Consider the following 57543-nt stretch of genomic DNA (forward strand, 5'->3'; position numbering starts at 1 on the left):
CCTATGCGATTGTCCCTTTTGTCGCCACGCATGCTTCAGAGGATAACGGGGAGGCCTACCTCAACGCATTCCGCTGCAATCCTGACAAGCCGTCCCCGGCCTTCGCCCCGCTCTAACCCTAAGCCGACCTCAGCGCCTGGATAAAGCGTTCGCCCTGCACCTTCAGCCGCGATGTGGCATCGTCGATCTGCTGGGACGCGGTCTCGATATTGCGGCCCGCCGAATGGGTCTGCGCCGTCAACCCCGCCAGTCGCTGCGAAGCTTGCGCCGCGGTCTGGGCCTCATGCGAGGCGCGGCGAACGACATGCGACATCTCCGCGGTCGTCCGGGCCTGCTCATCGACCCGGCCCGACACGGTCTGGGCAATATCGTGCAGGTGCTCGACCGCCTGGATGATGTCGCGCAAAGTATCGGCCGAACGATCGGACACACGGCGGATGTCCTCGACCCGCTTGGAGATGCTGTCGGTCGAATGCGAGGTCTGGGCGGCCAGCGCCTTGACCTCGGTGGCAACCACGGCAAAGCCCTTGCCGGCTTCACCGGCGCGGGCGGCTTCGATGGTGGCATTCAGCGCCAGGACATTGGTCTGGACAGCCAAATCGTTGATCAAGGCCACGACTTCGGAGATCTGATCCGCCGCATGCGCCAGTTCGGTGATGATGGCCTCGGCGCTCTTGCCCGATTCGTAGGCGCGGCGGGCCATTTCGGTCGACGCCTGCATCCGGCCGGTGATGTCGGAGATGGCGGTATTCAGAATATCGGCCGCCGACGACACCTGGTCGACATTGCCCGACACCACCTGGGTGGCCTCGGAACAGGCGTGGGTCTGCTGATCGGTCTGACCGGCGCAGTCGCTGAGATGACGCGAGTCGCCGTTCAACGTGCCGCTGGCCGCGCTCAGCTCATGGATCGACGCTTCGAAATCGCGGCTGAAGGTCTGGCACAGCGCATCCAGGGCCTGAGCCTTTTCGAGGGTCTGCCGGTTGCCAGCATCTGCGGCTTCGCGTTCGGTCTGGGCATGGGCCGTCTGCAAATCGCTGAAATCCTTGATCGACCGCGCCATCTCCCCCAGTTCCCCCTTGGCCTTCAGGTTGAGGTGGCTGAGATCGGCCTGGCCGCGGGCCAGTTCGGCCAGGGCCATCACCATGGTTTTCAAGGGTTTGGCGATGACAAAATAGACTCCCGCAATGGTCAGACCGCACAGGATTAGCGCGACCACTATGGTGGCTCCCATCAGCGTGGCCGCGGCGCTGGCGTCGCGCTGAGCCGCACCGCGTTCCCTAGCGGAATAGGCGTCGATGGCTTCCGACACATTTTCCATGGTGCCGATCAGTTCATAATAGGCGGCATTGAACTGCGCCATCCGTCCCTGGGCGGCGGGATAGTCGCTGGCGGCCAGGGCGATGATCTCCTCGGCCATGGCGGCATAGGCCTTGACGGGTTCGGTCAGCGTGTCGGCGGTCTTGACCAGGGTCGGGTCCTTGATCAGCTCGACGTTGGCGGCGACCCGATCGCGGAAGATCTCGGTATTCTCGTTGGCGCCTTCCTGGGCGCGGGCCAGGTCTTGCGGCCGGTCGATGACGACGGCGTACATGGCAGCGACCACTTCGCCGCGGATGGCGTCGTGGGCCATGTCGGCTTCCATCTGGTTCTGCATCATCTTGGCGATCTGCGTCGATTCGGTCAGCGCAGAGCCCAGCTTGTTGACCGAATAGAAGCCCAGTCCTGCAATGCCGAGGCAAAGCACAAAACTGAGCATGGCGGCGAAGCCGGCCTTGGCGGAGATGGTGTTGAAAGAAACCCGTGCCATGGTACGTCTCTACCTGTACTGGAAAACCGTTGTTTTGGATCGCCGTCAGATTGCGGCAACAGGGTTAACGACAGGTTTCAGCCTATGCGGAAAATGGCTGATTTATGCCTTTGTGAACCTGGTGGCCGTATCGCTTCACGAGAAACTGCGCCTACAAATTACCTCTCCCCGCCCGCGGGGAGAGGACGAGAGCCGAGTGAAACGAAGGCGATCGGGTGAGGGGCCTTCCGAGGACGTTGCACTCTTGAACCTTTCGCCTCCCCCCTCCGCATTGCCCGCTGATTGTCACTTCGTTGCCGATCAGCAGGTGCTCCACTCTCAGTTCACGGGCTACGCATCTGGAGTTAACCACCGGCGATCCTGCGGCTGTAGACTTGAAGAATCTTTAACCGGGCGACGACAAAATCGGCGAAGCAGTTGAGACTTTCGTCTTCAGAATATCCTCCATCGAGGGACGTGGCGGCAACATATTCGCAGAAGACGGACGCAAACTGTTCTTAGCTATTCTGAGCTTTAGTCAATAGGTTGGCTACCGTCCTTGTTGATTTCGACCGTCCGAATTTCGCCGGCCCAGGCGTAGAGATCCTGAAAGAGATGGCGGTGAATAGCTTTAAGATGGGCGAGATCAAAGCGGCCGTAGGGCGCGCCTTGTTCGATGCGCACCTGTACAAGGTTGCGCCCAGCATATTCCAGCGTGCCATGATCTCTGAGATCCAGCCTATTACGCAGGACATCAGTGCCCGGGTAAACGTAAGGATCGTCCTCGGTCACTTGGCCAGGGTCGTCGCCCTGATTTTTATATAGGCCAGCCTGCGCTCGACGGACCAGGCCTCACGGTCGAACATATCGAACATGGCAACATCTTCGGCCGTCAGCGGGTTGTTCTCGATCTCGGCCAGCTTCATACCTTCAGCGCGACGTTCGCGACCGGCGGCGACCTCAGAGGCGGGCAGGGGGTAAAGTTCAACATAGGAATAATCTACCACAACAGACCTTAAACGGCCATCAATTTCCCGCGGCGAAAGACGGGGCACGGGCCATTCTCGCCACTGGTGCACCAGGCTCAGTTAATGACTCTGACCCATTTTCTTCCCCTCTATACTACAAAAAGCACTGAATCATGAAATATGTAATATATTCGAGCATTTAAGGCGGATTAACTGACAACCTTTTCAATCTCTTTAAGATGTCTTTTGAATATATGTCTATCAAGCTCGCTTAAATATTCACGTCCAGCATTCATTACCATCAGTCCATGGATATTTTTCAATTCTGTCTCTGTTAGTTTTTCGCCGTCTGAATTTTTTCCACTCTTGTATTGAACCCAGCAAAAAGTATCCAAGAAATTATCAGGCCACTCCTCCACCGCACCGTATAGTGTTGTTAAGATTTGTGTAAACGTGCAAAATTCCCGAATCATAAAATTCATAGAGTAATTACTAGCAAATATTTCGGGTTCTTCGACATAATAATAGCAAAAGTTATTCAAAAATTCCACCCTAGACTCAACAATGACGCCTGAGTGGCTCAATGATATGCAAGATTCCACATTTATCAGTATTTCTTCTACCGCTTGATCTCTTTGAGGAGGGTGTTTTACAATCTCCATTTGTGTTTTCAATAATGTGCTTCGTACGGAAAGCAGCATACTTGATTTGCCGTCAAAACTGAATTTGTCCAATTCACCGAGCCTTAATATCAAGGCCGTCCGAATCCCTTGAAACTGCTCCACCGTAGCACCCAGTTCACGCATGCATCGGGCAACCAAATAGTCCAGCCCAAATGTTACACTGACAAAATCCAAATCCGTCACACTGTTGCCACCGGCCTGGGCGAGGTGCTTTTTAGATTCGTCGAGGCAGGAGGAACTGGCTTTCCAGGCACCAACAGATGCATAAATATACGCCATGGCTAGGTACCACTCGATGTCGAAGAGTGGGTCTCGAGAGTCAATAGTACCGCCAATGTCTGCCATGCTCTCCAATGCGGCGAATGGATCGTTCGCATTTTCTGTTAGCAACTGCCGAATTTTTGGAGATGCCAATCGCAGATGGTTTGAAAGCGGTGTCCCATGCGGTGTGCGGATAAAAACCTGCTCGGGGTTTGGGTGGATAAAGTGCGTTGGCGGTGATTGAGCATATCGCTCGCTTTTCAACTGCACACTGACTACCCGATCTATGTTCTCCAGCATCACCGGTATTTGAAAATGCAGTTTTTCCATAGACATATGCAGATCGTTGAGAATGTCATCGATCAGGCCCCTCATCGAATTACTGCTTAGTGCTTGGAGGGCATTTAATAGCCGATCTTCGATCCCCTTGTCGGATGTTATGACTTTTGTAGCAACCTGCGCGCTACAAAATCTCTTCCAGTTGTCCATCAGCAAAGCAATGCGCCTGTTCAACCATTCAGTATCGGTTAGCATGTGAGCAATCGCTCGATCTTGTGGTGCAGCTATCCGCGAATAGGTGTTTTTCCACCAAGTCAAGTTTTGTTTACGATCTTCGGTGCTTTGACGGGAAAGCTGTCCGATACGATTGATTTCATTGAGAAACGCTCTGGGGTGCCGAACAACGTTACCTCCCGCTTCATCCCAATTCCCGATGTCTGCGTTCATTATCGAATGTAAGCTATGACTACGGCTCACTAGTACGATTTTTCGTCGAGGATGTTGACGGCCGAGCGTTAGGTTCAGATCGAAAATGTACGCCAAGGATTTCGCATCGTTGAAATTTTGGTCGGGTTTGTTGGGCCGACGCCGATCGAGTTCCGATTGCCAATGGCACAAAACTCTATCATTTCCATTAGGAAGTTCGGGACTCAGCTCCGCGATTTGCAGATATGGATTGGTAAGAAATTTCCTCAGTCGCCCAACGGCTTCAACCTGCTTATTTTCGAGTTTCACCTCAATTAAGTCTGGCATCAATGCCGTGAATGCATGCTTAAATTCAATATACGCAGGAGCCGATCGATCGATTAGGCCATCTCCGACCGCTTCTCGAGCACGCTCTAGTAGGTCACCGTATTGACTACTACTTCTAAGATCTCTAAGGCTCTTAAGCGCCTTGGCAGCATTCTGTGCGGTAGCGCGCACCGCTCCCTGCTTTATGTTCCGCGCAAAATCCATGAGTTCGACTATGTATGGAGGCAGTAGGACATATCCGTCATCCCTCTTAAACAAGACCTGCTCTAGTATGGCCTCGTGCAACGCATCTAGCGTAGAAGTTCCCATCCGGTCGAAAAATGCTCTTCCGTCATTCTCGAAAAAGAATGCCTCGGTCCGAGCAAGGCAATAGGCAAAAATCTCGCTATGATCTATAGCGTAGATGATTTTCCCCCCTTTTTCTTCAAAATCGATGTCTTCTTCGCTAGCTTCTGCGTATCGAATGTTGTTCTGGGCGAAGAGTTTATAAGCCTGTAGTGCCATTGTATCCTGAGTTGAGGTATCTATACGCATCAGTGCAGAGCCTCCGCGAGCGCTTTCAAATTCGCTGAGACAGCTGTCGGATTTGAGGCAACGAAATGAGTACGAACAGCCGTCCAAGCTCTCGACGTTTCGGAATGCAATTTTTCGATCGGGACATTGGAGCTCGTCTGAAAATAACCTTGTGAAGCAGGAAGATCCCGATCGGCTTCATTTTGGATTTCGGCGTCGATATTTATTGAGTTATAAGCTTGGGCAATGTCAGTCTTGTAAATAATCTTAAGAAAATCGTGAAGATGTTGATGTGGCAAGCGGTTCAAGTAGAAATTTAGATCGATCTCCTTGAATGCTGCCTCAACCTGCTTTCGCAAAAATTTCTGTTCAATACCTCCCGTTACTACCTGAAATCTGGAAATAAAGTTTGGCAGCGCGACATGGGACTCAATCTGAGCCTGGTAGAGAAGACAAAAATACAATATAGCGCCGAATTTTGTGAATAGCGGATCTTTGCAAAGCTTTTGAGCAATTTCAATACTATACACTGACGATATGGAATTTTTTACCGCGTCGACTAGAGTGGTGCCGAATACTACAGAAAATTCCCTACCTACGCTATTTTCATTTGCCTGCAAATAAAGCCTGTACAACACTCTCGCTAAATCCGGAGATTTAACAATGCGGCACAACACTAAGAACTCATCTCGACCATACCTCCGCTCTTCACTCAATTCATTTGCAATTAATACTTTAACTGAAATATGATCAAGAGCAGATATGATTGATCTAGACAGACTATATTTCCATCCAGCATCCTGGTTTGCTACACATCGAGCCTGAACGTACTCTGCGAAGCGGCGTGGTCCAGTATCGAAGGACTCTCCATTCACAAGCGCGTATATGACCTCGACGAAATCTTTGTATCCAAAATCTTTTGCCAGCGTGTCGATCATTTTACACCATACTATGGAGGTATTTTTTGACGAACTTAAGGCTTCCAGTAGCAACCCTTGAGATGCCGCTCCAGTCAATTTCTGGCGTTGAGGTTAATTCGCCCCAGCCGATAGCACGTGTGACCAATGTGCCTTTAAGGTGACGGCCTATAACCTCGCGCGATCCCTTGCCGTTGGTCAAAAGATTTACTGTGTATCCGAAGGTCCGCAAACTTCCATCCGTTCGGAAGATCAGGTTTGGCCCGGCATCCAAGCTGGTCGGGCGCCTAAAGACATAGCTGTTGTCCAGGCCCTCAAAATGCAAGGTTACTAGGAATTCGTCCTGATTGAAGTGATTCAAGCCCAAAAATGATCGGAGAGTATTAGGGCAGGGGGCAGTCGTAGAGAAAATATCTTCTGCATCTGCCCAAGGCGCCAACCAGACAGCGTCACGCCCTCCGCGGACAATCGCGTCAGTCAACAGGTGGGGAATATCAGCGGCTCCTAGGAAGTCAAAAAACTGGGCCTGATTATACCCAGGTGGGCGCCCCACGATCGTTATCGGATCGAGATAATAGTTCTCAAGTGTTTCGAGAGACAAGGTGGTAAATACCTCTCCTAGGTCGTCCGAATGAACCGGCCCACAGTGCAGGTAAATCGCCTTTGATTTCAAGACTTCCTGGACCGCCCGAGTCCATGTTGGAGCTTTTTGTCCCTTCAGACAAATCGCCAGATCCGTAAAGAACGCTTTTGCAAGACTGCCGTCTACGCGTCCGAGTTTCAGGTCATTGCTTAAGTTTTTGACGAACAGGAAGCCTCGATTCGATGTATAGGCTGACGACAGCGCTCTTAGGCACAAATCTTTCTTTAGATGGTCCATACCTCCCCCAATTGGGTAGCCACACCTGATCGAGATCATCCTGTTTGATATGCGTCAAAGGCGTACCTATTTAGTCCGACGACACGAGTTCAATTGCGTCCTCGAGAGCACCGGCGGGCAAGGCATTAATTTGCTTCGCAAGGTTTATGCGCCTTGCTTCATTGGCCAGTTCGACCGTCGCACTGTCAATAATCGAGTTGCGTTCAGTGATAAGCCAACCGAGCACATCGGCCAGGTGCCAAACCCCCGTGTTACCGGCGTGAACTGGCGAGGGGAATGTTGCCTCGTTTTCAGTCATCAACTTTCGCATGCCCTGGCGCGACATTCCTATAAACTCAGCCGCTTCAGTGAGGCCAACATAGTCCGGAGTCGCTTCCACGACCCTTGCGTTTGGAAGAGCGTTCTTGACATCAGAAATGGCACTTTCTAATGCGTCGAACGCGCTGGTACTTTCCCGATCAAAGGCTAGCGAAATATGACCAGCAATGCCAAGGCCAACCAAGGCATCGTCACACCCCGATTCAAACAATCGGTCGACGATTTGATCCAAGTCTGGCGTTTTCTCGCAAAGCCGGAATTTAAGAGTGAATGAGTACTTCATAGCGGCCTATTCCTTTTTCATTTTGGGTCTTTTGGCTGAGTTACACTTATCAACAACGTGATAAATGCGCTCCGCCATATCATGGGGAACCTTCGGCGTGCTCCAAACGCTAATCACGCAAAATGCACCACAACGACATTCCTTGTCATTGTAGGGGCAATATAGGCGACACCAGGCATGACCGCGGTCAACCTTTACGATTCGCCAGTTGTGTTGTTCAGCATAGTCGAGAGCAACTTCAATTTCCTTTTTGGGGTGCCGAGGGCGTACCATTGATGTCCCACTATTTAGAATTTCAAAGCCAGGTTGTCAAGTGACAACTGAAGAAATAATTTTTCGGATTGTTAACGTTTCGTTAGATTTTGTTCTAATTATCGTCACATTAGGGTAAAATTAATCTCCATTTTGCGCCACAAATGACATTCTCGTTGCGAGGGCAACGAATTTTCACCTCCATATTTCCAGTCTGCGAATCTCGGTCATTCCGTACGTGACTGCATTCAACCCTTTGATTATTTTTGTGTTTTCTTCATGCGCCACAAAGCGAAAATTTCTGCGGGCAATAACGATTCCAACCCTCCTGAAACGATGCTTTATTGGCCGTACGCTGACAATCGCGAAAATGATCTAAAAGCACGTAAACGATCTATGGTTGCGAAAAAGCCACTGTTTTTGAAGAACTAAGGAGAGCGGAGCAATATTCCCTTTCGTTCGCAAATGCTCCGACCGACGAGTAGGTCTACCCCACCCATCCTTCACCATCCGGCACATCCTCCGGCGGTCGCAAATCGCGCGTCATAAACACCACATCCAGCCAGCGGCCAAACTTGAAACCGGCGCGGGGCAGGGTGCCCGTCACGGCAAAACCGCATGCGCGGTGCACACCGATCGACGGCCCATTCTCGCCGTCACCGATGACCGCAATCATGCTGTACAGGCCTCGCGCCGTGCACAATTCGATCAACCGGTTGAGCAGCGCCTTGCCCAGCCCACGGCCGGAGGCATCCGGCGCCAGATAGATGCTGTCCTCGATACTGTACTTGTAACCCGGTCGCGTCCGGAACGGTGACGCGTAGGCATAACCGAGGATGCGGCCGTCTTCCTCCGCCAGGATATACGGCAGTCCCATGCCCTTGATCGTTCGAAACGACGCCAGCATCTCATCCTGCGACGGCGGTTCCAGCGCAAACGTCCCCGTCCCATGCAGCACATTGTGCGCATAGATGGCGGTGATCACCTCAAAATCCGCCTCAGTCGCGTCGCGTATCATGTTCACTCTCACCGATGGCGCCGACGCACTTACGTCCAGCCAAGCTTGGTTTCTACACGGACCACATGGACTTCTAGGTCAACGTGACCCGCCGCGTAGCGGCAACTGAAGGCAAGGCGGTCCACAGATTACACAGATTAGGTTCGGCGCTTAATCTGTGAAATCTGTGTAATCTGTGGATACCCTTAAAGATATTTCCGCTGCGCGGCGGGTTCGGAGAAGCCATGAAGTCCGTGTGAGGTCGTTGAAAATCCTCGCAGAACTATGTTTTCGTCCAGCCCTTGTCCTGCGCCCAGATGGCGAAGGCATAGTCGAAGGCAATCTCCTTCAGGAAGTCAAACCGCCCCGAAGCCCCACCATGCCCGGCCTCCATATTGATCTTCAACAACATCGGCGCGCCAGACGTCGACTTTTCGCGAAGCTTAGCAATCCACTTCATCGGCTCCCAATAGGTCACCCGCGGATCGCTCAAACCGCCTGTCGCCAGGACCGGCGGATAGGGCTTGGCTTCGATATTGTCGTACGGCGAATACGACACGATGTACTCGTAGGCCTGCTTGTCCTCGAGAGGATTACCCCATTCCGGCCATTCCGGCGGCGTCAACGGCAAGGACGTGTCGCTCATCGTGTTCAAAACATCAACGAACGGCACGGCGCCGATCACACCGGCCCACAACTCCGGCCGCATATTGGCGATGGCGCCCATCAGCATCCCGCCGGCCGAACCGCCATAGGCCACCACCTTGCCGCGCGTGCCGTAGCCGGCGTCGCACAGGCTTTCGCAGGCGGCGATGAAATCGGTGAAGGTGTTCTTCTTCTTGTATTTGCGGCCATCCAGGAACCAGCCGTAGCCCTTTTCGGTCCCGCCGCGGATATGGGCAATGGCATAGATCCAGCCGCGATTGACCAGGCTGAGCGAGCGGATCGAAAAGGTCGGGTCCATCGGAATGCCGTAGGAACCATAGCCGTAAAGCAAGAGGGGCGAGGAGCCGTCCAGCTTGGTACCGGCCTTCATCAGCACGGTCACTGGCACCTTTTCGCCATCGGGCGCCGTCGCATACAGGCGACGCGCGGTATAGTCGGCCGGATTGTGGCCCGACGGAATGACCTGGGTCTTCAGTAGCACCTTCTCGCGCGACTCCATATTGTAGCCAAAGGTCTGGCTGGGCGTGGTCGGCGAGGTATAGGCGTAGCGGATAATGTCGGTATCGTATTCGAACCCGCTGCCGGCCCCCAGCGAATAGGCCTCTTCATCGACCGAGATCGTATGTTCGGCCAGGTCAGACTTGCGGGTGATGACGATCCGGGTATTGGCGTTTTCACGCTCGGTGCGGATCATGTGGCGCTTGGTGACCTCGGCGCTGGTGACATAGATGCCCGGACGATGCGGCACAAACTCCTGCCACGTCGACCGCGCCGGCACGGCGGCCGTCGAAGTCATGATCTTGAAGTCGATGGCGTCATCGGCATTGGTGTAGACGATGAAACGATCATCCCAGTGATCGAGGTCGTATTTCAGGCCCGGCGTGCGCGGTTCGACCACCACCGGCATGGCGGTAGGATCGCTGGCCGGGATCAGCCACGATTCGCTCGTTTCATGGTCGCCGGCGCCTATGACGACAAAGGCTTCTGAACTGACCGCGCCGATGCTGATGAAGAAACCCTCGTCCTTTTCCTCGTAGATCAGGACGTCTTCGCCGCCGCGCGCCGGACGGCGGAACACCTTGGCGGGGCGGGAGTTCTCATCGCGCCAGATCCAGTAGATATATTGCGAATCCTTCGAAAAGACGAAGTCACCGGCACTGGAGGTAATCGGGTTGGGCAGGATCTCACCGGTCGCCAGGTCGCGGACCTGGATGGTGTAGTATTCCGAACCCTGCGTGTCCTCGCCCCAGGCATAAAGGGCGTGGTCGGAACTGTGCTGGGCGCCGGAGGCCTGGTAATAGTCGTGGCCTTTCGCGCGCTCATCCTCGTTGAGCAGGATGTATTCCGCCGCCCGGGTCAAGTCGGTCGACGGCACACCGTCCAAGAAAGGTGTGGTCGACCTCGGCCGGCGCGCCAGGATCGGGTGCTGGCCACCCTTTTCGAAGCGCGAATAATATTCCCACGGCCCGTCCGGCGACGGCACCGAGGCGTCGTCCTCCTTGATGCGGCCCTTCATTTCCTCGAAAATCTGGGTCTGGAGGTCCTGGGTTGAGGCCAGCATGGCGGCGCTGTAGGCATTTTCCGCGATCAGGGCGGCCTTGACGTCGGCCTTGATCAGGCTGGGGTCGCGAAGTACGGCCTGCCAGTTATCGTCCTTCATCCAATGATAATCGTCGCTGCGCTTATAGCCCAACTGCTCGATTTCGAAGGGCTTTTTGGCAGGGGAGGGTGCTGTCGGCAGGGTGGTCTTCGGTTGAGGGGTCACAGGTGGGGCGGCTTTCTTGCTGGCGGGGTCAGGTGTGGCGGCAAAGCCAAACCCGGCGACAAAACTGGTCGCTACGGAGGTGAAAATGATGTTTCTACGATTCAAGTGGCTTTTCATGAGGCCATTCACCTGACACATTAGGATTAGTCGAAAGACGCGGCAAGGATTGACCCATTCCCAATAAGCCGTCAAACAGGTTGTTGGGTCTGTTACGATTTTTCCCGGGGGAGAACGCGCCTCGATGTTTGTTGACCTGACGGTAGACCTGATCGAGGCCACAGTGCAGCTCGATCAGCCGATCAATGAAGCCAAGCGGATGGTCGGCACAGGGTTCCTGGTCGAGGTGCCGCAGGCTGACGGTAAGACTCAGGTGGTCCTGGTCACCGCGGCCCACGTCTTCGAAAAGATGCCGGCGCCCGACGTCCGCGTCGGCTGGCGCTATCAGAACGCTCAGGGCGCCTGGTTGTATGAGCCGTCGACCATCAAGATTCGCACCGCCAATGGCCCGGCCTGGTTTCAGCATCCGACCCAGGACATCGCGGTCATCCCGGTCCAGGCACCGGAAAGCTTCAAGGACCAGGCCATCCCGCAGTCCATGCTGGGCGACGAGACGACCTTCATCACCGAAAAGGTCAGGGCCGGCGAAGAAATGATGACGCTGGGCTACCCGCACGGCCTGTCGGCCAATGTGGCGGGCTTCCCGATTCTTCGCGCCGGCAAGGTGGCCTCTTACCCGCTGTCGCCCTCGACCTCGTATCCGACCTTCCTGATCGACCTGACGGCGGTGCCTGGCAATTCCGGTGGTCCGGTTTTCATGACCACAGCAGGCCCCAAGGGGAAAACCTTCGTTGCCGGCGTGCTGATCAAGCAGGTCGAGGACGACAATCAGCGCCTGGAGCTGGGCGTGGTCGCCGATGCGGTGTTCGTTCACCAGACGATCGAGATCATGCAAAGAGGGCAGGCGACGGGCGCCCTGTCTCAGCCGCGTCTGACTCCGGGCTTGCCGGCGCCGGTCAAGACGCCGGGCGGACCGACGACGGACACTCAGGACATGACCGACCGCAAGACCGACCCGGCCGGCCAGGCCGCCAAGCCCTCGGGAACGGTGAACTGAGGCACTACCTCACGGCTGCGACACCCGGAATTTGCGTCACCGCAGCAAGAAACTCTTCTGCGTCGGAATTAAGCTGCGACTGGCTGGCCGGGAAAAGCCCTTTGCCCTTGTAGAAGGCCGCCGACACCGGTGCGCTGGCGCCATAGCGGGTGATATTGACCTCGCGGTTTTCGTCGCGCAGCAGGATGACCAGGTTGTCCGCCGATCCCTGAGAATTGGCGATGCCCAGTTTTTCGGCGACGGCAAACTTGCGCACCTTCTCCGCGAACTCGGCCTCGGCCTGGGGGGCAACAGTCAGAGTCACCGTCCGCACCGGCATGATGACCTCGCGCCGCGGATTGTTCAGCGTAACATACGCAACGCCACAGGCCGCAATGGCGGCCACCGCTATCAGGGTCTTCTTGAATCGAAACCGCATGCCACCTCCTAGTCGAAGGCGAGGTTTAGGCCGTCCAGAGGCGCAAATCCAGCCTTGATCGCCGCCAGATGCGCCGAAGCGTGCGGCAGCACATTGGCAAAATAGACCTGCATCAGCTTGACCCGATCGGCCAGCCACGCCACGTCACCCTCAGCCGACCTGGCAGCGACCGCGCCCTTCAAAAGCATCCAGCCGCCGATGACGTCACCGGCCAGTTGCAGATAGGTCGTCGCCCCCGTGGCGACGTCCAGCGGCGCCGCCGTCTTCTGAGCGAGGAGGTGCTCGGTCGCCGCCATGAAGGCGTCGAGGGCCTCCTCAAGCACCTTGGCTTCCTTCGAGAAATCCAGAATTCCAAATTTCAGGAAATGTACGATGTCGCCGGCCAATTCCATGGCCGCCATGCCGTCGGACCCGAGCTTGCGGCCGACCAAGTCGGCGGCCTGGATCCCGTTGGTTCCTTCATAGATGGGAGCGATCCGCGCATCGCGGTAGTATTGTGCCGCGCCGGTCTCTTCGATAAAGCCCATGCCGCCGTGGACCTGGACGCCCAGCGAGGCGACCTCAACCCCGACATCGGTCGACCAGGCCTTGGCGATCGGTACCAGAAAATCCTCGCGCCGCTTGGCACGCAGGCGTTCATCCTCGTCTTCGGCGACCTTGCCCTGATCTATCGCGGCTGCCGTCAAGAAGCAGATGGCCCGCGCCGCCTCGGTCTTGGCCTTCATCTTCGCCAGCATCAGCCGGACATCGGGGTGATCATAGATGGCGGCGCCGTCCTGGCCGGTGATCAAAGACCTGCCCTGTTTGCGGTCCTTGGCGTAGGTCACCGCCTGCTGCCAGGCGGCTTCGGCGACGCCAACCCCTTGAAACCCAACAGCTAATCGGGCGGCATTCATCATGGTGAACATGGCGGCCAGCCCGCCGTGCGGTGGTCCGATCAGTTCGCCTTGCGCACCTTCGAAGGCCATCACGCAGGTAGGAGAGGCGTGGATACCCAGCTTGTGCTCCAGGCCCACACATTTGACACGGTTGCGTTCGCCGGGTTGACCATCGCTGCCCACCAGGAACTTCGGACACAAGAACAAGGAGATGCCGCGCGTGCCCTTCGGCGCGTCGGGCAATCGCGCCAGCACGAGGTGGACGATATTCTCCGCCCCACCGTGCTCGCCCCAGGTAATGAAGATCTTCTGGCCGTGAATGGCATAGGTGCCGTCGCCGTTTGGCTCGGCCCTGGCCGCAAGGGCCGCCAGGTCGGACCCCGCTTGGGGCTCGGTCAGGTTCATGGTGCCGGCCCATTCCCCCGAAATAAGCCTTGGAAGATACAGGTCTTTCTGCGCCTGGGTGCCATGGGCGTGAACGGCTTCAATGGCGCCCTGGCTAAGGGTGGGCAGTAGAGTAAAGGCCATGTTGGCGCCATTGAACATGTCGAAACAGGCCTGTTCCAACGTCTTCGGCATGCCTTGCCCGCCGTAGGCGGGATCAGCCGCCACGCCGTACCAGCCGCCACCAGCATAGGCCTTGATCGCATCGAGGAAACCCGGTGCCACGGTTACCTGGTCGCCGTCCAGCTTGCTGCCATGGTCATCGCCCACCCGGTTCAGCGGCGCCAGCACCTCGCCGGCCAACTGTGCGGCGGCCTCCAGCACGGCATCGCGCAGATCCCCGTCGACATCGGGAAAGGCCGCCGTCCCGTACAGCTTGGGTTGATCGACAACATGGTCGAGGCAAAAGGCGATATCCTTGATGGCGGGGCGATAGGTCATGTGGTTTTCCTCTGGCCCAATAGGTAACCCCGGTCGCCGCGGGTGGCAAGAATAATTTACGTGAACGTCAACTTGCGGAAACTGAAATGGTTTTGATTACATATCTTTCCGGGTGACGCGGGGACGGCCTGTGCTATATATCGCGCCTTCCCGAACCGCCGGAGACCTGGCTGATGTCTGACTCCCCGCTGACAACCACGTCCTACAATGCTTACAGCCGCTGGCTGCACTGGATCCTGGCCTTCCTGATCCTGTTCATGATCTTCCTGGGCTGGAGCCTGGAGGACCAGGACACTCTGAGACGGACCCGCTTCGACCTGCACAAGTCCGTCGGCATGCTGATTCTGTTGCTCAGCTTCGTCCGTATCGGGGTGCGCCTGGCCTACAAGGCCCCGCCTGAACCGCCCATGCCGCGCTGGCAGGCCTTGGCCGCCAAGGCGCTGCACATTGGCTTCTACGTTGTGATGATCGGCATGCCCCTGTCGGGCTGGCTGCTGGTCTCGACCAATGTGCGGCCGATCCCCTTCTTTGGCCTGTTCGACTGGCCGCACCTGCCGGTCCCGAAGACCGAGGCGCTGCATGAGTTTTTCGAGGAGGGCCACCACCTCATCGCCAAGCTGATCATCTACGGCATGGTGCCGTTGCATGTCCTGGCGGCTCTGAAGCATCAGTTCGTCGACAAGGACACGGTGATGCAGCACATGGTGCCGGGTCTGACTCCGAAGCCGATCCTGAACTGGCGCTGGATCCTGCCGGTCGGTATAATCGTGGCGGCCTTCGTGCTCGGGCGGTTCGCATTTCTGGGCAAGCCCGTCGAAAAACCAGCCCCGCCACCAACCTCAACAGCTTCTACGGCATCAACGGCACCGGCCGAAGCCTCTGCCACGGCTTCGCAAGCGAGCGCTTCCGAAACCAGCTCGGTCAGCGAAAAAGTCACCAGTTGGACAGTTGACAAGGCGGCCAGTTCCATCCGCTTTGCGACCAGCCTGGAAGGCGATGCGATCAATGGCAGCTTCGGCGGCTATTCAGCGCGCATCGACTTCGACCCGGAGCAACTGGACAAGTCCCGCGTCAAGGTGACCATCGACCTGGCATCGGCCACCACCGGCAACAGCGACTATGACGGCACCATGAAGGGACCGGATTTCTTCAATGTCCCTGCCTCGCCAAAGGCGGAGTTCGAGGCCAAATCCTTCACGCGCAAGGACGCCACGCGCTACGTTGCCCACGGCACGCTGAAACTGCGTGGGGTGTCGAAAAAGATCGACTTGCCATTCACCTTGACGATCAAAAACGGCGTGGCGGATATGACCGCCTCGGTGGATATCGATCGCACGGCCTATGGCGTCGGCGCCGGTGCGTACGCCGGTACCGATGCTGTTCCCGCCAAGGTGCCCGTCACCATCAAGCTGCGGGCCCGCGCGGCATGACGGTTGCCGCCGCTATAGCGGCGCTGCGCAACGGTGACCTGATCCACCTGCCGACCGAGACCGTCTATGGTCTGGGTGCGCGTGCCGATGATCCGGCCGCTGTGGTCAAGGTCTTTGAAGCCAAGGGCCGGCCGCGGTTTAACCCGCTGATCGTCCACATCGGTTCGGTCGAATCCGCCGCAGCGATCGGCGTCATGGATGAGCGCGCGCTCGCGCTCGCCGATACCTTTTGGCCTGGCCCCCTGACCCTGGTCGTGCCAGTGCGCGATACGGTGGCCGCCTGCGACCTGGCGCGGGCAGGTCTGGACAGTGTCGCCCTGCGGCTGCCGTCCCATCCGCTGGCCCTGGAGGTCCTGCGCGGCTTCGGCGGCGGGGTCGTGGCGCCTTCGGCCAACCGTTCGGGCCGGCCCAGCCCGACAACCCAGGCCGACTCGCTCGAAGAGACAGGTACGTCTGTGGCGGTATCGCTGGATGGAGGCGCCTGTCAGGTCGGCGTCGAATCCACCGTTGTCAGTTTGTTGGGTGACGCGCGCTATCTGCGCGCCGGCGCGGTCACCCGCGCCCAGATCGAAGCCGTCATTGGCCCGTTAGCGGCTGACGATACCGAGGGGCATCGCTCACCGGGGCGCCTCAGCCTGCACTATGCACCCGACGCGCCGGTACACATCAATATGGAAACGCCTCCGCTGGGCGCGGCCTATCTTGCCTTTGGTCCGACCGATTACGCCGGCCCGGTCATTCAGCTGAGCGCCAACCGCGACCCGGCCGAAGCCGCCGCCAATCTGTTCAGCGGCCTTCGCGAAGCCGACCGCCTGAATCCGGTTTGTATTGCGATCGCGCCAATCCCCGGGGACGGTATCGGCGAAGCTATCAACGACCGTATCCGCCGCGCCGCCGGGTTTATCGGCTAAGCCTCTTCCTTCTGCTTTGCAGTGACGGCCTCTGGCTGGGGGCGGGTAAACACCCAGTCGTCGCCCGTGGTCAGGTCGGCGCGGAACGTATAGCCGGCCACCTTGAAGTCTTTCAGGCCTTCCGGACGATCGATGCGATGATCGATCATATAGCGCGCCATCAAGCCGCGCGCTTTCTTGGCGAAGAAGGAGACGATCTTGGCCTGGTTGCCCTTGATCTCCAGGAAGCGCGGGCTGACCACCGGGGCCTTCAAAGCCTTGGTCAGGGCAGCGCGTGAATATTCGGTGCTGGCCAGGTTGACGACCGTATCACCGTTCAATTCGGTCTTCAGCGATTTCGCAATCGTGTCGCCCCAGAATTCGTACAGCGAATGGGCACGGCCGGTCTTCAACTGCGATCCCATCTCCAGCCGGTACGGCCGGATACGGTCCAGCGGCTTCAGCACCCCGTACAGTCCCGACAGGATACGCAGATGATCCTGCGCCCAATCGATGCCGGAGGCATCCAGGGTACGCGCTTCCAGCCCGACATAGACATCACCATCGAACAGGAAGGCGGCGCTCATCGCCGCCTGATCCTCGAAACCCTGAAACCGCTGATAATTCAATTCGCTCAGCGCCTTGGAGATATCCATCAACTCGCCGATGGCCTTTGGCTTCAAACGTTTCAGGCTCTTCAGCAGCTTGGCAGTTGCCTCAGGAAAGCGCGGTTCGGTGCCGGCAGGTGCGCCTTCGTGCGGCGTGGAGTCGAGCGATTTGGCGGGAGAAATAAGGGTCAACATGTCTGGGCTTTCGGCTCCGGATTCGGTACCGACCATGATAGGAAGACCCGGTCTGTAACGCAATCTCGCGCTTTCCGGATGATTAAGTTGTTCAATGGTCTGAGTTTTTCGCGAAATCTTCGCGATTTTTGGTCGCAACCGTTTACCTTGGCCTAACCGGTGCGTGTTAGGGTAACGCCCAACGAACGACACCGCCGGAGGATGTGACGCATGTCATTAGGTACGGTCTTAGTGCTCGAAGATAGCCGCGTTCAGGCCCAACTGATCTCGAAAATGCTGACCGCCCTGGGCTGGTCGGCCGTTATGGCGTTCGACCACAAGACCGTCTACCAACTCCTGCGCAGCAGCAATGTCGACCTGTTGTTGCTCGATGTCTATATCGAAGGCGGCAATACCCTGCTGCACCTGCCGGAAATTCGCGACCTGTCGTGTGACATTCCAGTGGCGATCATGACAGCGGGCGGGGCAGGGGGGCAGGCCTTGAATGCGACGCTGAATGCTGCGCGCCGGGCTCAGGCCGATTTTGTCCTGCCCAAACCCTTCACGCCGACCGATCTGCGCGTCATCCTCGACGAAGCCTATCAGATGCGCCGGTCACCAACGCCGCCGAAGCACATTCTGGTGGTCGATGACTGCCGCGTTGTCCGCAAACTGACCACGTCTGCGCTCGCCGAAAAAGGCTATCGCATCAGCGACGCCCGTTCGATGGAAGAGGCCTTCGAACGCATCGATATCGCCCATGTTGACGTTGTTATCACCGATATTTTCATGCCCGGTATGGGGGGCATCGAAGGCATAGCCATCATCAAGGCGACCTGGCCTGAGGTCTCGATCATCGCCATGTCGGCCGGTGTCGACCAAAAGGTCGGCAATACCCAGGCCCTGTCGGCGGCTCACCATATGGGCGCCCATGCCCTGCTGCCCAAGCCGTTTACGGCGTCGGATCTGTGCTTCCTTGTTGACGCCGTCCTGACCGAACGCAGTATCGCTGCTTGAAAACGGTTGCATAAATGTGTTTTGACGAAAGCGTCAATAATAACAACGTTTTACATGCGTTTTCAGCTTCTTAATGGTTTTGTTTGACACTTGATAAAAGGCTAAAGGCCCAGCAAGGGCAGACAAATTGGTCTAGAGCCGGATGGGGTTCCGGCCCAAGGCAAGGGAGGCGCGTATGAATTTGGGCAGCGTGCTGATCCTGGACCAGAACCGGGAGCAAGCCCAGCGTATTTCGACGATGCTGGGAGCGCAAAAGTGGACGTCCGTCCTCAGCTTCGATCAGCGAATGGCTATGCGCCAGTTGAAGGCCAATCGTTTCCACCTGCTGCTGTTCGATGCCTATTCTGATGGTATCGCCAAGGCTGAAGTTCTGGGGAACCTGCGCGCGGAGTCGCATGACGCGCCCCTGGCCCTGATGTCCAACCATGTGTCGAAGGGCCAACTGATGAAGTCGGCCGCCGACGCGGCGCATATGGCCGGCGCGGATTTCGTCCTGCCCAAGCCGTTCAACCAGGACAAGCTGAAAACCCTGCTGAACGATACCAACGCCTACCATCGCAAACGGATGAAAGAACACCACATTCTGGTGGTCGAGGACGATCCGGAGCTGCGCGGCGACGTTTGCCGTGTGTTGAAACAGGTGGGTTACAAGGTAGCGTGGGCCGCCAATATGGAAGACGCCTTCTTCGACCATAATCTGGGCATGATCGACGTCGTGGTGACAGCGGTGCTAATCCCCGGTATCGGTGGTATCGAAGGTACGGCCCAGATCAAGCGCGATTGGGAACATGTTCGCGTCGTGGCGGCTTCAGAAGGCGTCGACGACAAGATCACCGCTGTCCACGTCCTGGCCGCGGCCAAGGCTGCCGGCGCCGATGCTCTGTTGCCCAAGCCTTACACCATGCGTGACATGCTGTTGAGCGTGGCCAGCGTGATCCGTGCCAAGGACGCGCCGGAAGAGGTCACAACGGCCGCCCAGGACGCGATTGACGCCATCTTCGCGCGCTAACCTTTAAAACAACACGTGCGGGTTCATGATCCGCTTGGGGTCGAGTGACGTCCGTACCGCCTGCATCGCTGCGATCGTCACCGGATCCTTGTACAGCAAAGCCTCACCGGTCTTCATACGGCCCAGCCCGTGCTCAGCCGAGATCGAGCCGGCGTAGGCGTGGACCAGGTCATGAACCACCTTGGCGCCGGCGTCGCGCAAACCATTGAATTCCCCCGCATCCATGCCTTCCGGCACGATGACGTTGAAGTGGACATTGCCGTCCCCGACGTGACCGAAGGCCACCAGCCGTGCGCCCGGCAGGAAATCCTGCACCGCCTTGTCGCCTTCGATAATGTATTCGGCCATGCGTGACAGCGGCACAGAGATGTCGTGCTTCCACGCCGGTCCTTCGGCCTTTTCCGCCGCCGAATGGTCCTCGCGCAGGCGCCAGAACTCCGCCGCCTGGGCCTCGTTCTGGGCGATGACGCCGTCCAGGATCAGGTCCTCTTCGAAGGCCGCGCCCAAAACCCGTTCCATGCTGGCCGCCGCGCCGTCCGGATCGCCCGACGCCACTTCGATCAGCGCATACCACGGATACTCTGCTTCCAGCGGTTCGCGCGTATCGGGAATATGCTTCAGCACCAGCGACAGGCCATAGCGGCCCATCAGCTCAAACGCCTCGACCTGACCGCCGGTCTCCTGCTTGGCGCGGACCAGCAGATCAATGGCCTTCTGCGCGGATTCGAAGGCGACAATGGCGGTCGAGCGCGAATTCATGATCGGGAACAGCTTCAGCGATGCGGCGGTGATGATGCCCAGCGTCCCTTCGGCGCCGATGAACAACTGCTTCAGGTCGTAACCGGTATTGTCCTTACGTAGCCGCTTCAGGCCGTGAAAGATGTCGCCATTCGGCAGCACGACTTCCAGACCCGATACCAGGTCGCGCGTCACGCCATAACGCAGCACCGCCGTGCCGCCGGCATTGGTCGAGATGACGCCGCCGACCGTGGCTGTCCCTTCGGCCGCCAGCGACAGCGGGAAGTAGCGCCCGGCACCTTCGGCGATCTGCTGGACCTCCAACAGGGTCAGGCCGCTTTCCAGCACCATGGTGTCGTCGGTGGGCGCGACATCGCGCACTGTCTTCATGCGATCCAGGGAAATCAGGATCTCGCCGAACGGGATTTGGCCGCCAACCAAACCCGTATTTCCGCCCTGGGGCGTGATGGCCACGCCGGCGTCGAAACAGATCTTCACCACGGCGGAAACTTCCTCGGTCGTCTTGGGAAGAACGAGGAGAGGGGTGTGGCCCTTCCACTTGCCGCGCCATTCCGTCAGTTTGGGGTCAACACGGCTGGGGTCCTGACTCCAGCCGGCCTCTCCGACCACGGCCTTGATACGGGCAATGACCTCAGCGGCGACGGCAGGTGTTTCAACAGCAGGGGCGGGCGTGGACATCGGCGGGACCTTGTTGGACTATGGCGCTGCGTTAAGCGAGAGAATCGGCAAGTGCAAGCCACAAAACCTAACTCAGACGGTCAGCCCACCTTAAACCAAGATGGCTTACATCCCATCCCGGCGGTGGGCGTGGTTTGCCGACGCGGCGAAGAAGTCCTGCTGATCCGCCGTGGTCGCCCGCCCAGGCTCGGCGAATGGTCGATCCCCGGCGGCAAGGTGATGTGGGGCGAGAACCTGATCGACGCCGCCCTGCGCGAACTGGCCGAAGAAACCGGAATCGTCGCCACAATTAGCCATTTGGTTGAAGTCTACGAAATTATCGACTCCCGGTTTCACTATGTTTTGATTGATTACGCCGCCGACTGGATATCGGGTGAACCCAGACCCGGTGACGATGCCGATGAAGCGCGGTTTTTCAACATGGAAGAGGCGCTGAAAACCGTTGCACAGCCTGACCTTCGTGACGTTTTGCTCAAGGCATTTGGTTAAAAAAGCGCCTGCCGCGCGAAGCTGCAGATGGTCCCCGTACAACCGCCGTCATATTGCGGCAAAATAGCCGCGAACAGTGTTATATTTTTACGCGCCACGCGCGAATGCTTGATAATTCGTTAAAAAACCACTAAGAATTTCTTAACGGCGCTTTTCGGCTGGGGGTAACTCCATGGCGGACATCGCCGCCGAGGTCAGTCCGCACCCCTCCCGGCGTGAGGACCACCCCCTAAAAAAACGACCGGCAGAAAAACAGCCGGATGTGATGGTTTTGGTGAGTCTTTTAAGGAGTACCAGTATGAAGAAGTTGATCCTCGCCGTTGCCGCCCTTGCTGCGGTTGCCGGCGCCGTTGTCGTTGCCAGCCCGGCTTCGGCGATCCCGCCTGTATGGTGTCCCTACTGCTAAGTCGGGCGACATAAATCGAGAACGGGCAGGGGCTGAGGCTGCTGCCCGTTTTTTATTGCGCTTCGATACAGAATATGGCGAACCAATTAAGTGAATTCTAAGGTCTGTGTAGTAGAAATCCTGTGAATTTACGGAATCGCTATGGCGCTCACCGAACTGTTACTGCACAGAAAACCTAGCCCATTTCGGCTGTTTTTACCCTTTTTGGTAGGTTTGTATTGTCTTGCCTTCATCCCATCAGTTGGGTGGGCAGCCCCCGTCGCTGCGCTCAGCGGTTCGACCCACCAGCAAAAGATGCTGGATGCTTATCAATTGCTGGAAGCAATGCCCTTCGTCTACAGTAACGATGAGGTCGATAATTTTGGAAACATCGCTCTGGGACTTACCGGAAAAAGCCGACTATATGCGACCTGGCGCCTACTATACGCATATAAGGACATGTTGAACGGCCCGAAGATGCAATACTGGCGGGATCGTGTGCGCTCGGAGGCGCGCCGCAGTGGAGATGCGGACCTTGATCTGCTGGCACGGTTCATGTGGCAGGCGTATGAAAACGAGTTGAACGGATTTGCGATCCTTAGTGACAGGGAATGGGATGTTTATCTGACGGCACCCAACAGTGTTGTGCGAAATGCTGCTACTCTAGAGCGAGAGCGTCAGGCTCAATATCTCAAGCAATGGGCTGAAGCCATTGACCTAGGCGAAGAGCTTAATATAAGTCTTATAAGCGAGGGCGCCGAGGCCGAAGCGCTACGAATTGTTTCCGAACGTTCGCTGGCCTACAACATGCTTAAGGTTGGCGACTACGACAGCTATGCCGAACACATGTTGATGGCGGCTATATTGTCTCGCAAGCACGCCTTTTTTCTACAAAAAATGAGCCTCATCAACGACTTGGCGACTTTTGCTGTTCAAGACAATGACGTTCCGACCGCCTATCTTTTTCAAAAACTTCATGCTCGGTACGTCAGGAAGCATGGTGTCGAGGAGTTACGTGCTTGGGATCAAGGCCTATGCGCCGTGGTGGCCGATAAGGCCGAGGACTATCGAGCGGTCATTGAATGTCTGAAAGGCTCCGAAGTTACGCGTGGAGTTGTGTCAAGCGGGCACGATGGTCTTAAATTGATGCTCCTGGCAAATGCCTATGCCAAAATTGGCGACAACCGAAACGCGCGCGCCTATCTGGCTAAGCTGCAAGCCGTGCCACCAGCCGTATTTCCGCGGAGCACCCTTTTCGACTCCTATGTCGGAGCCTATGTCAAAGCGAATGACGGGCGCTATCAAGAGGCGTTTCATGAGATGGGCGAGGTGCAACTGGCCTATCGCCGCAAGGACGAGCAGGCACGTGTTGCTTCGGTCCAAGACATGTACAAGGCCTTGCGCAAGGAATTGGACAGCAAAACGCAGGAAAGTCGACTTCTGGTCAAACAGGTTCAAATGCGCAACCTGCTGCTGTGGGCAGCCGGTCTAATCGCGATACTCCTGGCCGTGATCAGTGTCGGGAGTGCCTTCTGGGTCCTGCGTATGCGCCGTCTGCATCGCAACCTGAATGAAGCTCACGAACATGCCGAGGCTGCCAACGCTGCCAAGTCGCGTTTTCTGGCCGTTATGAGCCACGAACTACGGACCCCGCTGAACGGCATGCTGGGCATGGCCCAGACCCTGAAGAAGGGCGATCTCAACGGCGCCCAGCGTGAACAGGTCGATATCATGGTCGATTCCGGCGAAACCCTTCTGGCCCTGCTGAACGACGTGCTGGACATGTCGCGCATCGAAGCCGGCAAGGTTGAATTGGCGCCGTCGCCGGCCACCATGAAGGACATGGTCGACCGGGTGGTCAATACCTATCACCCCTTGTTGGGTGCGAAGGACGTTGTTCTTAGCTATCACCTTGACGAGGGCGCCAACCGGATCATGTCGTTCGACGTGCTGCGTGTCTATCAGTGCCTGTCCAACCTAGTCTCCAATGCCATCAAGTTCACCGAAATGGGCTCAGTCCGTATCAATGTCTCGGTGACAGAGCAAAGCGACGGCTGTCAGGTCCGCTGCGAGGTCAAGGACACCGGCATCGGCATGAGCAAGGCTGTGATCGACAAGCTGTTCGAAGCCTACAGCCAGGCTGACGCGATGACCGTGCGCAAATATGGCGGCTCGGGCCTGGGCCTGTCGATTAGCCGCCGCCTGGCCGAACTGATGGGGGGCACCCTCAGCGTCACCAGCGACGAGAACAAGGGCTCGACCTTCGTCCTGACGTTCCACGCAGGCGCTGTCAGCGAAGTCGCGAAGGCCGAGCCGATTTCGGCTTCGATTATCGCGGAAGACGACGACACCCTGCCGGGCACGAGTATCCTGCTGGTTGATGACCACCCGATCAACCGCAAGGTCGCGCGGTTGTTCCTAGAGCCCTTTGGCTTCGACATCACCGAAGCTGCCGACGGCCAGGAAGCCCTCGACCTCGACATGTCGCGCTTCGATCTGGTGTTAATGGACCTGAACATGCCGCGCATGGGCGGTCTGGAGGCCACCCGTATCTTCCGCGCCGGCGAAGCGCGAGGTCGCCGCCTGCCGATCGTCGCCCTGACGGCGGACGCCATGCAGGACCAGGTCGCCGCCTGCCACGCGGCCGGTATGGACGCCCATATCGCCAAGCCGATCGTCATGGATACCCTGATCGAAACGGTGACCCGCCTGCTGCACCTGGCGGATGACGACCACGCCGCGGCTAAGGCCGAGAGTGCGTAGGTCACGGTGATTTGACGTTTCTTCGATTGCGCGCGTATCGTCTGACCACCATATAGATGTCAGTCCGATTCTGCGGACTTAAAGGGGGCCTTTACTATGGCAGCTATTTCGATTTTTGCGGTCGTGCTTTTCATCCTGGCGATCGTCATTGTCTTCAGTATTGTCAAAATTGTTCCACAAGGCTTTGAATTTACCGTCGAACGGTTTGGGCGCTACACGCGAACACTCAAGCCCGGCATTTCTTTTCTGACCCCATTTGTCGAGGCCGTCGGCCGCCGCGTCAACATGATGGAGCGGGTCGTCGATGTCCCGCAGCAAGAGGTCATCACCAAGGACAATGTGGTCGTCAAGGTCGATGGCATCGTCTTTACTCAGGTCATGGATGCCTCGCTTGCTGCCTATCGGGTCGACAATCTCGACAACGCCATCACGCAACTGTCTATGACCAATCTGCGCACGGTCGTCGGGTCTATGGAACTGGACGAGGTCCTGTCACAGCGCGACTCGATCAATTCGCGCCTGCTGAACGTCATCGATCACGCCACCTCCCCGTGGGGGATGAAGGTCAACCGCATCGAGATCAAGGATCTGCGCCCGCCGCACGACATCACCGACTCGATGGCGCGCCAGATGAAGGCCGAACGCGAACGCCGCGCCGTCATCATCGAGGCCGAAGGCGAGAAACAGGCAGCCATCACCCGCGCCGAAGGCAAGAAGCAGGCGGCCGTGCTGGAGTCCGAGGGCCGCAAGGAAGCCGCCTTCCGCGACGCCGAGGCGCGTGAGCGCTCCGCTGAAGCCGAAGCCCGCGCGACCGATATGGTGTCCCAGGCCATCGCCAAGGGCGATGTCAATGCCATCAACTACTTTGTCGCCCAGAAATATGTCGAGGCCTTCGGCAAGTTCGCCGACTCGCCCAACCAGAAGACCCTGATCCTGCCCGCCGAACTGGGCAGCCTGGCCGGTACCTTGGGCGGTGTCATCGAACTGATCAAGTCGGTCAACACCAGCAATCCGCCGGCGCCGCCGGCGCGCAAGTAGGGGAGGGCGCCATGACGGATGTCTTCCTCATCCCGCCAATGGGTTTGCAGGCCTTCTGGATCTGGCTGACCTTCGGCATTCTGCTGCTGGGGCTGGAAGTATTTCTGGGCACGCAATGGCTTCTGTGGTCTGCCGCGGCGGCGGGGCTGGTGGCGGTCGTGTGCCTGACCGGGCTTCCCTTCGGTCTGGTCGCCCAGGTCATCGTCTTCGCCATCCTCAGCATAGGCGGTGCGCTGCTGACCCGCAAATTCCTGAAGGTCCCGGGGCTTGGTCCGGACGTCAACGATCCGCATGTCCGGATGTTGGGCAAGGAGGCGGAAATCCTCAGCGGATTCGCCCTGGTGGCCGGCGGTGAACGCACGGGCCGGGTCATGTTCGACGGTGTCGAGTGGCCGGCCGTGCTGAAAGAAGACGCCGGCGATATCAAGCTCAAGGATAAGGACCGGGTGGTGATCGAGCGCATCCACGAGGGGCGGCTGTACGTCAAGCCGGCCGAGTAGCTTCCCTTGCGGCAACAGGCTTTGCGCTTGCCAAAGTGGAAAATCGGGTTTCCAATAAGGGCATAGATCCCAGGGAAACGCCGACATGCACGACGATCACAGCCGGGCCCACGCCCATATTTCCGACGGCGAATGGCAAAAGCGCTGCGACCTGGCGGCGCTCTACCGGTTGGTGGCCCTGTTCGGTTGGGATGACCTGATCTTCACCCATATCTCGGCGCGTATTCCGGCTCGCGAGTCGCTGGTCCAGCAGGCGGATGGCAGCTACGGTCCGGCACAGGTCGATCATTTCCTGATCAATCCCTACGGCGCCTTCTTCGACGAGATGACGGCGTCGGATCTGGTCAAGATCGACATCGACGGCAGGGCTGTCGGCGACAACAGGTCCATGATCAACCCGGCGGGTTTCACCATCCACAGTGCCATCCATTCGGCACTGCCTGACGCGCACTATGTCCTGCATCTGCATACCGATGCCATGACCGGTGTGTCGGTGCAGCAGGAGGGCTTGCTTCCGCTAACCCAGAACGCCCTGCTGCTGCGGCCGCAGATCGCTTATCACGACTACGAGGGGGTGGCGCTGGACCTCGAAGAACGGGGGCGGATCATTGCCGATATCGGGAGCAAGCGCGTACTGATCCTGCGCAACCACGGCACGCTCACCTGGGGCACGACAGCCGGGGAAGCCTTTGCAATCATGTATTTCCTGGAACAGGCCTGCCGCCAGCAGATCGCGGCCCTGAGCGCCGGCCGGGACAATCTGATCGAGGTCGGCCAGGAGATCCAGGACAAGGTGGCGCCGCTATCAATGGGGGTGGGCTTCGTCGGTATGCTGACCTGGCCCGGGCTGATCCGCAAACTGAAGCGCGAAAACCCCGGATTTGATCAGTAATGATCGTCCCTACCGCGTCTGGTAAAAACTACTCCGACGCCGACCTATTCTCCGAAGCCGCCGGTGCAGGCTCGGGCCGCGGTGTCGTTTCGATTTTCAAGTAGGCGATCAAGTTACGGCGTTTGTTCGCGTCGTCAATGCCACCGCCCGCCAGGGCCATCTTCGTGCCCTTGACCACAACCTGGGGCGCCTCCAGATAGGCGTCCAGCGTGACAAAATCCCACACCACGCCATGGTTTTTCATGGCGTCCGTGAAGGGGTACCCCGGTTCGCTTCCGGCTTTGCGCCCAAAGACGCCATAGAGATGCGGCCCCGTCAGGTTCATCTTTTCGGCGGTGATGGTATGACATGACCGGCACTTGGCGAACTGCTTCTCGCCGTCGGCCAGGTCGGCAGCGTTGAACGGCGCTGGCATAGCTGCCAGCAGGGTAGCTTTTTCTTCGGGCGAATAGTCAATTGGCTGAGCCAGTGCGATCGCAGCGCCGTCGTCATTGTCGGCCTTGCGTTCGCATGCACCCAGCGCCAGCATCGCCAACCCCAAAACCACCGCCTGTTTCATTGTCATACCCCGTGGAACCGCCCCGGTTCTAAGGCAGTCTCACGGGTTTGGCGACAACGAAATCGGTGCCAGAACGCATTGTTTGAGGAAGAAGGTATCGCAGGACTGGTCGCTGTCGGGATCGACGCCGTCGGCGTCGCGAAGTTCGACCAACTGGATCGGTGCCGCCACGCGATAGACGATGCCATAGTCCCGCGCCGGGTTCAGGTCGACCGACTGCCATGTCACCGCCGCACCCTCGCGCCGCGAGATCCAGATGTGGACGCCACAATCCAGCTTCGGGCAATAGTCAACGGGATCCGTGCCCTCAGAGGTGGTTTCGACATCCTCGCTTTGCGGCACGTAGCAGTTCATCCAGTGGCCGTCATAGCTCCAGTCGTCAATGCCGTCACCGTTCAGGTCCGGCGTCCGGTTGATGGCGCCGTCGTGGGAGACCTTGGCGCCAATGGCGGCGCAGGCGGCGGTATTAGCGGCCATCACGGCCGCGATCGGCGGCGGCGGGGTGTCCGGAGCGGTATCGAGCACGGAATCAATCGCCTGGGGCGCCGCCCCGGTCCGGAAGATATCCTTCTGGGTAAATCGCCACGACGCCCGCAAGGCGAACTTGCCCAGACCGTCGTCACGCCATTCGAAACCCCAGGGACAAGCCTCGACGCCGGTGAGGCCGCAGGCGGAGCCGTGAAAATCCGTTTCTATCCAACTGAAATCCTTGCCTGGAATACGGCGGAATTTATAAAAGCGGACTTGGTTGCGGAATGTCCGGACATAGGTGCCGTCTTCGCCTGGCGACCAGATCTCGATAAGGCACCCGCCCGTGCCGCACCAGCCAGCCGGATATTCGGTTTTCTCGCTGTTGATCAGCCAGTCGGGCGCCTTGCCCGGCGTCACGTTGATTTTCTTCAGCAGGCCCCGTCTTTGCCATTTGCGGATTTCAACAGGCGTGGGGGGCGGTGGGCCGCCGCTGTCCGGTTCGTCGGAATTGTAGGTCAGCCAGCCGTCGGCGACCAGGGCCTGGGTTGCGGCGACGACTTCCGGCGGCACCTCCTGGACGCGCGCCTGCGCTACCCCCACAGCCGCCAACGCCGCCGCCAATACCAAAGCCATTCGCTTCATGACACAACCCCTCCGGTTGCGGTGATTATACGAGGCTTGGTCAGGCTGCGCCCGTTACAAATCCTGTCACAGCAGATCGGGCTGGGCTTTGGGAAACTCAAAATCGAGTAGGGCGCGTTTCAGCGGCAGCCCGCCACCGTAGCCGGTCAGCGAACCGTTCTTGCCAATGACTCGGTGACACGGGATGATCAGGGCGATGGGGTTCTTACCATTGGCGGCGCCGACCGCGCGCATGGCCTTCTCGTCGCCGGTTCGCCGCGCCAGTTCCTGGTAGTGGATGGTGGTGCCGAAAGGGATATCGCACAGCGCCTGCCATACTCTCTGCTGAAACGGCGTGCCGCGCGGTCGCAAGACCAGATCGAAATCCGTGCGCGTGCCGGCGAAGAAGGCTTCGACCTGATCGAACACATGCGTCAACCGACCAGGCGCTGGAACTGCCTTGGCGTCGTGCGACCACAGATTGGCCATGACACCGTTGAGGAAGGTGAATTCGACCAGGGCGCCGTCATCATCGACGGTGGCCGCGGCCTGGCCGAAGGGTGTGTCCATTTGGTCGTAGAAGAGCATGTATGATCTCTGACAGGATTCGCGGCCAGAAAGAGTCAGGACGCTACAGCCATCGCTTCCGCTTGAACCAGAGATACGGCACCACGGCGAACAGCAGCATCAGCACGATCGCGAAAGGCTGGCCCCAGCTGAGCTCGAACTCTGGCATGTTTTTGAAATTCATCCCGAAATAACCAGCCACCAAAGACGGCGGCAGGAAGATCAGCGCCACCACGGAAAAGATCTTGGCGATCAGATTCTGTTCGACATTGATCATGCCCAGGCTCGTTTCCAGTTGGAAGGTCATCTGATTATTCAGGAATCCCGACTGGGCCGCCAGCGACCGGCAATCCTTGATCAACCGGTTAGCGTCGCGGTTCAACTCGTCCTTGCCGTGGTTATGATCGTCGCGGAAATAGGTCAACAGCCGCTCCAGGCTATGGACACTCTCATTGATCTTGGCGTTGAGGTCGGCCAGATAACCCAACCGTTTCAGCACACCGCGCGTCAGGATGGACGGATCGCCATGGCGGCTGTCGAAGGCCTCCTCGTTGAAGATGCGGTGCGACAGGGCATCCATGCCCTTGATGACGTCGTTGTGGCGCACGGCGACGCGCGTAATCATCTCCTCCAGCAGCCCTTCCAGGACATCGGCGCTGGTCGGATAGCGTTTGGGTCGCAGCAACAGGCTTTCCGAAAAATGCAGGAACGAGGTCGGGTCGATGCGGCGGATGGTGATCAGGAATTCCGGCGTCAGGATGAAGGTGACGGGGCTGGTGCGCGGTGTACCGCTGTCGACGTCACACAACATGGCGGCGGTCATGTAGGAGATGCCGTCACGCGTGTACATGCGGTTGAGCGCGTGATTGCGCCAGATCTCGTCCTGGCGCGGCAGGGCGATGTTGAGGTTCTGCGGTAGATTGCGCTCTTCCTCTTCGGTGGGATTGACCAGGTCGATCCATACCGGTTCGTCTGGGACGTTATGGGTGGCGTCGATCTGGGTTTCGGCGATTTTGCCGCAACCGCCGCTCGGAAGATAAAAAACCCTGATCATGCGCGTGCCTCCGACAGGCCTATTCTAGGGCCAAGCGGTTGATTCCGGCTTAACAGAAGGCCTTGGCTGATACTCGCTTTCAACGCGATTATGCCTTTTTCCGCTCGTCTTTTTAGTGTAACCTTATGCTTCGAAAGCACAGAGAAATCAGAGGATTGGTTTCCGTTGACGCCCACGCAGCTTCCTCCGTCACCTACGCAAACGGCATTTTCCCAGAGACGCGCCTCCGCCATGGCGTGGCTGGTGGACATTGCCCGATGCGTGTCGGAAACGCGAGATATGTCGTCCCTCGCCTCAATAACCGCCGACGCCGCCCGGGGGCTCCTGGGGGCTGCCGATTCGACTTTCATTCTTCGCGACGGCCATGAAGGCCATTGTGTCGAGCAAAGCGGCCCCAACAAGAAATGGAAGGGCATACGCTTCCCGCTTGAGGGTACCGTAACCGGTAGTGTAATTCTGAGCGGCGTCGCCGACAGTATCGCGGATATTCGCCAGGACAGTCGAATTCCCAGCAGCGCCTACGACCCTGCGGCCATCCAAAGCATATTGGTCGTGCCGATCCGGCGCTCCCAGCCGCTCGGCGCCATCGTCGTCAATTGGAATGAACTGCGTCTGGCCGATGAGGATGACATTGCTATCCTTCATGCACTGGCGGACATTACCTCCGTCGCGTGGGAAAATGTTCGCCTGTTCGAAGCCCTACAGGACAAGGTCAAGGGCCTGGAAGCTCAACGCGCCCGCATCGAGGCCCAGCATGAGTCGCTGGAGGTGTTTTCGCGTGCCCTTGCCCACGACCTGAGGGAACCTGTGCGCACGGTGCGCGCCTTTTCGGAACTGATTGCTTGCGGCGAAGATCCGCCGCAGATGCGCGACACCTATTTCGAGCTAATCCACAAGGCCGCCGACCGCATGGCCATGCTGGTCGACACCGTGTTCCAGTATACCCAGCTCGATGACCCCAGCCGGCTGAGCAAGCGCGCGGTCGACATGAACCAGACGGTGACGGCGGTCACGGGAAACCTGGCCCAACTGATCCGCGAGCGTGGCGCGATCGTGACGGCCGTGGATCTGCCGACCGTCGACGCTCATGCCGCCCATATGATGCAACTGGTCCAGAACCTGGTCAGCAATGCCCTGCATCACGGTCCGGTCGGCGTAGAGGTGCGGATCGACGCGACGGACCTGGGCGACCACTGGCAGTTCAGCGTCAGCGACAACGGGCCCGGACTGGCGCGCAATGACGTCGAACGCATCTTCCTGCCATTCAAACGCCTGAACCTGAACGAGGAGGGGGCCGGCCTGGGCCTGTCGATCTGCCGCAAGGTCATGGCCTTGCATGAAGGCCGGATCTGGTGCGAGTGCGGCTATGAAGGCGGCGCACGTTTCTTGTTTACCCTGCCGAAATCTGGAGCGGGAACGCCCGGAGCGACGGCGAATGTCAACCGAGGGAGCCTTATGGAAACAACCGGACGACGCCTTGCTAATGTCTTGCTGGTCGATGACCGCGATGCCGATCTGGAGCTGACGCGGGTGCTGCTGCAGGTGCGCGACCGGCTGCAGTTCAACCTGATCATGGCCAAGAGCGGCAAGGAGGCGCTGGAACGCCTGCGCCAGGCCGGCCGCGAGCAGGAACCGGTTGATCTGCTGCTGCTGGACATCAACATGCCGGGTATGAGCGGCTTCGAGATGCTGGAAGAACTGCGCAAGGATACGTCGATCCCGCCGGTCGCGGTGGTGATGTGCAGTGGCTCGACCTACGAAGATGACCTGAAGCGGGCGGAGTCTCTGGGCGCGGCGGGTTATATGGTCAAACCGCCATCGCTGGATCAATTGAAGCCGATGCTGGCGGTGTTGCCGGACCTGCACCTGGATCAGGAAGGCCGCGACAGTCGTCTGACACACGCGGCATAAGCCGTATACCGAACTTATGGGCACCAAGCAAAACCGCACAACATCTTCATGTTGATCGTCCTAGCGTTCCACCAACCTGGAGCGCTGACATGAAATCCAACATCGCCGTCTGCTTAATGGCGCTGTCACTCACCGCCTGTGGCGAGACGGCCAGGCTGCCCTTTTCTGCCGGAGTAGGAACAGACCCAAAAATTCCCAAAGCCACCAAGACCGCCATCCCAACCGTAAAGATCGCTGAGGCTATCGGTTGGCCCTCGGGCGTCACGCCTAAGCCAGCCGAAGGGCTCGCCGTGAAAGCTTTCGCCACGGGCCTAGAACATCCGCGCTGGCTGCATGTCCTGCCCAACGGCGATGTCCTGGTCGCTGAAAGCAATGCGCCACCCAAGCCCAAGGACGGCAAGGGCATAAAGGGCGCCATCATGAAGTTAGTAATGAAGAAGGCCGGCGCGGGCGTCCCGTCCGCCAACCGCATCACCCTGCTACGCGACGCCGATGGCGATGGTGTCGCCGAGACCAAAACCGTCTTCCTTTCGGGACTGAATTCACCTTTCGGAATGCAAGTGATTGGTGGCGACCTCTACATCGCCAACACGGATGCTGTCGTTAAAGTGGCCTACGCCTCCGGCGAGACGGCGATAGCCGCCACGCCGCAAAAGGTCGCCGACCTACCGGCGGGCTCTATCAATCATCACTGGACCAAGAACCTCCTGGCCAGCCGCGACGGCAAAAAGCTCTATGCCACGGTCGGTTCCAACTCAAACGTCGCCGAAAATGGCATGGCGGGGGAAGAGAACCGTGCCGCCATCCTTGAAATCGACCTGACGACCGGCGCGACACGGCGGTTCGCCTCAGGCCTGCGTAATCCCAACGGTCTGGCCTGGGAACCCCATTCGGGCGCACTTTGGACGGTGGTCAATGAACGCGATGAACTGGGCAGCGACCTGGTTCCGGACTATCTCACCTCGGTGAAGGACGGTGGATTCTACGGTTGGCCCTACAGCTACTACGGCCACCATGTCGATACCCGTGTCGCGCCGCAAAACCCGGACATGGTCGCCAGGTCGATTGTGCCTGACTATGCTCTGGGCTCGCACGTCGCGCCATTGGGCCTGGCCTTCTACAGCGCGACCCTGATGCCGCAATATGCCGGCGGCGCAGTGATCGGCCGTCATGGGTCATGGAACCGCAATCCGCGCAGTGGTTATGACGTCATCTTCGTGCCGTTTGGTGGCGGCCGCCCGGCGGGGGCACCGCAGACGATCCTGGACGGGTTCGTTAATGCCGAAGGCAAGGCCATGGGCCGCCCGGTCGGCGTTGAGGTCGACAAATCCGGCGCTATTCTGGTGGCCGACGACGTCGGCAATGTCGTGTGGCGGGTGACGCCGGCCTCTTGATCCATCCGGCCGGTTTGGGTATATCCGGCGCGGGCAGTGGCGCTGCCGTCAAAACAATACGCTCCTTAGCCTCATGCCCAAAAGTGCCAGAAACGTACTTGGGCACTCTTGGGATAAACATGAGGCGTCAAACTCTGCGCAAGGCCTGCGCCGTACAGGGAGCCGTATCATGACCTCCGATCCTTCAAGCGAAAACCGCGCCGGCTATGACCGTTGGGCGCAACTCTACGATACCTATGTCAATTCGACCGTCGCGACGGACGAGCTGTACTTCCCGTCAGTCTATGCCGAAGTCCGCCATCTTGATGTCCTGGAAATCGGCTGCGGCACCGGCCGTCATACGGTGCGCCTGGCCTCGCAGGGCAATCGCGTCACGGCCCTCGACCTGTCGCCTGCTATGCTGGACGTCGCGCGCGGCAAGTTGGCCGGGGCCAAAAACGTCACTCTGGTTGAAGCCGATATCATGATCGGCGGCGACTGGGGTCAGTTTGACACGGTGCTCACCGCCCTTGTGCTGGAACACATCTCAGACCTCAGACTATTCTTCGCCCAGGTGTCGCAGGCCCTGAAACCAGGTGGTCGCTTCTACATGTCGGAAATTCATCCCGACCGGATTGCTGGCGGAACACAAGCGAATTTCGTCGCCGCCGACGGGGAGCAGATACGCCTGACCAGCTTCGCCCATGCCGAAGCCGACATCCAGGCGGCGGCGTCTCAGGCCGGCCTCTGTCTGGCGCTACAGCAGGACGTCATCGGCGACGACCACCTGGTCCAACTCAACCCGGACTGGGTGCGTCATATCGGCCGCCGCATGATCCGCATCTGGGTCTTTGCCCACCAGTAGACCGGCGCGGATATGGTAGATGATGGCCTTGTCGCGGCATGTCAGGTGCGCCGACAAGGTGTCATCGACAGCGACCGGTGCCGGTAGCGGGTTCATGAACACCCGTTCGCAATAGCGCGCGCCGGGGCGGGCGACGGCCTGAACGCCCCTCCAGCAGGCGTGGTAGGCCGCCACGTCACAGTAGGAACCGAAGTCCGAAAGCGAGAAGGCGTCGAACCGACCCAGGCGTGACATCTCGGCCAGGCCGCCGTTGACGATGGTCAGGCGGTCGAGCCTTTGCCGCACCACGGGGAGGTTGTCGCGCCGCAGGTGGATGGGCAGGGCGTCCGGATGGTGGCGGCCCCGGAATATCAACCAGGCAAAGTCGCTGTCGCGAAAAAAGAACCGTCCGGCGGCGTCGCGGAACGCTGCGGTCAGGCGGTCGACGCACCCGTCGGCATCGGGCAGGAAGGCGCCGCCGGGTTCGCCGATGACGTGCTGCCAGAAAAAGCGGCCGCTCAGGCTGCGTATGGCCGCCCGCCACAGGCCGTCGTCAAAGTGCCGTCGCCAGATGGCTGATTGGTCTACCAGGGTTTCGGCCGCGAACAGGTCATCGATATGGCGGCCACGGATAATGCCGGTGCCGAAGGCGCCCAGGCGCAAGACCTTCTCCCAACGGCCGGCATACCAGACACCGGCGCGGATCACACCCGGCCGGTCATCCCAGAAAGCCGGATCACCGAGTGCCGGTCGCACCTTGCGGTACAGGGCCATGCGATCGCCCCCGGTCAGCCCCAGAAAGGCGTACAGGTCGTCGCTCTCAAGGGTACGCAAGGCTGCCACCTTCAGGGCCAGAAGCTGGTTCTGCGCCGGATTCAAATCCAGCGCCACCACCTCCGCCGCGTCCGACATCAGCAGGTCCAGTGGCCGCGTCCCGCTGGCGGTCAGGCACAAGACGCGTTCGCCCTGTCGGATATCGAGCGCGCGCAGTTCGGTCTCGCCATCCTCATTCGACGACGTAAAATTCAGGCTGGTGAAAAAGTTCATACCAGCATGTCCGGCATACGGGCAGGGACGGCCGGGCTGTCGCCGCGCAGCAGAGCATCGATGCCGGCGCGCAGCACGTCCTGGGGGGCGATATAGTGGGGCGTGCGGCCAAAGGCGGCGCGATTGGCCGATACGGCGTTCAGGATCATCCGATCCTCAGCAATGATCCGCTGGAACAGGACCTGCAGCATGCTGATCTTGGCCCGCGTCAGCCAGGATTGGCCGGCCAGGGCCATGGTACCGAAGGCGCGGATCTGGCCAGCCTCAGTCGGTGTCAGGTGAAATCGGGTCCCGAAGACCAATCGGCCGTTCTGGCGGTATTCGACCTCGGTGATGTTGGGTGCCCGAAAGCGGTCGGTGATGTGATAACCGCCCTGGCCCATAAATCTGCCCATGAAACCATCCGGTGTCGCAGCCGGCGGATAGTGGGCCTCGATCCAGTCCAGCCCCGTGACGACGGTGGGCGTAACCGGCTGCCGACCGTCCGTGCCGCGCAAGTAGCCACCATGGACGACGGAGGTGTGGGTCGTATCCAGGATGTTCTCGGCGAAATCGCCAAGGGTCGTCGCCACCTGACCGGTCATGATGACAGAAGTCCCGCCGGGGACCAGCGGCGCGATCGGCAAAGGCAGGTCAGCGGCATGGCGGCCCAGGAAAACGAAGCCGTCACCTTCTGCGGCCTGGACGGGCGCAATAAACGCCGGCGCCGGCGAGGCGAGGGCCGGCATATGGCTGCAGCGGCCATCGCGTTCGAAGCGCCAGCCATGATAGGGGCAGACGACCCCGCCATCCTGGATTCGGCCCAGCGATAACGGCGCGCCACGGTGGGGGCAGATATCGGCAAGCGCACCGATCTTGCTCCCAATCCGACCACCATCGCGCCACAGAACATAGGCCTGGCCGTCGAACATGACTCTTAGCGGCTTGTCTTTCAGATCGCTGGACAAGGCAACGGCGTACCAACCCGACCGCAGTTCGATCCTTGTGTGCCAGGCCTTGATGTCGTCCATGCGGCATCCCTATTACAATTGAACAATGTTCAATATGGTCCAGGTGAAGCGGAATGGCAAGCCCGAACTTACGACCGGGCAGGCGTCTCAGGGGCGATAATTCTCGTCGGCTGTCTCACCGTTCACGCGTTCTTCGACACCGTCGATATAGACCCTGACCTCGATGCGGCCGTCACCCAAGGCCTGTTCTTCGACCTTGTCGACCACGGCCGGGCTGCCGTACCGCGCCCGAAGTTCCGTGTCGTTGATGCGGTGTTCAGGCAGGGGCGGGGCGGAGAAGCTGAAACCGTCGGAGGCATAGACCTCTTCGCCGGTGTTGTTGTCGATAAGCCGATAAACATACTGGGACATGGGACGTCTCCTTTTCCATCTACATGCCGTGATCGCCGATAAGAAATCCATGCGGGCTGATCCAGGTCAAAACGCATCAAATTTTCCACAAATAAAGATATGCACATATAAAGATATCTTTATATCATTCTTGACGCGTCGCGAAACCTGACCTAGGTTCCCGCGGCTTTCCGTCCGGATGCGCCCGATCCTCCGTAATCCAGCCGGATGCGGACGTGCGGCCCCATGTCCGGAGACCCACTTCCAGCGAGGACTTACCGTGTCACTGAATTCTCTGCCCGTCGCCACCCTGGGGACACCGCGCATCGGCAGCAAACGCGAGCTCAAATTCGCCCTCGAAAGCTACTGGTCGGGCAAGACCAGCCAGGCCGATCTGCTGCAAACCGCGGCGGAGTTGCGCGCGATCAACTGGGCCCGTCAAAAGGCGCGCGGCGTCGACATCATCCCGTCCAACGACTTTTCGCTGTACGACCATGTCCTGGACACCAGCCTGATGGTCGGCGCCATCCCTGCCGGATACGGCGAAGCCGCCGATCTCGACACCTATTTTGCCATGGCGCGCGGCGCGCAGACTGCACAGGTCTGCGGACATGGTCATGTCCACCACCACGGCCTGGGCGTGCCGGCCCAGGAAATGACCAAGTGGTTCGACACCAACTATCATTATCTGGTGCCGGAATTCACCTCCGACCAGACCTTCCGGCTGTCCGCGTTCAAACCGCTCGACGAGTTTCTCGAGGCCAAAAGCCTGGGCTACCATACCCGTCCAGTCCTGGTCGGACCGGTGACCTTCCTGCGCCTGGGCAAATCGCCGACAGCCGATTTCAACCCGCTCAGCCTGATCGATCGCCTGATCCCGGTCTATGCCGACATCCTGACCCGCTTGTGCGAGGCCGGCGCCGACTGGGTGCAGATCGACGAGCCGGTCCTGGCGCTGGACCACGACGCGGCAACGGCCCAGGCGCTGCAAACCACCTATGCTGCCCTGGCCGAGGCCGTCCCCGACCTGAAGATTCTGGTCGCCGGCTACTTCGGCGGCCTTGATGACAATCTCGACCTGGCACTCAGCCTCCCCATTGCCGGCTTGCATCTGGACCTGATCCGCGCCCCGGAACAGCTCTCCGCCGTGTTGGCCAGGGCCCCGGCCGAGTGGGTGCTGTCGCTGGGCGTCATTGACGGCCGTAACATCTGGCGCGCTGACCTGGACTCCATCCTTGATCGGCTTGAGCCGGTTGTCTCACGCGGCCATCTGCAACTGGCGCCATCCTGTTCACTGCTGCACGTGCCGATCGACCTCGACCTCGAAGACCGCCTCGACCTCGACGTCAAATCCTGGCTCGCCTTCTCGCTGCAGAAGATGGAGGAACTAAAAACCCTGAGCAATGGCCTTACGCGTGGGCGCCATACAGTTCACGCCGAACTGGTCGCCGCCACATCCGCGACCGAAGCGAGAAAATACTCGCGCAAGGTCCACAATGACAAGGTCCGGACGCGCCTGAGCGCCATCACGCCGCAGGCCAGCCGCCGGGGCAGCCCTGTCTCCGATCGGGCCAAGGTTCAGCGCGATCGCTTCCGCTTGCCGGCTTTTCCGACCACGACCATCGGTTCCTTCCCCCAGACCGCCGCGGTCCGCCAGGCCCGTTCGGCCTACGCCAAAGGCGACCTGACCGCAGCCCAGTACGACACCTTCCTGAAGGCGGAAACCGAGCGCGCCATCCGCTGGCAGGAGGAGATCGGGCTCGATGTTCTGGTCCATGGCGAGTTCGAGCGCAACGACATGGTGCAGTACTTTGGTGAGCAGCTCTCGGGCTTTGCCTTTACGCGCCACGCCTGGGTGCAATCCTACGGCTCGCGCTGCGTCCGTCCCCCCGTCCTGTTCGGCGATGTCGCCCGGGCCGAGCCGATGACGGTCGCGTGGTGGCGCTACGCCCAGTCCCTGACCGATAAGCCCGTCAAAGGCATGCTGACGGGACCGGTGACCATACTCAACTGGTCGTTCGTGCGTGACGACCTGCCGCGCGCCACGGTCTGCCGTCAGATTGCCCTTGCCATCCGCGACGAGGTCGCCAGCCTGGAAGCCGCCGGCGCGCGGATGATTCAGATCGACGAAGCCGCTTTGCGTGAAGGTCTGCCGCTGCGCCGCCGCGACTGGGATAGCTACCTCGATTGGGCGGTCGAAGCTTTCCGTCTGACCGCTTCGGGCGTGACCGACGCCACCCAGATCCACACTCACATGTGCTATTCCGAGTTCAACGACATCCTAGACGCCATTACCGCCATGGACGCCGACGTCATCTCGATTGAGACCTCGCGTTCGAAGATGGAACTGTTGGATGCCTTCGCCGCCCGAAGTTACCCGGCCGAAATTGGCCCCGGCGTCTACGATATCCACGCGCCGCGCGTGCCCGAGGTCTCCGAGATGGTCCACCTGCTGGCACTGGCGAGGCAACGACTCGACGACGGCCAGATCTGGATCAATCCCGACTGCGGCCTGAAGACTCGCGGCTGGGCCGAGGTCCGGCCGGCCTTGGTCAACATGGTCGCCGCCGCAAAAAAGCTGAGAGGCCGTTTCGACTGCGTCTGACTCACGGCTGCATAACGCCGGTCGGGGGAAGCCAGGTGCAAACCGTACCTGGCTTCCCCCGCGATAGCCCTGTTATGCTATGTGTCGCGGGAAAGGCCTGAGGGAGCCTGTCCGGAGATCCATCATGACCAGCGTCCTGACCATTGAGAACGAAACCCGCGCCAACAGCTTTATCACCGGTGACCAGTTTGCGCCGTCCATCACCCGCCTCAGCAACGGCGGCAACGTCGTAGCCTGGGAAAGCTATGGCCAGGATGGTGATGCGTCCGGCATCTATCTCCAGCGTTATGATGCCGACGGCACGGCGACTGGTGTGGAGACCCGCGCCAACTCCACGACGGCAGGCGCGCAATCGGCACCCTGACCGGCGGTCTTGGCGCAGATTTTTCCAGTTGGGCTCGGACTTCCGTGCCGACCGGATCACGGATTTCAGCTCGGCCCAGGGCGACAGGATGCAGTGGTCGGCCTGGGCAGCTATACGGTGACCCAAGTTGGCGCTGACGTCACGGTCGACTTCGGTGGCGGCAACATCATCACCATCCTGGCCGTCACCGCCGCCGATGTTTCGGCTAACATAATACTTTGATTGCGTGTATAAATTTCCCTCTTTCCGCCTGCGGGGAGAGGACTAGAGCTAAGCGAAGCGATAGCGATCCGGTGAGGGGCTTCAATGTCCCTTCAGCCTTTCCGACTGTTCAAACGGAACCACACATGACTCTCCAATCCCGCCTCCTTACGGCTTTCGAAACCCACGACCTGGCCGAAATCCAATCCGTCCTCTCGCAAGGCCTTGACCCGACCGTCCCCATTATTGGCAAGCCGCCGGTGATGATCCTGATTGAGATGTACTATCGCTCCGATGCCTTTCCGGCCTGTCTGCGCCTCCTCCTCGACCATGGCGCCACCGTCGTTGATCCGCTCCTTCTGCCGGTCCTGCTCGATGACATCCCGGCTCTCGAAGATGCTTTGAAAAGCAACCCGGATTACCTCAACCACCGTGTCCACCTCCCCAGCGCCTTCGTCTCGCTAAACGGCGCAACTCTGCTGCATCTGGCATCAGAATACGGCCACCTCGAAGCCGCCACCTGGTTGCTCGACCAGGGCTGCGACCCCAATGCAACCGCCGATACAGATCTCGGCTATAACGGCCACACCGCCATCTTCCACACCGTCAATTCCAACGGCAACCGCTCGGCGGCGGTCATGCGCTTGCTGCTGGAGCGCGGCGCCTGCACGGATTTGCAACTTCAAGGCCTGTGGTGGGGCAGGGGGTTCGAGTGGGAGACTCTGTTCTTCGACGTGACGCCGGTGTCCTTCGCGCAGATGGGACTTCTGCCGCAAATCCACCGCCGCGAAGCCGACATCTACGCCAATATCGCTGATCTGCTGGCTGTGTCCGGCCGGCTGGTGCCTGAGTTGTCGAACGTTCCGAACAGGTATCTTATGTCGTGAAACCAAAAAGACGCATTCCACCACTGGACATTCTTAAGCGGCCTCGGCATAAGCGCGGTTCGTGAAATGTCACGTCTGGCCGGCTTAGCTCAGATGGTAGAGCAGTTGTTTTGTAAACATCAGGTCACGGGTTCGATTCCTGTAGCCGGCACCAGCCTTCGCAAACGACGTGCGCAATGGCTGCCGCGTCAAAGCGTAGCGAAGACGGGCGGTGACGCCTCGTTTTCCCTGACTTTCCAAGCCTGAATTAGGGCGTGAATACTCACTTGCAAAAAGCTAAGGTTTGGTTTCGACCTTGACCTCAGGGTACGCGTCGCTTGGCCCGGCCAGCAGCGGCGCAGGTCGTCCTTTCAGGTGCCGGTCGAAGAAGGCGCGCGAATAGGCGTTGACGATCGTGTGGGCGCGCACCGCGTCGATCGGTCCTGTGACGCCGATCTGTGAAAGGACAGGAGACCAGTTCGAGATATCCGTAAAGTTGCTGTGAAACATGCCCGAAACCCGTACGAAATAACCGGATCTGGCCAAACTTTCATACACCGACCGCATGGAGGTTTGATGCGATTCAATTTCGGGTTCCGGCCAACCGCCGCTGCGTTGGCGTTCCAGACGCATGTCGGTCGCGTCGCGGGTAATCCACATGGCAGGCTGCCGCAGGCCTGACTTGACAACGTCAAGGGACATGGCGGCGTCCATCACCAGACAGGCCTTCAGGCGTGGGTCGCGGAGGCAGGAATCGCCCGCCACAATCCCGCCCAGCGAAATCCCGAAGACGCCAGTACCCTGCATATCCAGTTTTCCCGTCAGGATGCCCCCGGCATCAGCCCGATTGACTTCAGCAAGCTGGTCCAGGGTAAAGCTCACGTCCTGCGCCAGGTAGGGAATGATACTGTTTCCTTCCAAGACATGCCCGTTCAGACGCGGCGCGACCCTGTCGCGCATGTAGCTGGAACCCACCATGGCGTGGAGTTGCGCGACCGTCAGGCCCGCCTGCTGACGGCCATCCGGGAAGACGACATTGGCGGCGGCGCCCGGTTGGTCGATCGCAGCGACAATATAGCCATGGGAGACCAATTCCTCGATCTGGTAGGTATTCATCTGGCGAAAGCCGGTCGCCCCTTCCAGGAAGATGAGAACCGGGTAGTTGCGCTGGTCGTTGGCTATTGGCGCGGACGACACGGCGTCCGTCGTGACATATTTTAGGGGTGAAAAGAGAAATTGCGGCTTGCGCTGTAGGCGTGCAAAAGCCGCCGTGACCGCGTCGGCGTCTGCCAGATAGGGTGCGCGCGGGGCCGCCGGAACAGCCTGCGCAGGATACCAGACCTGCACCATTACTTCGCGACGGGCCGCCGGATCAGCACGGAAGATGTCCGGGCGATTCGCATCCACCCAATGATAGGTGACGGTTCCAATGGCGTATGGTCCTGTCGGGCGCGGGAAATGGAACACCGGGAGGACTATGCGAAAGGCAATTGCCGCCGCCAGAATGAGTGCGCCCGAGCCGACGGCCCCCCCTGCGGCAAGGTAGCGAGCGGAACCCTTCGAGCCCGAATGATCGCAACGGTCTGATGCCCTAAGAGTTGCGGCCCCTGCCAAGACAACGACGATCACGGCGACGACCGCCAGGATCACAAACAGCAAAAACGGCGCATAGTAGGCGTCATAATTGGTTAGAATCCCCCAGGGGATATTGATCGTCGCGTGGAACAGCACAGCGATGAACACGCTATGGCCCGTGTTGGCAAACAACCACACGATGATGACCCTTAGCGCGATTGTGGCAAGACATTGCCAGGCGATCCAGCCGACGTCGTGGCCCATCTGCGCATAAGGGATGACATGCCAAAGCGCCCAGACCGTCCCCAGAATGAGGCTGGTGGTCAACGCGCTCCACCGGGCGCTTAAGCCGGCGAAAGCATATCCCTGCCAACCCAGCTCTTCGCCGACGGCGCCGACGAGAAACATCAGCGCGAACGCCAGAATTTCCAGGATGGAAAAGAGCTGCGCGTCAGGCAGGGCGGCGCCGGAAAGGCGATACACGCCATAGTGCAATAGGAAGACGACCGGCATGATCAGGAGCGCAACGAGAAGCCATTGCACACTGTTGATCCTGTCATAGTCCAGGACACGCGCGAAAAGCGCCCGGGCGCCGGCAAGGCCGCTATCACGGACGACCAGGATCAGTGCGGCAATCACCGGCATGAACGCCATCAAGGCGGTCAGAGGAAGGAAGCTCGCGATCGGAAGGCGATCGCCGGCTGCACCCAGCACATAGAAGGGAAGCGACAGCAGAAACAGTAGCAAAAAGAAGAGCCATGGAGATCCTGTTGGCTTGCGCGATAATCTATCAGGCGTCATGAGCCATTTTTGCCCATTGCGCATTCGGATCATAGGCTCTGAAGCTCAGTATTGCGCCGCTCGTCGCAATCACCACCAGCACTGTATCGGCAAGAACATCGCCCGTCGCTTGCGACGCGGTCGGCGCGACCACGCGCCAAAAGCTTCCAAACAGGGCAACCCAGCCGGGCTGAAGGGGAATATGAAATTTCGAGCCTCCTGTTGACCTGTTCACCGGTGATCCGGGAAAACCGGACCACCCAATAGTGCAAGGACAAACGGGCTCATTGCGCTGGGTCAATTCCAGCGCAATGAACCTTGAGCCATTACGCGATGACGATTTTGTTCTCGACGGAGGTCGCACCTTCGGCTGCCCAGGCGACTTCTGACGCCTCCTGCCAATCGCTCCACGTCTCAACGGCACCGGTCAGAGTTACCTTGCCGCCGTCAGCCTTGACCTTGATGCGCTTGGTGTCGAACCAGGAACGGTCAAGAGCGAAGGCGATGTTTTCAGCAATAGCCGCCGTATTCACCTTCGGCTTGACCGTCGCCTCGTTAGAAACGCCGATGACACCCATCAAGCGGCGAATGTCCTGTGCCGCGGCTTCCTTCTGGAAATACCACTCGACCTGGCCGCTCAGGGTAACCCAACCCTTGCTGACCGCAACCTTGATGGCGTCGGTGGGTACGTTGCCATCCCAGGACAGGACGTTGAGGGCTGCCCTGGCGATATCCTCATCATCGCGTTTTGCGCTGTTCGCCAGCTTGATCTCGATTTCGTTGGCGATGGCCTTGGCGCCCTTGACGCGACGCACGGCGTGTTCAGCATCGTGCTTTTCGCTGTAGGACTCCACGTGTCCCGTCAGTGTTACGACACCATCATGAGCTGTGACACCGATATGGGCGCCGTTCACGTTCGGAGTCCAGTTGAGTTCGTCGAGGACGTTTTGCTTTAGGTCTGTGTCGTAAGCCATTATTATTTCCAATTCGGGGGTTTGCGCCGATAGGCGCCACGGGACTTGCCGCCGATTTACGTAAGGTTCCTATGTACAATCCCCTCATCACGGCATCGTGGGTTCAGGCGGCGAAATCTGCCTACCGACCGGGCAACAGACTCCCTACGGCGCCCCGGCCATTCAGGGACCATAGACATCGCTTTGGACGGCTGACGATGGCCGGTTCGTCTCATGAAATCGCGGTCCAGTCGGTAAGCCGCCCGCGCCAATAGATGAACCGCTGGCCGTCGATGACCCAATAAACCTCGCCTTGCATGGGGATGGTACGTCCGTCCCTAACCTGATAGTACCAAAATCGTCCGCCCCACGGCCGGTCGACGACCACCTTGCCTTCCTGCGCAGGGCGAGCGGCCGTACTCATGCTCTCGATCCATCCGTCCTTGTCCAAACGAAGGGTGACCTCGGCACGGTCGGAACCTTTGCCGGAGGCTACGACGAAGGTTTTGTCATCCACCACACGCCAGTCGATCGCCTTGTTCATGAGGATCGCGTCGGGCGCCCAGGCAATTTCGGCCAAGTATCGCATCACTTCGCCGCGAGACACGGCTTGGGAGCCGACGCTGCGCATGACGGGGATTGCGCCCCCCAGGCGCGCCTCAAGTCCGGCCTTGGCTCCGACATGATAGTCGGCGACCGTCATGCTTCCGAACGGCTCAAACTTAGCGCGCCAGATGAAGTCGGGTGCTGTGAGCGATAGGGCCTGTTGTGCCGTGAATACCATGGGCGTCTTGCCCGGTGTGCTCCACATTTCACCGGTCTGCCGGATAGAGACGAAGTTGGCTTTGCTGTCTCCGCGCGCGCCGAGGCGAATAGCCAGCGCCAGGACCTCGGGTGGCAGGTCATCTCTTGGCCCGGTTCTTGGCTTTGCTGCGCGAACGTCGCGTTCCAGGGCTTCGAAAGACGCGACGAAACGGCTCCGCGTATGGTGACCCCATAGCAGGGGCACCGCCGCGCTGAGTCCGGCGAAGAGAAGTACTGACTTGATCATGTGGAAAGATCCTTTTGCCTGTGTCAGGGCGGAAAACCCCACCTGAAGGCTGCTAAAAGAACGCCCCCCAAAAACAGGTTGCCGAAAATCGACTTTTCACACGTGAACGACAATGTCAGCGACGGAACGCCGCAACGACATTGGCAACGGCTTTCCATAACCAAATCGCAGGACAAAATCCGTTCGCGCAGCACCAAGGCCCAGCCATTTGGCGAACTCAGTCCGGATCTGAGCGACCTCTACGGGCTGATTGATGACGGCATATTTCATGCCCAGTGCGGTAGCTTGAAGGGCAAAGCGTTGCACGCTTCGCCCGCCCCGGGTCCAGTGTTCGGGATTGGCCTTGGCGCCCGTAAATATCGCCACGCCGGAAGATGACCTGATCTGCTTCGCGTATTTGTCGTTCTCACCTTTTTTGCCGAAGATCACCGGAAACAAGGCTTCACCCATCCAGGTTGCGATTGCCGGATTGCCGGTGCACCCGCTGAACAGGCCGTCACGCTTTGCCAAGGCTTCGCGCGGATTAAACCGGATCCAGTCCTTGAGTTCCGCCGTGAACGCCTTGTCGTCCATCTGGAGGCTGTTGCCATGGACAACAAAGTCTCGCACAGAATTCAGTTTTGCCCGTTCGGTCAGGATGATCACCCCGACGCCATCGACCTGGGCGGCGGCTTCGACCTGACTGAGGTCAGCGGGCGAAACGGCCGCGCCGGAATATTCGGAACGCGTGCATTGACGATGTGGAATCGCGTCAAACAGCACAGACGGGCGCGGCTGCGACGTGGCTAGGTCCATACGGATGCTCCCGCTGTTTTCAGGCAGGAAAGCTATCTCCGCCTGACGTCCGCGGGCCTCGGCCGCCAGGCTCAGATTTTCGCAGGCGCAGCCCAGGCTTATGTACAGGTGGTGATCTTCGGGATCGACCGCCGGTGTGCGCCGACTGAAATCCGGCATAATCCTCACCTGGGCTGGCGCCAGCGAAAAGCGCCATGGCTGGGTGTTATGGCCATTGGCCGCCAGAGACGCAAAGCGCACCAACTCCAACATATCCGGATGGGGTCCAAGCGATGCGCGAAGGGCCACGGCCAACCGGTCATAGTTCGTCGGCGCGGGGTCGGGCGCGCACGCCGAGACGGCGCCTGCTGCACCCAGGACGATGGCTTGCCGTCGGGTTGACATGGATTCGGCTTTCTCGAAAATCGCCGGAAAATGGAGATCGTTTCGTCGCAGCCTGCGACGGGTCAGTTAAGCAAGCTGACCCTCAGGGGTGCCGCAGCCACCCTATGCCAAATACGAGTAAGGGAAACATGCTGTTCTCAGCCCACATGAGCTTTCGTTGGCCTTTATTTTTTCACTCCACTCAGCGCTCAACGCCACGGGACCTGTTCAATCCTGCTTGTCCACGCCAATTAACGCTTGCCCATATCCCTCCAAGAAAATACCGGTCACGCCCGGTCCAACCTTTGCAAGATCAAGGCAAGGGAGCCCCAAGAAACCTTCTTCGACCCCTTGACCCCGATCTTGAAAAGGTTAAGAGCCAAGCATGTCCCGCATCCTCATCACCTCCGCGCTCCCCTATATCAACGGCATCAAGCACCTCGGCAACCTGGCCGGCTCGATGTTACCGGCCGACGTCTATGCCCGGTTCATGCGCGCCCGCGGTCATGAGGTGCTCTATATCTGCGCGACCGACGAACACGGCACCCCCGCCGAACTCGCCGCCGCCAAGGCCGGTCAGGATGTCCGCACCTATTGCGACGAACAGCACCTGATCCAGAAGAGCGCCGGCGAATCCTTCGGCCTGTCCTATGACTGGTTCGGCCGCTCGTCCTCGCCGCAGAACCGCCAACTGACCCAGATGTTCTGCGAGGCTCTGGACCGCAACGGCCTGATCGAAGAGCGCGTCGACAAGATGGTCTTTTCCATCGACGACGGCCGCTTCCTGCCCGACCGTTATGTCGAAGGCACCTGTCCCCACTGCGGCTACGAAAAAGCCCGCGGCGATCAGTGCGACAATTGCGGCCGTCTCCTCGACCCGACCGACCTGAAAAACCCCTATTCCGCCGTCTCGGGTTCGACCAATCTGGAGGTGCGCGACACCCGTCACCTCTACCTGCTGCAAACCAAGGTCGAAGACCGCCTGCGCGCCTGGATCGCCAGCCACGACAACTGGCCACACCTGGCCAAGTCCATCGCCAACAAACACCTCGACGAGGGCCTGATCGACCGCGGCATCACCCGCGACCTCGCCTGGGGCGTGCCGGTGACCAAGGACGGTCAGCCCCGTCCAGGCTTCGAAAACAAGGTCTTCTACGTCTGGTTCGACGCGCCGATCGAATACATTGCCGCCACGCGCGAATTCTTCGACGCCAAGGGTAAACCCGATGGCTGGCAAACCTGGTGGCGCCTGGATCAGGGCGCCGAGGACGTGTCCTATGTCGAATTCATGGGCAAGGACAACGTCGCCTTCCACACGGTCAGCTTCCCGGCCACCATCCTCGGCTCGGGCGAGCCGTGGAAGATGGTCGACACGCTGAAGGCCTTCAACTGGCTTAACTGGTATGGCGGCAAGTTCTCGACCTCGATGAACCGCGGCGTCTTTATGGATCAGGCCCTGGAGCTTCTGCCGGCCGACTATTGGCGCTGGTACCTCATTGCCAATTCGCCGGAAAGCTCGGACAGTTCTTTCACCTGGGAGCAATTCCAGGCGACGATCAACAAGGACCTCAACGACGTCCTGGGCAATTTTGTCAACCGCATCACCAAGTTCACCGAAGGCAAGCTGGGTGGTGGGGTGCCAGAAGGCGGCGAGGCCGGCCCGATCGAGGAAAAGCTCTACGGCGACGTCGCCGAACAACTCGCCGAAGCCACCGAAGCCTTAGAAACCATGGAGATGCGCAAGGCTGCCCAGGCCGTCCGCCGCATCTGGGTGCTGGGCAACGAGTACCTTCAGGAAGCCGCTCCGTGGACGGCGATCAAGACCGACCCGGCCCGCGCCGGCGTCATCGTTCGTCACGCCCTGAACCTGGTCCGCCTCAACGCTGTCCTGGCCCAGCCCTTCATGCCGTTCTCGGCGGAAAAGATCGCTGCCACCGTCGGCGCCAGCCTGCCTCTGGCCTGGCCATCGACCGACATCCGTGCCGAACTGGACAAGCTGGTAACCGGCCAAACGGTGGCCGCCGGTGAAATCCTGTTCAGCAAGGTTGAAGACGAAAAGGTCGCAGAATGGACGCAACGGTTCGGCGGCGCGGACGCTTGAGCGGTCACACCAGGTACTTTTTGAACCACGCGACGGTGCGCCCCCAGGCCAAATCGGCCGCTGCCTTGTTGTAGCGCGCTTCCGACGTGTCGTTGTTGAAGGCGTGCTGGGCACCTTCATACATCTGGACATCGAAGGTCTTGCCGGCTGCGGTCAGGGCCGCGCGATAGGCTTCGATACCGACATTGATCCGCTCGTCCTGACCGGCATAGTGAAGCAGCATGGCCGCCTTGATGCCCGGTACGTCTTCCAAGGGCGCCTGCGACCCATAATATGCCACCCCGGCTTTCAACTTCGGCGATTTGGTGGCCAGCCGGTTGACCAGCCCGCCGCCCCAGCAGAAGCCGACCGCGCCGGTCGCCTGGCGCGCAAAACCCTGGCTCTCCAGCCATTCCAGGCTGGCCTCGGCATTGGCGACATTCTGAGCCGGATCCAACTGACCGATCAGGGTACGCGCCTCGTCCTCATTGGCCGGCGTTCCACCCTTGGGCGACAGAAAGTCAGGGGCAAGAGCCACAAAGCCTTCCAAAGCGATCCGGCGGGCGACATCCTTAGTATGGGCGTTCAGGCCGCGGTTTTCATGGATGACGATAACGCCGGGCAGGGCCGCCGAAATCGTCGCCGGCCGTGCAAGATAGCCCTTCATCGCACCGTAGGTGACATCCGTCCCGATGATACGGGCGTCGTTTTCAGGCACGATGGCCGCCCTGGCCGGGCTGGCCGCCAGGAGGGGGGCTACGGCGGCGGCCGTGGCCGCGGAACCGCATAAGGCCGTCAATCGCTCCATGAAGGCCCGCCGGTCAGGACTGCGGTGCGTGAAATCGTCATAGGCGTCGATCATCGCCTGTGTGATGGCGGGCTTATCGGACATGGGGCACCTCGTGCAATGGGTACGACTTCAACGCGGCAGCCACCCGTGACCGTCGCTCGATTCTGTCGCAATCGTAAGTTTACGCGCCGATCCCCCTATGCTTAGCTCTCGGCTCCATTTCCAAGGGAGGTTTTCATGTCCATCGCTCAAACACTTTTCAGCGCCCAGGGGCGCATCCGCCGCCGCGATTACTGGTTGTGGAGCATCGGTATCAGCCTGGTGTTCGGGGTAGGCATTGGTGTGTTCGGCGGAGCTACAGGCGCTTTCGGCGCGATGGAGAAGGGCGAGTTTCCGGCCCTCTTTGGGTTGGTCTATGCTGCCTGCGTGATCGTCCTGACGTGGATCAGTGTCTGTCTTATCGCTAAACGTTGGCACGACCGCGACAAATCGGGCTGGATGTATCTCATCCTGTTCATTCCCCTCATCGGGGGCCTGTGGACCCTGATCGAATGTGGCTTCCTGGACGGGACGCAAGGCCCGAATCGTTATGGTCCGTCCCCAAAGGGCATCAATAATCAGCCCGGCGTCTTCTGACCACGGGCGATCGTCCCCGACTTCGCCGTATCGCGATTTTGGGATGTACGCTGTTTGAGGCGCAATGTTTGCGAATCCTGGCGGATGTGTCAGTTTTTGCTGGCTGTTTAAATTAGGGGGCTTTCATGAGCTGGCAACAGATGCTTTTCAGCGCCAATGGGCGCATTGGACGTGGGGAATACTGGATCTGGGGAACCTTGACCCTGTTCGGCTGCCTGGCCCTCCTGGGGGCTATTTTCTTTGGCCTCGACGCGTCGGGGCAGATCGAACCGGGGCAGTCAAGTCCCGCCGTTCTGCTCATCTTTTTGCCGGTTCCATTGTACTTCTGGATGAATGTCTGCCTCGTCGTAAAACGTTGGCACGATCGCGGCAACACAGGGTGGATGTACCTGGTACGCTTTATCCCGTTTATTGGCTTCTTCTGGACCTTGTTCGCCTGCGGCTTCGGCGACGGGATGCGCGGGCCGAACCAATACGGCAACGCGCCGCGTTAAGTCGTAACCGCCATCAAGTGGTTTTTGTCCCGGCGGTCTGCGCACCGCCGGGATTCTTGTGTCGGCGCGGCGATCACGGCACAGTGTAGTTCGCGCCATTCGGGAAAATGTCGCCTTGTGATAGTATGTCTCCATAAGGACGAGTCGCTGAAGGCTCGCCGATATCAGGGAGGCAACCATGCGTATCACCGATGTTCTGCTCAGCCCCAATGGCCGCATCACCCGTCTTGGTTTCTGGGGCGCGTGGCTGGCCATGCTCTTTATTGCCGTCGTCTCGGCCGTCGGCCTGACCACCCTGGCCGAGTTCAGTGCCCAAAAAGGTGGTTTTCAGCCCCCGGTCCTCGGCGAAGGCGATGTCGGCCGGTTTGCCTGGATCGGCCTGATCCTGGCCGTACCCGTCGCCTGGATGGCCTTCTGCGTCCTGGTCAAGCGCTGGCACGACCGCGGCCGGTCGGGCTGGTGGCTTCTGGCCGCCCTGGTGCCGGTTATCGGCCAAGTTTGGGCGCTGGTCGAATGCGGTTTCCTCGAAGGCAGCCGCAGCGGCAACAAGTACGGTCCGTCACCGTCGCGCGGCCGCTACGACCACGCCCTGCATTTCGGTGATGAAATCCCCGAGGATATGGCCTGATACCAACCGCGCCGATACGTCTGGCTGTCCATAGTCAAGGCGTGCGAGCCAGGGCTTCGTAGAGGGAAATCGAGGCGGCATGGCTGACATTGAGGCTTTCAAACCCGCCGGGCATAGGGATGCGCGCCAAGTGGTCGCAATGTTCGGCCACAAGGCGGCGCAGACCTTCGCCTTCGGAGCCCAGCACCAGGACAAGCTTCTTCAAGGATATCCCCCATCCCTGTTGCGCCAGGAGGGTGTGCAGGTTGAACTCGCCTTCGCCGGCCAGGCCAACACTGACATAGCCGTTCTCGCCCAACAGTTCCAGAGAACGGGAAAGATTGGTCACGCGCGCGAACGGCACCCGGTCGGCCGCACCGGCGGCGGTCTTGGCCAGCACCCCCTGCAGCGGCGGTGAGTGACGGTCCTGCATGACCAGGCCCTGGACGCCGAAAGCGGCAGCGGAACGGAAGATGGCGCCGATATTCTGCGGGTCCGTGACCTGATCCAGCATCAGGATGACGCCATCGCCACCCTCCATGATCGATTCGAGACCAACGCCTTCCAGCACAGGCCCATGGAGGGCGATTCCCTGATGCACGGCGCCCTGGGGCAGCATGCGAGCAATATCGGGCATCATCAGGGTCGACACGCGTAGTCCGGAGCGATTCAGCAGGGCAGGGGCGATGGTTTTGGTGCGTTCTTCGCTCAGGTACAGCTTCAGGGGGCCTTGCCGGTTCACATTTTTGAGCGCGGCTTCGACGGCGTGCACACCCCACAGCCAGCCGTCATCATTGACCTTAGATTTTTGAAAAGACTGAGGTTTTGGCGCGTTTTCGGCCTGGCGGGGGCGTTGCTGTTCGGGCGCGTGCGGCCGTCCGGCGTTTTTTTCTGGCCGGTTTTTACCTTTCGGGCGTTTCGAGTCGTTGCGTTCGCGATTTGATGACACTATAAGACGCGCTCCGATTTGAGGCCTGATGAGGAAGGTTTTTGATCTGGCTTGGTCTTTACGAGGCTAAAGTCTGTGAATCAAAAAGTTTTTTTCATTTTTAGGCTTGAGCTTTTCATCAGGTTCGAGTTTAAGGCGTCCGGTTCTTTGTGAGTGCATGGGGGAATGTCCCGAGCGGCAAAGGGGGGGGACTGTAAATCCCCTGCGTAAGCTTCGCAGGTTCGAGTCCTGCTTCCCCCACCATCACTCACCAAAGACCTGGCCTCACGTCGATACCTTAGCGGGTATAGCACAATGGTAGTGCAGCAGCCTTCCAAGCTGAGGATGTCGGTTCGATCCCGTCTACCCGCTCCAACTCATAGCTTCTCATAGCGACCGCAACCCTGGGAATTTCCTGGGGTTGATTTGTATTTGCCGCTTCATAAAGAACTACCCGCCCCGGGCAGGGACCTATGAATTCGAAACGGAGGTCTGACCGTTGGTTGTTACGTTGAAAACGCCACTGTTAACTATCGGAGCCCATCATTAGTCAGACAATTGCGCAACGCGTTGGGCCGTGTTACCGCTACCCAAAATCGCGTGACGACATAATAAACCTGACGTTTGTTCAGGTCACAGGCTGTGGAGGAAGCAAATGAAGACGTTACTTGGACTATCTATGCTGGCCTTGTTGGCGGGTCTGGCCGGTAATGGTCAGGCCCAGGCGGTCACCGGTCTGGATACGCGCGGCCACCTGGTGGCGGTGGCATCGCCTGCCGCAACGCAATTCGCATTTTCCAGACTTGAGCATGGCGTCCAGGTACGCGTTGGATCTGTCACCAAGAACATCATCTTTTATGGCCCGCGGACGGTCCGCGTGAACGCCAACCTGGGCGAAAACTATTGGAAATATCCCAGTCTGGTGGTCACCGACCAACCGGATGCCGTCGACTTCGACGTGCGCGAGACCCCGGAATCGTTGACACTTGTTAGTCCGTCTCTGCAGGTGGTGATCGCCAAATCGACGGGCGCCGTCACGTTCATGGATGCCAGGGGCAAGGTCTACACGCAGGAGAAGCTGGCCGCGCCGCAAAAACTGAACAAGATCGAAATCTCCGGCGCACCGACCTACGAAGCCAGCAACACCTTTACGCTCAAACCCGACGAAGCCATTTACGGCTTCGGGTTTGTCGGGCAGGGCGAGGTCAATCGCCGCGACAAGGACCTGCTGCTGGTCCAGACCAATATCGGCATCATCATCCCGGTCATGGTCTCGACCGAGCGTTACGGCATCCTGTGGGATACCTATTCGAAGATGCGCTTTCAGGACTCCTCAGATGGCACCAGCCTTTGGGCTGAGAGCGCGCCGGGTGGCGTAGACTACTACTTCATGGCCGGCGATACGCTGGACGACGTCGTCGCCGGCTATCGCGACCTGACCGGCGACGCGCCGATGTATCCGAAACAGGCCTTCGGCCTGTTCATGAGTAAGGAACGCTACCAGACCCAAAACCGGCTGCTCGAAGTCGCCCGAACCTTCCGCAAGGAACAGTTCCCGCTCGATTACATCGTGCAGGACTGGCAGTACTGGGGCGGCGATAAGGACGGTACCTGGAGCGGCATGATCTGGAATCCCGAACGCTTTCCGGATCCCAAGGGCATGACCCAAGGCCTGCATGACATGAACCTGAAGCTGATGATCTCCATCTGGCCGTCCGTCGGCAATGACACCGATCTGGGCAAGGAACTGGACCAGCACAATCTCCGCTTCGAGCCGCTTCACTGGATTTCGAAACAGGCCCGCATCTACGACGCCTTCAGCCCCAAAGGGCGGGAAATCTACTTCAAGCACATCAAACACGGGCTTCTCGATGTCGGCGTCGATGCCTTGTGGATGGACGGCACCGAGGTTGAGGTCGGCACTGCCGTCCATGACGCCGGCGAGACGGAACGGGACATCAAGCTGCTCGGTAACAACGCCATGGGCGACTTTACCCGCTACCTCAACCCGTATTCGCTGATGACAACCCAGGGGACCTATGACGGGCAACGGGCGACCAGCAATAAACGGGTCTTCACCCTGACCCGGTCGGCCTGGGCCGGTGCGCAACGGACGGCGGCGGCGTCCTGGTCGGGCGATACCTTCGCCAGTTGGAAGACCCTGAGCGAACAGATCAATGGCGGGGTCAATGTCACCATCGCCGGCACCCCGTACTGGACCCAGGACACCGGCGGCTTCTTCGTATCCGGGCGGTTTCCGGGCGGCGAAAAGAACCCGGCCTACCGCGAACTCTATGCCCGCTGGGCGCAGTACGCCGCCTTCAACCCGCTTATGCGCATTCACGGCACCGACGTCGAACGCGAGCCCTATATCTTCCGCGACAGCGACCCGGACCTCTACAAGGCCCTGCGCAATTCGGTCGACCTGCGCTACCGGCTGCTGCCCTATACTTACAGCCTGAGTTGGCAGGTGACCCACAAAGGCTATACGGTGATGCGGGGCCTGCCGATGGATTTCCCGGATGACCGCGCCGTCCATAACATCAATGACGCCTTCATGTACGGTCCGTCCGTCCTGGTGCACCCGGTTACCCGGCCGATGTACCGCTTCCAGGCCCCTCCGGCCGCGACGATACCGGCGTCGGCCCTGCGAACGCCAGACGGCAAGCCGGGACTGTCCGGCCAGTATTTTGAAGGTATGAACTTCGAAACGCCCAAAGGCACGACGGTTGACACCACGGTCGACCTGCGCTGGCCGGGGCCACCCCTGACCGATATCCCGGCCGGACTGGACAGCCTCAGCAACTTCTCGGTACGATGGACTGGCACTCTTGTCGCGCCGGAAGACGGGGAGTACGAACTGGGCGTCGAGGGCGATGATGGCTATCGCCTCTTTGTTGACGGCAAGCTTCTGGTCGAGGACTGGAGCATGGGCGCCGCTCGCTATAAGGGCGGCAAGATGCGCCTTCATAAGGGGCAGGTCGTTCCGGTCACGCTGGAATTCTTCCAGGGCAGCGGCGACCGCAGTGTGCGGCTGGCCTGGCGGACTCCAACCCAGATTGCCGAACTCGCCAACACGAAGGTCGAGATCGACGCCACGACGGAGACCTACCTGCCCAAAGGCGGTGACTGGTACGACTTCTGGACCCATGAGCGCTTCGCCGGCGGTCAAAAAGTCAAGAAAACCGTTCCGATGGACATCCTGCCGCTGTATGTGCGCGCCGGTGCCATTGTGCCCATGGGGCCATTTGTCCAGTACGCCACCGAACGGCCCGACGCCGACTATGAAATCCGCATCTATCCCGGCGCCGATGGCCGGTTCACGGTCTATGAGGACGACAACGAAACCTACGACTACGAAAAAGGGCAGTACGCGACCTACGATCTGGTCTGGGACGATGCCGCCCGGACGCTCACGATCGGTGCCCGCCAGGGCATATATCCCGGGTTGGTCGAGGCCAGAAAGCTTAATTTTGTTCTCGTTTCACCGCAGAATGCGAAGGGATTGGCGGAAGCGACCGCAACGAAGTCGGTGACCTACACGGGTGCACCGACGAGGCTGACGTTTTGATGTCGAATAGTTGAATTTTGAGACAAGGCGAATGCGATCGCTTGCGACAGCCTCGAAATCTTGCGCTCTGGGTTTCGACGGCGTCTATCCTAACCCAGAACTGCTCCGACCTGCTGCCTTGCGACCGTATTTAGCACTTCGTCATTAAGCGCTGGAAAGCGCGCCTGAACACGCAAAATGAGAGATTGCAGGTTGCCGTCGTTACGGAAGCCCGCAGCTTCGGCTGCCGACGCGTCCAGAATGGGTTGTGAAGTGAAATTTTGCCCAATGAGCGGGTCGGGTTCGAAGCGAATATTGGTGCCCAGCGCGGTGGCCAATTCTCCCATGGAAAAGCGCAAAACCGGCAAGGTGACCGCACGGCTATTCGGCAGCAGGCCCACAGGCATGTGAATGGCATGCTGCAGGTTTATGCACGCCTGATCGACGCTCATCGCCCAGATGCGTGCGTCTTCAGACGTTGGGCAGACAAAGGGCCTGTCAACGGGCGCACGAAAAATTTCGCTCATAAACGCCGACGTCAAACCCTGTCCATTGGGGCGGGCGAGAATAGCGGGCAATCTCAGCGAAATGGCCTCGACTTCGCCCCGGCGATGCAGGTCGGCAAGGTAGGTTTCGCACATGAGCTTGTGCGCGGCGTAGGATAAAAAGGGTGCGGGGGGCGTATCGTCGTCAATTCGTTCGTTAAGGCCGAGTGAAAATATTGCGATCGTGGACGCATAAATGATGCGTGGAACGCGATCCGCCGCAGGGCCCGCTGCGGCAACAGCGTCGAACAGGTCCAAAGAGGCGTTGAGGTTTATGCGTCGCGAAAGGTCGCGGTCAGCCTCGGCCGTGCCGCCGGGAACAGTCGCAAGGTGGATCAGGACATCGACGGCCTGGTCTGCGACATGCGACACGAGACTCGACTGAACCAGATCACCTTCGACGCGGGTTATCCGGGTATGTCTGAGGGATGGCGGGAGGTTCCGATCGACAAGTACGAGATGGTACCGGTCGTCCGCCAATAGCTGTTGCGTCAGAACTTGGCCGACGAACCCACCGGCTCCGGTGATGGCTATGCGCATGTGCTGTTACTGAGGCGGCATGACGTAGACACGCACCTTGGGCTTGATCGCGGCCGAAAGGATGGCTGCGATCACGCTCAAGGCCAGGGCGCCTGCACTGACCACGCTTAACATCAGAAGCGCATTTTCCAGCCCCTGCAATTTCGCCGTCAAGCCCAGCACGATAACCGGGCTGGCAAAATTGCCGAGGAAGAAGGCCGTTTGCCAACCCCCCGTGCCACGTCCGCGCTGCTCGAAATCCAGTTTGGCCATGATTGAGGTCAACACGGCCGGAAGAGTCATTCCACACCCGAGGCTGGCAATGACGATACCGGCACAGGTGACGCCGTAGCTTCCATTTCCGACAAATAGGAGCAGCCCCATCATGATGAGCGCGAAGGCAATGGCCAGGACCTGGAAAAGGTTGAGCCGGGACAGCTTTTGAAAGATCAGCCCGCCGATGGGCACCGCAATGCCGCCGGCTGCGCTGGTCAGGCCGATAAGCTGTGCTGAGCCCATGCCGCGCGCGGTCAATACAAACGGTGTCTGAATAGGCACGACGAAGAAAAGGATCGCGACGAACAGGCCCAGGACATAAAGTGGAATCACCTTCCACCAGGGGAATTTGCCACCGACTTCATGCGCCTCCGCCTTGGGCTCGCGAATGAGCACGAGGACGAGCGGAATAAACAGAAGCGGCAAGGCATAGACGACGAAGGGATAGCGCCAGCCGAACTCGCCCAGGGCGCCGCCAACGGCCATCATGACGACGGCGGCGACTGATGCCGTGCTGGTCTGCACCA

The 57543-nt window shown here is 59.3% G+C and carries 51 protein-coding genes and 3 tRNA genes (1 of these 54 cut by a window edge); 25 read left to right on the forward strand and 29 right to left on the reverse strand.

Going from position 1 to position 57543, the window contains the following annotated elements; all coding sequences use genetic code 11:
* Window positions 1-118: 118 nt before the first annotated feature.
* The 9 genes from ABI_RS21125 to ABI_RS21165 all read right to left on the reverse strand — a co-directional run bounded on the left by ABI_RS21125 (window position 119) and on the right by ABI_RS21165 (window position 11441).
* On the reverse strand, window positions 119-1810 hold the full coding sequence (locus ABI_RS21125; protein ID WP_006275109.1) for a methyl-accepting chemotaxis protein: 1692 nt from the start codon (window positions 1808-1810) through the stop codon (window positions 119-121).
* 513 nt (window positions 1811-2323) lie between these two features.
* Window positions 2324-2581 carry a Fic family protein gene (locus ABI_RS21130; protein WP_006275110.1) on the reverse strand — a complete coding sequence of 86 codons (258 nt, stop codon included), beginning with the start codon at window positions 2579-2581 and terminating at the stop codon, window positions 2324-2326.
* Complete coding sequence (locus ABI_RS21135; protein WP_040309812.1) at window positions 2578-2796, reverse strand: hypothetical protein; 219 nt, start codon at window positions 2794-2796, stop codon at window positions 2578-2580. Before ABI_RS21135 ends, ABI_RS21130 begins: the two co-directional genes overlap by 4 nt.
* 170 nt (window positions 2797-2966) lie before the next feature.
* Window positions 2967-5267 (reverse strand): hypothetical protein, encoded by a 2301-nt coding sequence (locus ABI_RS21140; RefSeq protein ID WP_006275112.1) that lies wholly within the window; start codon window positions 5265-5267, stop codon window positions 2967-2969.
* The gene (locus tag ABI_RS21145; protein ID WP_040309813.1) at window positions 5267-6184 is read right to left on the reverse strand and encodes a hypothetical protein; all 918 of its coding nucleotides are present in this window, start codon (window positions 6182-6184) and stop codon (window positions 5267-5269) included. The genes ABI_RS21140 and ABI_RS21145 overlap by 1 nt, the downstream gene beginning before the upstream one ends.
* A gap of 1 nt (window position 6185) precedes the next feature.
* The gene (locus ABI_RS21150) at window positions 6186-7043 is read right to left on the reverse strand and encodes a hypothetical protein (RefSeq protein ID WP_040309814.1); all 858 of its coding nucleotides are present in this window, start codon (window positions 7041-7043) and stop codon (window positions 6186-6188) included.
* A 70-nt stretch (window positions 7044-7113) separates the two neighbouring features.
* Complete coding sequence (locus tag ABI_RS21155) at window positions 7114-7644, reverse strand: MerR family transcriptional regulator (RefSeq protein ID WP_040309815.1); 531 nt, start codon at window positions 7642-7644, stop codon at window positions 7114-7116.
* 739 nt (window positions 7645-8383) lie between these two features.
* Window positions 8384-8914: a GNAT family N-acetyltransferase gene (locus ABI_RS21160; protein ID WP_040309816.1), complete on the reverse strand. Its 531-nt coding sequence runs from the start codon at window positions 8912-8914 to the stop codon at window positions 8384-8386.
* A 262-nt stretch (window positions 8915-9176) separates the two neighbouring features.
* Entirely contained in the window at window positions 9177-11441 is a 2265-nt protein-coding gene (locus tag ABI_RS21165) for a S9 family peptidase (RefSeq protein WP_006275117.1), read from the reverse strand.
* A 124-nt stretch (window positions 11442-11565) separates the two neighbouring features.
* Here ABI_RS21165 and ABI_RS21170 point away from each other — a divergent pair, with 124 nt between their 5' ends.
* On the forward strand, window positions 11566-12438 hold the full coding sequence (locus ABI_RS21170; protein WP_006275118.1) for a S1 family peptidase: 873 nt from the start codon (window positions 11566-11568) through the stop codon (window positions 12436-12438).
* Between the two features lie 4 nt (window positions 12439-12442).
* Here the strand turns inward: ABI_RS21170 and ABI_RS21175 are convergent, their stop codons facing one another.
* Window positions 12443-12856, reverse strand: coding sequence for a hypothetical protein (locus ABI_RS21175; protein ID WP_006275119.1), 414 nt, complete (start codon window positions 12854-12856; stop codon window positions 12443-12445).
* A gap of 8 nt (window positions 12857-12864) precedes the next feature.
* Window positions 12865-14619, reverse strand: coding sequence for an acyl-CoA dehydrogenase family protein (locus tag ABI_RS21180; RefSeq protein WP_006275120.1), 1755 nt, complete (start codon window positions 14617-14619; stop codon window positions 12865-12867).
* A 173-nt stretch (window positions 14620-14792) separates the two neighbouring features.
* Here ABI_RS21180 and ABI_RS21185 point away from each other — a divergent pair, with 173 nt between their 5' ends.
* Together ABI_RS21185 and ABI_RS21190 are read left to right on the forward strand one after the other, a co-directional pair.
* Window positions 14793-16049, forward strand: coding sequence for a YceI family protein (locus tag ABI_RS21185; RefSeq protein ID WP_006275121.1), 1257 nt, complete (start codon window positions 14793-14795; stop codon window positions 16047-16049).
* Window positions 16046-16960 (forward strand): L-threonylcarbamoyladenylate synthase, encoded by a 915-nt coding sequence (locus ABI_RS21190; protein WP_006275122.1) that lies wholly within the window; start codon window positions 16046-16048, stop codon window positions 16958-16960. The genes ABI_RS21185 and ABI_RS21190 overlap by 4 nt, the downstream gene beginning before the upstream one ends.
* Here ABI_RS21190 and yaaA read toward each other — a convergent pair.
* Entirely contained in the window at window positions 16957-17742 is a 786-nt protein-coding gene (yaaA, locus tag ABI_RS21195; protein ID WP_040309937.1) for a peroxide stress protein YaaA, read from the reverse strand. The two genes, ABI_RS21190 and yaaA, sit on opposite strands and share 4 nt — an antisense overlap.
* 210 nt (window positions 17743-17952) lie before the next feature.
* On the opposite strand from yaaA, the gene ABI_RS21200 reads away from it, so the two are divergent.
* The gene (locus ABI_RS21200) at window positions 17953-18738 is read left to right on the forward strand and encodes a response regulator (protein WP_006275124.1); all 786 of its coding nucleotides are present in this window, start codon (window positions 17953-17955) and stop codon (window positions 18736-18738) included.
* A 175-nt stretch (window positions 18739-18913) separates the two neighbouring features.
* Window positions 18914-19747 (forward strand): response regulator, encoded by an 834-nt coding sequence (locus ABI_RS21205; protein ID WP_006275125.1) that lies wholly within the window; start codon window positions 18914-18916, stop codon window positions 19745-19747.
* Window positions 19748-19750: 3 nt separating this feature from the next.
* Here the strand turns inward: ABI_RS21205 and ABI_RS21210 are convergent, their stop codons facing one another.
* On the reverse strand, window positions 19751-21184 hold the full coding sequence (locus tag ABI_RS21210) for an FAD-binding oxidoreductase (protein ID WP_050808380.1): 1434 nt from the start codon (window positions 21182-21184) through the stop codon (window positions 19751-19753).
* Window positions 21185-21235: 51 nt separating this feature from the next.
* On the opposite strand from ABI_RS21210, the gene ABI_RS21215 reads away from it, so the two are divergent.
* The 5 genes from ABI_RS21215 to ABI_RS21235 all read left to right on the forward strand — a co-directional run bounded on the left by ABI_RS21215 (window position 21236) and on the right by ABI_RS21235 (window position 27251).
* The gene (locus ABI_RS21215; RefSeq protein WP_050808381.1) at window positions 21236-21673 is read left to right on the forward strand and encodes an NUDIX hydrolase; all 438 of its coding nucleotides are present in this window, start codon (window positions 21236-21238) and stop codon (window positions 21671-21673) included.
* A 1531-nt stretch (window positions 21674-23204) separates the two neighbouring features.
* A complete protein-coding gene (locus ABI_RS26350; protein ID WP_245531415.1) occupies window positions 23205-24821 on the forward strand; it encodes an ATP-binding protein in 1617 nt (538 codons plus the stop codon).
* 96 nt (window positions 24822-24917) lie between these two features.
* Window positions 24918-25859: an SPFH domain-containing protein gene (locus ABI_RS21225; protein WP_006275129.1), complete on the forward strand. Its 942-nt coding sequence runs from the start codon at window positions 24918-24920 to the stop codon at window positions 25857-25859.
* A gap of 11 nt (window positions 25860-25870) precedes the next feature.
* Window positions 25871-26359: an NfeD family protein gene (locus ABI_RS21230; protein ID WP_006275130.1), complete on the forward strand. Its 489-nt coding sequence runs from the start codon at window positions 25871-25873 to the stop codon at window positions 26357-26359.
* A gap of 85 nt (window positions 26360-26444) precedes the next feature.
* Entirely contained in the window at window positions 26445-27251 is an 807-nt protein-coding gene (locus tag ABI_RS21235) for a class II aldolase/adducin family protein (protein ID WP_040309817.1), read from the forward strand.
* 28 nt (window positions 27252-27279) lie between these two features.
* Here the strand turns inward: ABI_RS21235 and ABI_RS21240 are convergent, their stop codons facing one another.
* From ABI_RS21240 to ABI_RS21255, 4 genes are all read right to left on the reverse strand, one after another.
* Window positions 27280-27810, reverse strand: coding sequence for a c-type cytochrome (locus ABI_RS21240; protein ID WP_040309818.1), 531 nt, complete (start codon window positions 27808-27810; stop codon window positions 27280-27282).
* Window positions 27811-27849: 39 nt separating this feature from the next.
* Window positions 27850-28923, reverse strand: a complete 1074-nt coding sequence (locus ABI_RS21245) for a hypothetical protein (protein ID WP_006275132.1) — start codon at window positions 28921-28923, stop codon at window positions 27850-27852.
* A 66-nt stretch (window positions 28924-28989) separates the two neighbouring features.
* On the reverse strand, window positions 28990-29490 hold the full coding sequence (locus ABI_RS21250) for a methylated-DNA--[protein]-cysteine S-methyltransferase (protein ID WP_006275133.1): 501 nt from the start codon (window positions 29488-29490) through the stop codon (window positions 28990-28992).
* A 43-nt stretch (window positions 29491-29533) separates the two neighbouring features.
* Window positions 29534-30523 carry a magnesium transporter CorA family protein gene (locus ABI_RS21255; RefSeq protein ID WP_006275134.1) on the reverse strand — a complete coding sequence of 330 codons (990 nt, stop codon included), beginning with the start codon at window positions 30521-30523 and terminating at the stop codon, window positions 29534-29536.
* Between the two features lie 279 nt (window positions 30524-30802).
* Here ABI_RS21255 and ABI_RS21260 point away from each other — a divergent pair, with 279 nt between their 5' ends.
* The 3 genes from ABI_RS21260 (at window position 30803) to ABI_RS21270 (ending at window position 34672) form a co-directional block, all read left to right on the forward strand.
* Window positions 30803-32434 (forward strand): hybrid sensor histidine kinase/response regulator, encoded by a 1632-nt coding sequence (locus ABI_RS21260; protein WP_169313756.1) that lies wholly within the window; start codon window positions 30803-30805, stop codon window positions 32432-32434.
* Window positions 32435-32523: 89 nt separating this feature from the next.
* Window positions 32524-33828, forward strand: coding sequence for a PQQ-dependent sugar dehydrogenase (locus tag ABI_RS21265; protein ID WP_040309819.1), 1305 nt, complete (start codon window positions 32524-32526; stop codon window positions 33826-33828).
* A gap of 169 nt (window positions 33829-33997) precedes the next feature.
* A complete protein-coding gene (locus ABI_RS21270) occupies window positions 33998-34672 on the forward strand; it encodes a class I SAM-dependent methyltransferase (protein ID WP_040309820.1) in 675 nt (224 codons plus the stop codon).
* Here ABI_RS21270 and ABI_RS21275 read toward each other — a convergent pair.
* From ABI_RS21275 to ABI_RS21285, 3 genes are all read right to left on the reverse strand, one after another.
* Window positions 34565-35698: a DUF3419 family protein gene (locus ABI_RS21275; protein ID WP_006275137.1), complete on the reverse strand. Its 1134-nt coding sequence runs from the start codon at window positions 35696-35698 to the stop codon at window positions 34565-34567. The genes ABI_RS21270 and ABI_RS21275 overlap by 108 nt on opposite strands.
* Window positions 35695-36708: a Rieske 2Fe-2S domain-containing protein gene (locus tag ABI_RS21280; protein WP_006275138.1), complete on the reverse strand. Its 1014-nt coding sequence runs from the start codon at window positions 36706-36708 to the stop codon at window positions 35695-35697. The genes ABI_RS21275 and ABI_RS21280 overlap by 4 nt, the downstream gene beginning before the upstream one ends.
* A gap of 87 nt (window positions 36709-36795) precedes the next feature.
* A complete protein-coding gene (locus tag ABI_RS21285; RefSeq protein ID WP_006275139.1) occupies window positions 36796-37059 on the reverse strand; it encodes a hypothetical protein in 264 nt (87 codons plus the stop codon).
* Between the two features lie 259 nt (window positions 37060-37318).
* Here ABI_RS21285 and metE point away from each other — a divergent pair, with 259 nt between their 5' ends.
* From metE to ABI_RS21305, 5 genes are all read left to right on the forward strand, one after another.
* Complete coding sequence (gene metE, locus ABI_RS21290; protein WP_006275140.1) at window positions 37319-39643, forward strand: 5-methyltetrahydropteroyltriglutamate--homocysteine S-methyltransferase; 2325 nt, start codon at window positions 37319-37321, stop codon at window positions 39641-39643.
* 124 nt (window positions 39644-39767) lie between these two features.
* Window positions 39768-40007, forward strand: a complete 240-nt coding sequence (locus ABI_RS21295; protein ID WP_006275141.1) for a hypothetical protein — start codon at window positions 39768-39770, stop codon at window positions 40005-40007.
* A 93-nt stretch (window positions 40008-40100) separates the two neighbouring features.
* Window positions 40101-40229, forward strand: coding sequence for a hypothetical protein (locus ABI_RS26530; protein WP_006275142.1), 129 nt, complete (start codon window positions 40101-40103; stop codon window positions 40227-40229).
* Window positions 40230-40354: 125 nt separating this feature from the next.
* Window positions 40355-41095 (forward strand): ankyrin repeat domain-containing protein, encoded by a 741-nt coding sequence (locus tag ABI_RS23975; protein ID WP_006275143.1) that lies wholly within the window; start codon window positions 40355-40357, stop codon window positions 41093-41095.
* Window positions 41096-41173: 78 nt separating this feature from the next.
* Window positions 41174-41249: transfer RNA gene (locus ABI_RS21305), tRNA-Thr, on the forward strand.
* Window positions 41250-41371: 122 nt separating this feature from the next.
* Here the strand turns inward: ABI_RS21305 and ABI_RS23980 are convergent.
* The 5 genes from ABI_RS23980 to ABI_RS21325 form a co-directional block, all read right to left on the reverse strand.
* Entirely contained in the window at window positions 41372-43450 is a 2079-nt protein-coding gene (locus ABI_RS23980; RefSeq protein ID WP_169313757.1) for an alpha/beta hydrolase, read from the reverse strand.
* Window positions 43440-43664: a hypothetical protein gene (locus tag ABI_RS25795; RefSeq protein WP_169313758.1), complete on the reverse strand. Its 225-nt coding sequence runs from the start codon at window positions 43662-43664 to the stop codon at window positions 43440-43442. The genes ABI_RS23980 and ABI_RS25795 overlap by 11 nt, the downstream gene beginning before the upstream one ends.
* 91 nt (window positions 43665-43755) lie before the next feature.
* Complete coding sequence (locus tag ABI_RS21315) at window positions 43756-44403, reverse strand: BON domain-containing protein (protein WP_006275146.1); 648 nt, start codon at window positions 44401-44403, stop codon at window positions 43756-43758.
* Window positions 44404-44614: 211 nt separating this feature from the next.
* Complete coding sequence (locus ABI_RS21320; RefSeq protein ID WP_006275147.1) at window positions 44615-45475, reverse strand: DUF6544 family protein; 861 nt, start codon at window positions 45473-45475, stop codon at window positions 44615-44617.
* Between the two features lie 54 nt (window positions 45476-45529).
* A complete protein-coding gene (locus tag ABI_RS21325; protein WP_040309822.1) occupies window positions 45530-46612 on the reverse strand; it encodes an Acg family FMN-binding oxidoreductase in 1083 nt (360 codons plus the stop codon).
* Window positions 46613-46976: 364 nt separating this feature from the next.
* Here ABI_RS21325 and metG point away from each other — a divergent pair, with 364 nt between their 5' ends.
* Window positions 46977-48692, forward strand: a complete 1716-nt coding sequence (gene metG, locus ABI_RS21330; protein WP_006275149.1) for a methionine--tRNA ligase — start codon at window positions 46977-46979, stop codon at window positions 48690-48692.
* A gap of 4 nt (window positions 48693-48696) precedes the next feature.
* Here metG and ABI_RS21335 read toward each other — a convergent pair whose 3' ends face one another.
* On the reverse strand, window positions 48697-49563 hold the full coding sequence (locus ABI_RS21335) for a dienelactone hydrolase family protein (protein WP_006275150.1): 867 nt from the start codon (window positions 49561-49563) through the stop codon (window positions 48697-48699).
* A gap of 135 nt (window positions 49564-49698) precedes the next feature.
* On the opposite strand from ABI_RS21335, the gene ABI_RS21340 reads away from it, so the two are divergent.
* From ABI_RS21340 to ABI_RS21350, 3 genes are all read left to right on the forward strand, one after another.
* The gene (locus ABI_RS21340; RefSeq protein WP_006275151.1) at window positions 49699-50097 is read left to right on the forward strand and encodes a DUF805 domain-containing protein; all 399 of its coding nucleotides are present in this window, start codon (window positions 49699-49701) and stop codon (window positions 50095-50097) included.
* Window positions 50098-50222: 125 nt separating this feature from the next.
* Window positions 50223-50591 carry a DUF805 domain-containing protein gene (locus ABI_RS21345; RefSeq protein WP_040309823.1) on the forward strand — a complete coding sequence of 123 codons (369 nt, stop codon included), beginning with the start codon at window positions 50223-50225 and terminating at the stop codon, window positions 50589-50591.
* A 178-nt stretch (window positions 50592-50769) separates the two neighbouring features.
* Window positions 50770-51219 carry a DUF805 domain-containing protein gene (locus tag ABI_RS21350; protein WP_006275153.1) on the forward strand — a complete coding sequence of 150 codons (450 nt, stop codon included), beginning with the start codon at window positions 50770-50772 and terminating at the stop codon, window positions 51217-51219.
* 34 nt (window positions 51220-51253) lie between these two features.
* On the opposite strand, the gene rlmB is transcribed toward ABI_RS21350, so the two are convergent.
* The gene (rlmB, locus tag ABI_RS21355) at window positions 51254-52147 is read right to left on the reverse strand and encodes a 23S rRNA (guanosine(2251)-2'-O)-methyltransferase RlmB (RefSeq protein ID WP_006275154.1); all 894 of its coding nucleotides are present in this window, start codon (window positions 52145-52147) and stop codon (window positions 51254-51256) included.
* A gap of 159 nt (window positions 52148-52306) precedes the next feature.
* On the opposite strand from rlmB, the gene ABI_RS21360 reads away from it, so the two are divergent.
* The 3 genes from ABI_RS21360 to ABI_RS21370 all read left to right on the forward strand — a co-directional run bounded on the left by ABI_RS21360 (window position 52307) and on the right by ABI_RS21370 (window position 55697).
* Window positions 52307-52390, forward strand: a tRNA-Tyr gene (locus ABI_RS21360).
* 37 nt (window positions 52391-52427) lie between these two features.
* Window positions 52428-52501: transfer RNA gene (locus ABI_RS21365), tRNA-Gly, on the forward strand.
* A gap of 280 nt (window positions 52502-52781) precedes the next feature.
* Window positions 52782-55697, forward strand: a complete 2916-nt coding sequence (locus ABI_RS21370) for a TIM-barrel domain-containing protein (protein WP_006275155.1) — start codon at window positions 52782-52784, stop codon at window positions 55695-55697.
* A gap of 89 nt (window positions 55698-55786) precedes the next feature.
* Here the strand turns inward: ABI_RS21370 and ABI_RS21375 are convergent, their stop codons facing one another.
* Window positions 55787-56761 carry an NAD-dependent epimerase/dehydratase family protein gene (locus ABI_RS21375; protein WP_050808383.1) on the reverse strand — a complete coding sequence of 325 codons (975 nt, stop codon included), beginning with the start codon at window positions 56759-56761 and terminating at the stop codon, window positions 55787-55789.
* Window positions 56762-56767: 6 nt separating this feature from the next.
* Window positions 56768-57543, reverse strand: partial view of an MFS transporter gene (locus ABI_RS21380; RefSeq protein ID WP_245531417.1) — the 3' portion only. 382 nt of this gene lie beyond the right edge of the window; 776 of the gene's 1158 nt are visible here — the last part of the coding sequence; its start codon lies off the right edge, out of view; the stop codon is at window positions 56768-56770.

Source organism: Asticcacaulis biprosthecium C19 (genome assembly GCF_000204015.1).
GTDB classification, from domain to species: domain Bacteria; phylum Pseudomonadota; class Alphaproteobacteria; order Caulobacterales; family Caulobacteraceae; genus Asticcacaulis; species Asticcacaulis biprosthecius.

Excerpts from the sequence above, each read along its gene's own strand:
- ABI_RS21335 (WP_006275150.1), bottom strand. The coding sequence starts at position 49,563 with ATGTCCGATAAGCCCGCCATCACACAGGCGATGATCGACGCCTATGAC.
- ABI_RS21295 (WP_006275141.1), top strand. The coding sequence starts at position 39,768 with ATGACCAGCGTCCTGACCATTGAGAACGAAACCCGCGCCAACAGCTTT.
- ABI_RS21255 (WP_006275134.1), bottom strand. The coding sequence starts at position 30,523 with ATGATCAGGGTTTTTTATCTTCCGAGCGGCGGTTGCGGCAAAATCGCC.
- ABI_RS21170 (WP_006275118.1), top strand. The coding sequence starts at position 11,566 with ATGTTTGTTGACCTGACGGTAGACCTGATCGAGGCCACAGTGCAGCTC.
- ABI_RS21230 (WP_006275130.1), top strand. The coding sequence starts at position 25,871 with ATGACGGATGTCTTCCTCATCCCGCCAATGGGTTTGCAGGCCTTCTGG.
- ABI_RS21190 (WP_006275122.1), top strand. The coding sequence starts at position 16,046 with ATGACGGTTGCCGCCGCTATAGCGGCGCTGCGCAACGGTGACCTGATC.
- ABI_RS21145 (WP_040309813.1), bottom strand. The coding sequence starts at position 6,184 with ATGATCGACACGCTGGCAAAAGATTTTGGATACAAAGATTTCGTCGAG.
- yaaA (WP_040309937.1), bottom strand. The coding sequence starts at position 17,742 with ATGTTGACCCTTATTTCTCCCGCCAAATCGCTCGACTCCACGCCGCAC.
- ABI_RS21275 (WP_006275137.1), bottom strand. The coding sequence starts at position 35,698 with ATGAACTTTTTCACCAGCCTGAATTTTACGTCGTCGAATGAGGATGGC.
- ABI_RS21340 (WP_006275151.1), top strand. The coding sequence starts at position 49,699 with ATGTCCATCGCTCAAACACTTTTCAGCGCCCAGGGGCGCATCCGCCGC.
- ABI_RS21315 (WP_006275146.1), bottom strand. The coding sequence starts at position 44,403 with ATGGCTTACGACACAGACCTAAAGCAAAACGTCCTCGACGAACTCAAC.
- ABI_RS21270 (WP_040309820.1), top strand. The coding sequence starts at position 33,998 with ATGACCTCCGATCCTTCAAGCGAAAACCGCGCCGGCTATGACCGTTGG.
- ABI_RS21140 (WP_006275112.1), bottom strand. The coding sequence starts at position 5,267 with ATGCGTATAGATACCTCAACTCAGGATACAATGGCACTACAGGCTTAT.
- metG (WP_006275149.1), top strand. The coding sequence starts at position 46,977 with ATGTCCCGCATCCTCATCACCTCCGCGCTCCCCTATATCAACGGCATC.
- ABI_RS21285 (WP_006275139.1), bottom strand. The coding sequence starts at position 37,059 with ATGTCCCAGTATGTTTATCGGCTTATCGACAACAACACCGGCGAAGAG.
- ABI_RS21280 (WP_006275138.1), bottom strand. The coding sequence starts at position 36,708 with ATGGACGACATCAAGGCCTGGCACACAAGGATCGAACTGCGGTCGGGT.
- ABI_RS21150 (WP_040309814.1), bottom strand. The coding sequence starts at position 7,043 with ATGGACCATCTAAAGAAAGATTTGTGCCTAAGAGCGCTGTCGTCAGCC.
- ABI_RS21185 (WP_006275121.1), top strand. The coding sequence starts at position 14,793 with ATGTCTGACTCCCCGCTGACAACCACGTCCTACAATGCTTACAGCCGC.
- ABI_RS21165 (WP_006275117.1), bottom strand. The coding sequence starts at position 11,441 with ATGAAAAGCCACTTGAATCGTAGAAACATCATTTTCACCTCCGTAGCG.
- ABI_RS21125 (WP_006275109.1), bottom strand. The coding sequence starts at position 1,810 with ATGGCACGGGTTTCTTTCAACACCATCTCCGCCAAGGCCGGCTTCGCC.
- ABI_RS23980 (WP_169313757.1), bottom strand. The coding sequence starts at position 43,450 with ATGACGCCTGATAGATTATCGCGCAAGCCAACAGGATCTCCATGGCTC.
- ABI_RS21350 (WP_006275153.1), top strand. The coding sequence starts at position 50,770 with ATGCGTATCACCGATGTTCTGCTCAGCCCCAATGGCCGCATCACCCGT.
- ABI_RS21325 (WP_040309822.1), bottom strand. The coding sequence starts at position 46,612 with ATGTCAACCCGACGGCAAGCCATCGTCCTGGGTGCAGCAGGCGCCGTC.
- ABI_RS21260 (WP_169313756.1), top strand. The coding sequence starts at position 30,803 with ATGTCGTCCCTCGCCTCAATAACCGCCGACGCCGCCCGGGGGCTCCTG.
- ABI_RS21250 (WP_006275133.1), bottom strand. The coding sequence starts at position 29,490 with ATGCTCTTCTACGACCAAATGGACACACCCTTCGGCCAGGCCGCGGCC.
- ABI_RS23975 (WP_006275143.1), top strand. The coding sequence starts at position 40,355 with ATGACTCTCCAATCCCGCCTCCTTACGGCTTTCGAAACCCACGACCTG.
- ABI_RS21235 (WP_040309817.1), top strand. The coding sequence starts at position 26,445 with ATGCACGACGATCACAGCCGGGCCCACGCCCATATTTCCGACGGCGAA.
- ABI_RS26350 (WP_245531415.1), top strand. The coding sequence starts at position 23,205 with ATGCTCCTGGCAAATGCCTATGCCAAAATTGGCGACAACCGAAACGCG.
- ABI_RS21205 (WP_006275125.1), top strand. The coding sequence starts at position 18,914 with ATGAATTTGGGCAGCGTGCTGATCCTGGACCAGAACCGGGAGCAAGCC.
- ABI_RS21345 (WP_040309823.1), top strand. The coding sequence starts at position 50,223 with ATGAGCTGGCAACAGATGCTTTTCAGCGCCAATGGGCGCATTGGACGT.
- ABI_RS21175 (WP_006275119.1), bottom strand. The coding sequence starts at position 12,856 with ATGCGGTTTCGATTCAAGAAGACCCTGATAGCGGTGGCCGCCATTGCG.
- ABI_RS21210 (WP_050808380.1), bottom strand. The coding sequence starts at position 21,184 with ATGTCCACGCCCGCCCCTGCTGTTGAAACACCTGCCGTCGCCGCTGAG.
- ABI_RS21225 (WP_006275129.1), top strand. The coding sequence starts at position 24,918 with ATGGCAGCTATTTCGATTTTTGCGGTCGTGCTTTTCATCCTGGCGATC.
- ABI_RS21370 (WP_006275155.1), top strand. The coding sequence starts at position 52,782 with ATGAAGACGTTACTTGGACTATCTATGCTGGCCTTGTTGGCGGGTCTG.
- ABI_RS21265 (WP_040309819.1), top strand. The coding sequence starts at position 32,524 with ATGAAATCCAACATCGCCGTCTGCTTAATGGCGCTGTCACTCACCGCC.
- ABI_RS21180 (WP_006275120.1), bottom strand. The coding sequence starts at position 14,619 with ATGACCTATCGCCCCGCCATCAAGGATATCGCCTTTTGCCTCGACCAT.
- ABI_RS21160 (WP_040309816.1), bottom strand. The coding sequence starts at position 8,914 with ATGATACGCGACGCGACTGAGGCGGATTTTGAGGTGATCACCGCCATC.
- ABI_RS21245 (WP_006275132.1), bottom strand. The coding sequence starts at position 28,923 with ATGAAGCGAATGGCTTTGGTATTGGCGGCGGCGTTGGCGGCTGTGGGG.
- ABI_RS21155 (WP_040309815.1), bottom strand. The coding sequence starts at position 7,644 with ATGAAGTACTCATTCACTCTTAAATTCCGGCTTTGCGAGAAAACGCCA.
- ABI_RS21200 (WP_006275124.1), top strand. The coding sequence starts at position 17,953 with ATGTCATTAGGTACGGTCTTAGTGCTCGAAGATAGCCGCGTTCAGGCC.
- ABI_RS21240 (WP_040309818.1), bottom strand. The coding sequence starts at position 27,810 with ATGAAACAGGCGGTGGTTTTGGGGTTGGCGATGCTGGCGCTGGGTGCA.
- ABI_RS21375 (WP_050808383.1), bottom strand. The coding sequence starts at position 56,761 with ATGCGCATAGCCATCACCGGAGCCGGTGGGTTCGTCGGCCAAGTTCTG.